Here is a 57,671-nt window from a genome sequence, read left to right as displayed (position 1 = left end):
CGTGACCTTCGTAACCCTGGAGGACGAAACCGGCAACATCAACGTGGTGGTCTGGCTCGCCACTGCCCGACGTCAGCGCAAACCCCTGCTGACCGCCCGCCTGCTGCACGTCAAAGGCATCCTCGAACGGGAAGGTGACATCATTCACATCATGGCCGGCAAGCTGAACGACCTCAGCCACCTGATTGAAAACCTCAACGTACAGTCACGGGATTTTCAGTAGTACCGCCCACCGCTTACCACCCTCTTGCAAAACAGCTCACCAACAGACAACTGGTGATAAATCCACCAGCCTGGCACTGGCGTAAGAACCTTGGCGGTATGAGTTGCAACAACCTTACTGACGAGGACCCCATAATGAAAAAACTGACAAGCTACATCCTCCTGTTATTGGCGCCTCTGGCCCTTACCGGCTGCTGGCTCGATGACGACGATGACAAGGACGTTGTCACAGTTACGGTCTTCCACACCTCCGCCGATGCGCCTGCCGTCAACGTGCGTCTCGGTGACGAGGTGGTCGTCACCAACGCCGATTTCAAACAATCCGCCAGCACCCGGGTAAGCGGTACCCGGAACCTGTTCGTCGATGCCCGTCTGCCGGACGGTCAGACCCTGGAAGTTCTGGGACCGGCCACCATCATGGCAAACGCCGAAAACGTTGACGCCTACGACGTCTTCGCCATTGGCCAGGTAGGCAACGCCACCCTGGAAGCTCTGGTCATCAGCGATGACCTGGAGCGCATGGACGCCGACAGCGTGCGACTGCGGGTAGCTCACCTCGCCGCCACGGCCCCTGCCGTGGATGTCTATGTCACCGCCCCTGACGCTGACCTGGCTGCGGCGTCACCAACCCTGACCTTTAGCTACAAAACGGTGACCGATGCTCTGGAAGTGCCCGCCGGGGACTACCGGGTCCGGGTCACGGCGGCCGGTCAGAGTGATGTGCTGTTTGACGGTGGTACCGTCCCCCTGGCCAGCGGTGCCGATCTGCTGATCGCCGCAGTCGACAACACCAACCATGGAGATGCGCCCATCAGCCTGCTGGTGGAAAGTGAAGGCACAACCACCGAGCTGGTGGATGCGGATGCCGGTGCCGGTCTGCGGGCGGTCCATAACGCCTACGACGCCCCGGCCGTCGACATCTATCTTGGTGGCATCACCGGCGCTCCCGCGATTGCCGGTCTGTCGTACCCGGATGCGGCACCAGGCCCTGCCCTGGGTAACTACGCCAGCGTCGCTGCCGGCACCACTGATGTCGCCATCACCGCAACCGGCGATACCAACGCCGTTGTCCAGGGCAGCTTTGAACTCGGCAACGGCATGGCTTACACCGTACTCGCCGCCAACGCACTGGCCGACATTGAGCTGCTGCCGTTTACCGACGATGCCCGATCAGTGGCAACCGAGGCCAGACTGCGGGTCATCCATGGCGCCGGCCAGGCCCCCAATGTCGATGTGTACCTGACCGCCCAGGGCAGTGGCGGTATCGGTAACGCCAGCCCGGTACTGAGTGATGTACCCTTTGGCGCCAGTTCCGGTTTCCTGGCGGTTGCCGAAGGTGACTACGACGTCTACGTTACCGTGGCCGGCACGGGCACCGTCGCCATCGGGCCGATACCGGTCACCCTCAGCAATGGAGGGGTCTACACCGCCATTGCCCGGGAAGCCTCCGATTTCGGCAGTTCGGGCAGTTTCACCGTCACCGGCCTGGACGACCTGGCCTCACCCAGTGCACCTTAAACACCGCATCCGCTAACCAAGAACCACCCGCCCCGGCCTGCCCAGCCGCAGCAGACCGGGGCCACTCCCTTTCAACAGGCACGTCTATACTGACCTTCATCGCCTTTCCGTCACCAACCGAAAGTGGAGGTCCGCATGGGCATTCAACAGCAACGCCAGGACACCATCGCCGCCCTGGTTGCCCCTGGCAAGGGCATACTGGCTGCCGATGAGAGCAGCCCAACCATCGCCAAGCGTTTTGCCGCCATTGCGGTGGAATCCACCGAGGCCAACCGCCGGGAATACCGCAGCCTGCTGTTCGCCACGCCCAGACTGGGTGACAGCATCAGCGGCGTTATCCTGTTCGAGGAAACCCTGGGCCAGAACGACGATGACGGCACACCATTGCCGCAACGGCTGGTGCAGCAGGGAATCGTACCGGGCATTAAGGTGGACAAAGGCAAGGGGCCCCTGGCCAACGCCCCGGGGGACGAAATCACCCGCGGCCTGGATGGCCTGGAGAAGCGCCTTGAGGGGTATCTGCAACAGGGTGCCCGGTTTGCCAAATGGCGCTGCGTGTACCACATCGGCGGCCACAATCCGGGGCCATTGGCAGTCAAGGCCAACGCCGAAGTCCTTGCCAGCTACGCCGCCATCTGCCAATCCCTGGGGATGGTACCGATCGTCGAGCCGGAGGTGCTGATTGACGGCGACCACGACCTGGAGCGCTGCGCCCAGGTCAGCGAAACGGTGCTCCATGAGGTGTTTCACGCCCTCCACCGGCACCGGGTTGAGCTGGAAACGATGATTCTCAAGCCCAGCATGGTCACACCGGGCAAGGACCATCCGCAGGCAGCCACGGCCGAACAGGTGGCCGAGCATACCCTACGGGTCTTTCGCCGGGTGGTACCGGCGGCGGTTCCGGGCATCAATTTCCTGTCAGGCGGTCAGGGACCGGAGGAAGCCACCGTCAACCTGAACGCCATCAACCAGGCCAGCCATCGCCCCTGGACCCTCAGTTTTTCCTACGGCCGGGCCCTTCAGGAGCCAGCGCTGGCTGCCTGGGGTGGTCACCACGATCAGCGGGAAGCAGCCCAGCAGGCACTGCTGCACCGGGCCAGGATGAACGCCCTGGCTACCACCGGCGAGTACCGAACCACGCTGGAAGCGCGCTGATCTGTCCACTTTCTGCAAAACCCCACACTCCGTGACCGGCCCCTCATTTCGGGGCCGGGCGACGTTGATTCAGGTCAAGGTTTGGTCCCGTTCGAGTGCCTAGCATGGCGGACTCGATAATAAAAACGGACGGGAAGGACACCATGACATTCTGGCCCTGGAGTGAAGAGCTCGAAGTTGGTATCAGCGACATCGATCAACAACACCGCTGGCTGGTGGACCAGACCAACCGGCTGCACGAGGCCCTGGAGAACCAGGCTGAAGACAGCGAAATTGGCGACCTGCTGGAGGGGCTCATGGACTACACCATGAACCACTTCATTGTTGAGGAGGACCTATTCGCCCGCCTCGGCTATCCGGAAACCGAGGCCCACAAACGCGAACACGACACCTTCACCCAGAAGGTCATGACACTGATTGACCGCCATGAACAGGGCGACGCCTCAGGCGCCGAAGCCCTCGCCCTGCTCAAGGATTGGCTGACCCACCACATCCTCAAGGTGGACAAGGCCTACGTTGAGCACTTCCGCACCCATGGGATCGGTTAGTCAGAGGCCCTGGTGTCCCAGGTTACCGGGCGGGCTGCCAGTTTGCCATGTCCGCCAACGCCAGCAGACCGTCCGCCAGCACCCCCTGCCAGGCAAAATAGTCGTGCCCGGCGGCGTACTCCCGATAGCGAACCGGGAAGCCCTTGGCCGCCAGCAGGTCCCGCAGGTGACGTGAGGTCTCCAGAATCCCGGCCATGTCGGACCGGTGCCCCTCAAACAGGCCGGCACTGAGGAAGAAACGCACAGGTACGGTCTCCATCCCAACCAGCTGACGGGCGACATATTCCTGTTCATGGGCAGGGGTACCGGGCGGATGCCACCAGAACGAACCCGACATCGACAGCACATTACCGAACACCTCGGGATAAGCCAGCGCGATCGTGGCCGATGCCAGACCACCATAGCTCGAACCGGCCAGGATGGTGCGCTCTGCACGGGTTTTGATGCCAGTCTGATGCTGCAACCAGGGCACCAGCTCCTCCGCCAGCACCCGCGCAAACAGCGGATTCGCTGGCAGTTCCCGGGAGCGGGCTTCGCGGTCCGGGTTGGCAATAAACACAGCCATCGCCGCAGGCAGTTCTCCGGCGGCAACCAGGTTGTCCAGAATGGTGGGCGTCGGTACCTGGCTGGTGTAGGCATCGCCATCGAACACCAGCAATAACAGGTTGTCCGGATTCGCAGGATCAAAGCCGGCGGATCGGTAGATCTGAATGTCCCGCTGGTTGCCCAGAGTCTCACTGGCAAACCTCAGAGTATCCAGGCTGCCCCTGGCTTCCGTGCCGGGCGACAGCCAGGTTTGAGGCGGCGCCTTGTCCAGCGTGACGGTGGAATTCTGCTGGTAGACATCCACCGCGTCCGCCGGCCAGGGTGCCAGGTTCAGCGGATCGGCCTGGGCCGTGGCCAGAATCGCCACCCGCCGCTCCCGGGCGGTCCCCGGAAGGTCGGGTACGTCGGGGGCCAGCTGGTAGGACAGCCGCGTGCTGTCCGGCGCCTCGAAGCTGCGGAACCAGATATCGCTCTGCCCCAGGCGGGCCAATTGCTCATGGTTGCTGGAAGGCGCGCCAAACAGTCGCACATTGCGCTCGGCACCACGGTAGAGGAAGGTGAGAATGCGCCTGCCATCAGGCCCTGGTTCAACCAGCGGCGTCCCTGCCCTGGCTACCTGCTGCCAGAACGCCTCGGTATCACCATCATCTGCAATGACTCTGGCGACTTCGGCAATCGTCGGGCTGAGGAACTCCCGCTCGGGCGCCTGTTGGCTCGCCACCGGCACCTGGCGATCCAGAGTCAGCTCAAACTGCCCCCCGCCGCCGTGACCACGGACCTCCAGCACCTGGTCGGCAGCGCCCACCACAAACTGGAACTGCCGGCGTTCATCGCCAGCTGCCACCAGTTGCCGTACGGGATGCCCCGTTGCCGACACCAGCGTCAGATCCGCCAGGGCATTCGCCGTCACGAAGTGACCACGCAGATAGTCCCCGGGGGCAGCCTCCAGTGCCACGCGAATCGGTGCCTCGCGGGGCAGCTCAGCGGCCACGGGATGGGTGAGTGTCAGGGTCTGGCCCTGCGCGAGCGAGGCAGCCAGCGACATCAGCAGTCCCCCAAGTTGTTGTTTCCAGTTCATCATCAGCAAATCCATAGCGAGCAAGGCGCGTCAGAAAACCATGAATAGTAACGATTTTCACTCGCAATAAAAAGCCGCCTGATGGATCAACTGTCAGAAAACTATACAACTCGCCGACAAGTCGGCAGACGCACTTTCGCCAGTGCTCTGAAAGCCGTCCGAATTCGCCGGAGTGGACACGATCTTGCTGCCACCACAATGACAGCCCACGGGCTGTCAGGGAGTCCCTGTCAAAGACAACTGGGAGACAGATCAATGCTCCGTTCCCGTGTTCACTCACTCTGCCTCGCCGCTGCGCTGACGACCGTGTCAGCCGGTGCCAGCGCTGGGGTTATCATCAACAACAGCACCAACGGACTCTACAACAATGGCCTGGGCGACCTTGCCGCGACCTATGGCCCAAATTCGCTGTTCTTCCCTGGCGCCAATGTCAGCGAAGGTGATCCGAACCAGAATCCACTGGCCGAACCGGATCTGTCACTGACCGCCGAACTGGGTACCGACTGGCTGGCGGGAGACTATACCGGTGGCACCTGGAGTGCCGGCGCCGTCGCGATTCCGTCAACCTGGGCCGTCAACACCGAGACCGCCATCGTCTACAACTTCGACCTGACGGAAACCTCCAACCTGCATCTGGACCTGGGCGTGGACAACGGCATCTATGTCTGGCTGAACGGCAACTACCTGTTTGGCGCCATGGCACCGGGAGGTTCCAACCTCAATGAGTACGACATCGACCTGGCAGGCCTGAGTGCGGGCAACTACAACCTGCAGATTCTGCGGGAAGACCATGGTGGCGGCACCGGCTTTGACATTCTGGCAACAGCCACCGCTGCGGTTCCGGAGCCTGGCACCCTGGCGTTGCTTGGCCTGGGACTTGCGGGACTGGGCTTCTCACGCCGCCGTCGACCCGCTTGACGGATCTTTGCGAGCATTACGACAACCGTGACAAACACCGGCCGGACCTTTTGGGTGCGGCCGGTTTTTTGTGGCCAGGACGTCTCCGGTCCTTGCCGATAGGCGAACAACGCTTTAGATTCTGAAGTCAGCAGACAACACAGTCAGGATCAGGATTAACCAGGAATACAATGGGCAACAAGGTAAGGACACCGGTATCGAACCACGGGCTGCCAGACCGATGCCCGCTCCAGTGAGCGGTGAATGCGTCATCCTGCTGCACGGCCTGGCCAGGACAAACGGCTCCATGAAGAAGATGGCGACAGCCCTTGAACGGTCGGGTTACGTCGTTATCAATCAGCCCTACCCGTCAACCCGACACCCGATTGAAGCACTCGCCGATACGGCCATTGGCCAGGCGCTCTCAAGGTGTCCGGAAGGATGCCGAATTCACTTCGTCACCCACTCCATGGGCGGCATTCTGGTAAGACAGTACCTGAGTCGCCAGCGGATCAGCAGCCTGGGACGCACGGTCATGCTTGGCCCACCCAACCGGGGCAGCCAGGTCGTCGACACGCTGGGCAAAATGGTGGGATTCAAACTGGTCAACGGACCGGCGGGGCTGCAACTGGGCACCGGCGAAACCAGCGTGCCCAATCGGCTCGGGCCGGCGAATTTTGATGTCGGGATCATTGCCGGCACCCGCAGCATCAATCTGATCCTCTCGACCATGCTGCCCAAGCCGAACGATGGCAAGGTCTCGGTAGCGAACACCCGGCTTGACGGTATGGCGGACCATCTCTCGCTGCCGGTGACCCATCCGTTCATGATGAACAATGCCGAGGTCATCACTCAGACCCGGCACTTCCTGCGGCACGGCATGTTCGACCGCACGGGCAAATAGAGCGGGCAGAAGGCCACCTCAGGCGGCTTTCTCAAGCGCGGCAGAGGCCTTCAGGCAGTCGTAGAAAGGTTGGGCCTCGCGGATCTTGCGGGCCTTTGACCAGACCGCCTCGGCTTCCGGATAACCACGCCTCAGATAATTGAGCCACTGTTTGATGCGGCCGGTCACGAAGCGGTCTTCCAGCCGCGTCTGCAGTTCTGCGCCGTAGGCAATGACCAGGCTGACTACGGCGGGCCAGTCCAGTTCCTCACCCTGTTCGCCCTGCTGGCTGGCCTTGATCCGCCGCGCCAGGTCCGGGCGGGTGATCAGGCCGCGGCCGATCATCACCTCATCGCAGCCGCTCACGTCACGACAACGCCAGTAGTCCTCAACCGTCCAGATCTCGCCATTGGCAATCACCGGCACGGCCACCGCCTCCCGCACCCGGGCAATTTCCTCCCAGTAGGCCGGCGGCTTGTAACCGTCCACCTTGCTGCGGGCATGAATAACGATTTCTCCGGCGCCAGCATCCGCCAATGCCTGACCGCAGGCCACGCCCATGGAACGGTCGTCATACCCCAGCCGCATCTTGGCGGTGACCGGCACCGCAGCCGGCACCGCCTGGCGCACCGCCGCCACGATCTGATGCATCAGCTCCGGCTCTCTCATCAGCACGCAGCCCCCTTTGTGACGGTTGACCGTCTTGGCGGGACAACCAAAGTTGATGTCCACCTGACAGGCGCCCAACTCCGCGGCCTTCACGCCGTGGCGTGCCATCATCTCGGGATCAGACCCCAGCAGCTGTACCGCCACCGGTGTGCCGGCACGGGTCAGTGAGCGGTTATGGAGTTCCGGTGCATACTTGTAGAAGATGCGCGGCGGCAGCATGCCGTGGGTAACGCGGATGAACTCGGTCACACTGCGGTCAATGCCGCCGACACCGGTGAGGATCTCCCGGATGGGGGCGTCAACCAGTCCCTCCATGGGGGCGAGGGTAATGCGCATGGATGCTCCGGAATCGGTCAAATGATGAACAGCGGCGCATTCTAGCGAGTTGATGGCCGGAATGACAGTCGCCATTGCCACAACCGGCCCATCGACGGCTCAGCCAGGCTGCGAGCGGGTCAGATATCCCGCAGACGGGCAATCAGGCGGGCAACCGCGTCGGCTGTCTGGCGCAGATTCTGCTCGCCATCCCGCAGAATCTCTTGCTGCGACGCCAGCTGATGCAGACAGTCAAACACCGCGTCGATGCCATGCTGGTACACCAGGTCACTGCCCTCCCCCAGGCAGCCGGCGATGGCGATTACCCGTTCGACGCCGGCCTGGCGCGCGATCCGGGCAACCCCCACGGGGGTTTTTCCGGCGACACTCTGGCTGTCGATACGGCCTTCACCGGTGATCACCAGGTCGGCACCCCGGCAGGTATGAGCCAAGCCCACCGCCTCCGCAACAATGTCGATCCCCGGTCGCAACCGGGCTCCCGCGAACCCGATCAGCGCCGCCCCCATGCCGCCGGCGGCGCCGGCTCCGGGTACCGTATCCAGCTCGGTTGCCGCGGCCTTGCCAGCCAGCCCGGCAAAGTGCGCCAGATTGCGATCCAGCGTCGCCACCTGCGCCCGGCTCGCGCCTTTTTGCGGTCCGAACACCGCACTTGCGCCACGAGGCCCGGTAAGCGGGTTATCAACATCACAGGCCACGACAATGTCCACCTCCGCCAGGCGCGGATGCAACGCAGTCAAATCAATCCGATCCAGTTCCGCCAGCCCGATACCGCCGCGGGGGATAGCGCGGCCCCTGGCATCGAGGAAGCGGGCACCAAGAGCGGTCAGCATGCCTACCCCGGCATCATTGGTGGCACTGCCACCCAGCCCGATGATGATCCGGCGGACACCCTGCTCCAGGGCATCATCCAGTAACTGGCCAGTGCCATAGCTACAGGCCGACAGAACGTCTCGCCGGTCCGCCGCCACCCGGTGCAGGCCAGAGGCTTCCGCCATTTCAATAATGGCCAGATCACCCACCAGGCCATAGCGGGCCTGGACCGGCTCCCCCAGGGGACCGGACACACCCAGTTGCCGCCAGTGTCCCCCGAGCGCATCCACCAGCGACTGAGATGTGCCCTCACCGCCATCCGCCATCGGCAGGGTTACCAGCTCGGCATCCGGCAGGTGACGCCGACAGGCGGCGGCGATGGTGTCGGCAACCTGCCGAGCGGTCAGGCTTTCCTTGAACGAGTCAGGGGCAACGACGATTTTCATCAAATCTCCTTCGGAGCGGCCGCCAACGGCGGCTCCCCGTGCATTCAGAGCAGAACCAGGCTCAACAGGTACACCAGTACGATGGCGGTGATGCCCTGAACCAGGGTCGCCGCGGTATGGGCGCGGTAAGCCAGCGCCACCGGCATCCGGCTGAACTGGGACACCACCCAGAAGAAGCTGTCGTTGGCGTGGGAGACCGTCATCGCACCGGCACCAATCGCCATCACCGTCAGCACCCGGCCCATCTCGGTGGCCAGCCCCAGATCCCCAAGCATCGGCGCAACCATGGCGGAGGTGGTAACCAGTGCAACCGTGGACGAACCCTGGGCCGATTTCAGCGCTGCCGCCACGATGAACGGCATAAAGATGCCCACGCCCAGGGCGGACAGAGTGGTGCCAAGGTATTCACCAATCGGCGTGGCCTTGAGCACTGCACCGAATGCGCCACCGGCACCGGTAATCAACAGGATCGGTGCAGCTGCTGCAATCCCCTTGCCAATATGCTCATTGAATTGGGCGATACGATCGCCCGGCTTCAGCAGCGGCAGGCTGAGGAACAGCCCGATCAACAGCGCGTTCAGCGGCTGCCCTAAAAAGCTGAACGTCTCGAACACCACACCAGCGCCCATCGGCCCGGTGGGGAAACGGGCAATGGAGCCCAGGCAGATCAGCAGGATCGGCACAAAGATCGGTGCAAACGCCTGCCCCGCTGTCGGCAGGGTGCCGTAGCTGGCTTTCATCGTCCGCCACTGCGTCTCCACCTCTTCCGGCGTTTGGGGCTCATCGCCTGCAATTTCCACCGCCCTGAAGCGGTTCGCCCACAGTACTCCGGCCAAGGCCGCCACGGCGCTCACCACCAGGCCCATCAGAATCACCAGCCCCAGACTGTCCTCCAGCGCCAGGTTACCGGCGGCGGCAATGGGCCCGGGGGTCGGTGGCACAAAGGTATGGGTGGCAAACAGCCCAGTGGCCAGGGCCACACTCATCGCCACCGACGACACCGCCATGCGTTTGGCCATGGATTGCTTGAGGGAGTTGAGAATGACAAACCCGGAGTCGCAGAACACCGGGATAGAAACAATGTAGCCGATGATGGACATGGTCAGGGTCGGGAACCGTTTACCCAACAGCTTGACCACCGTATCCGCCATGGTGATGGCTGCGCCGCTCTTCTCCAGGATGACGCCAATGATGGTGCCCAACACAATCACCAGGCCAATGTAGCCCAGGATGCCACCAAAGCCACCGGTGATGGTCTTGGCAATCTGGTCCGCCGGCAGGCCGTAGGCAAAGGCGGCAATAAAGGCGGCGAGAATCAGGGTCAGAAACGGATGGATCTTGAAGCGGCTGGTCGCCACCACAATAAAGCCTACAACGGCCAGTAAGATGAGCACCAGACTCATGGAAAACCCTCCAACAGCGGTGTTTTTATTCTGGATGCCCTACTGAGAGGGCAGCATGAGTGTCACCGCACCATTATCGGGCAGGAGTAAAAACCGATGCATCGTCAAAGCCAACAACAATGCTCACGAATTGCACCAAAAACCTGTGCACGCGCACTAAAACCAAGGCAGATAGGTCGACTTCAGGCGAGGGCCAACGCGACGTAGAGCTGCATCAGTGAGTCCAGCTCCGTCAGTGAACAGCCGCTGAGCTGCTCGATCTTGTTCAGCCGGTAACGCAGGGTATTGCGATGGATATGCAGCTGTCGGGCACAGCGTTGCTGATCCGGGTAATCCTGAAAGTACTGCCGCAATGTCTTCAGCAGATGGCCCTGGCGATCACCGGCCAGCAGTCGCTGCACCGGTGCCACCAGGGCGTCCCGGCGCCAGTCCTGCTCGAGCTGGGACAACAGAACCGGCAACGGATCATCAGCGAACCGCAGCAGCGACTGGTCCGGGTGACGACGCCGGCCAACCTGCAGGGTCTGGCGCGCGGTCTGGTAGGATTCGGCCATGCGACGGGGGTCCTCGAACGCCTGTCCCACCGCCAGTCGTACCTGGACGCCAGGGGTACGATCCGCCACCGTCAACAGTCGCAGAAGTGACCTCGGCACCTTCTCGGCCGCATCCAGGGTATCGTGCAGAATCACCAGCTCGCTCAGCGACTGCATCGCCACCAGGGCGCCGGATTCGCCCCCCGCCAGCCGGTCCATGGCCTCCCCCATCACCTGCTGGCGGCCGGGGTCGTCACCGTCCACACCCATGACCATCGCCACCCTGGGTCGATCAAGGTCCACCTGGAGCTGCCGCGCCCAGTCCACCAGTACCGGCCAGTCGGTATGGCCCTGGACCCACTGCAGCACAAACTCCTCTTTCTGCCGGTGGCCCCACTGGGTCTGCTGCCAGGCCTGGGCCTGCTCGATGATCAGCTCCGCCGCCATCTTGACCAGCAGACCAAACTGCTTCACCTGATCCGGGTCCCCCGTCAGGCCGATCACCCCGACCAGTTGCTGCTGGTGGCTCAGCACCAGGTTCACCCCCGGCCGTACACCGCTGAGCCGGGCCGCGGCGGCCTCATCCAGCAACACCGTGTCCCCCTTGGCAATGGCCAGCAATGCACCATCATGGACCTGGCCGAGACGTCGGGAATCCCCGCTGGCGATGATGCGACCGTCGGCATTCATCACATTGACGTTGTAGTCGATGATCTGTGTCGTGCGCACCACGATTCGCTGCGCCAGCTCGGCATCCAGTTCGATGGCCATGGAGATTCCTGAAGCGTGTGAGAGTCAGGGCCTAATCATACCGACTTCGTCTGGGTGGCCCCAGGCTCTGCCGCAGGCATCACCCCGTTCCAGACCGGCAGATCCAGATCCTCAGGCTCTTCATTGGGGCCACCGGTACGGCTCTTGAACGCGCCTTCTTCAATCGGAATGCTGAACAGCGCCGTGATCTTGCGCTCCTTGGTGCTGGGTTCTCGCACCTGCTGCCAGCGTCCGGGTTCCAGCTGCTCAATGATGGCTTCGAAGGCGGCATCAAATGCCTGGTCGTCCGTTACCCGACTGGCGGTGCCATAAAGCACCAGTGATCGGTAGTTGGCGCTGTGGTGATAGGCCGACTTACTCATCACCCACTCGTCGGTCACCGCGAACGAAATGCACAGGGTGACGCCCTCATCCAGTCGCTTCGACAGTCGCCCACCCTCCAGGCAGTGCACGTACAGCGCATCCCCCAATCGCCAGATCGTGATGGGAATCACCCGTGGTGCCCCATGCTCCACGAACCCCAAATGCCCCGTCTTGAGGGCGTCGATCAGTTGGTAGGCCTGGGCCCGATCGTAACTGGCCTTCTTGGCGCCTCGCCGAACCATGCTGCGCGGGCAGCATCTCAGGGGTGACAGGGCTTCGTCGGCGGTGTCCGGTTTCATGCTGGTTCCTCGGTTGTTGGCTTGAACCGTCATTAAAGGCGTAAACTGACCCCATCAAAAGAACCAGATAGCAAATCCTGATGGGACCAGTTAAGAGCCGTCACCGTGATCACCGACCTTCAGATTGATAGCACCCTCCCCCTGCAACAGCAGCTCTACCGGCAGCTGTCGCAACGAATACTGCAACGTCGCTACCCCGCCGGCAGCCGGCTACCCTCGAGCCGCCAGCTGGCGCAGAACCTGGGGGTCAGCCGTAACACCGTGAACGCGGTGTATGACCAGCTCAAGAGCGAGGGCTTTCTGCAAACCCAGGCCGGTCGGGGCATCTTCGTTCATGAGGATATCGACAGCCGACACTGTCCGCCCGCCAAAGGCGCTTCCCCGCAGCCCGAGCGAGTGGCCATTCCGCCATTGCCAGCACTGCCGGAGGGCGCCATCCGCCGCAGCGACCAGGACAGTAACCTGCCGTTCACACCGGGACTGCCCGATCTGGCTGCGCTCCCCATTCGGGCCTGGAACCGAATCCTGCATCACCATGAAAGCCGGCCGTCGCTGATGGGCTACAACAGCCTGCAGGGCTATCGGCCCCTGCGGCGGGCCGTGGCGGAATACGTTGGCAGCGCCCGTGGTGTGCGTTGCCATGAGGACCAGGTGATCATCACCCAGGGCGCCCAGCAGGCCCTGGCGCTGATTGCCGACATTTTCCTGAAGCCCGGTGACCGGGTACTGTGCGAGGACCCCGGCTACCGAGGTGCCCGCTACGCCCTTGGACGCCACGGTAATCCGCTGATCCCGGTGCCACTGCGCCATCAGGTACTCGACATTGACGTCCTCGCCGACGCCGGCCCGGCCCGCCTGCTCTATTGCACGCCCACCCATCAGTACCCGATGGGCGGCATCCTCGACGCCTCACAGCGCATGGCGCTGGTGGAGTGGGCCCAGCGCAACCAGACCTGGATCATTGAGGACGACTACGACAGCGACTTCCATTTCTACACCAAGCCTTTTGCCGCCATTCAGGGCATGTTTGACCAGGCCCCGGTGCTGTACATGGGCAGTTTCAGCAAAACCCTGATGCCCGCACTGCGGGTGGGCTATCTGATCGTGCCGGATACGCTGGTGGAGCATGTGCTGAGGGCAAAACGGGTGATGGGTGGCGAGACGGCATTGCTGACCCAGGCCGTCATCGCAGAGTTCATAGACAGCGGGCAGTTCACCCGCCATCTGCGGCGAATGCGACAGAATTACCGCGAGAAGTGGGAACTGTTCCAGGGCCTGGTCATCGACCAGTTGTCAGGGCTGGCGGCTCCGATTGCCGAGAGCGCCGGCATGCACCTGGTACTGACCGGGGACTGGCCAGACCGGGACTGCAATCACTGGCTGTGGCAACAGGGGTATGGCAGCACCCCGCTGAGCGCTCATTACCTCGGGCCGGCCCAGCAGCAGGGGTTGGTGATGGGTTTTGCCAGTGCCAGCGACCAGCAGATCCGGGATTGCGTGGCGGCCCTTGCTATTGGCCTGGCGCGGGCTGGACAGCGGAAGACTTGAGGCCGACAGCCTCATGGGCCGCTTCGATATACCGGCCAACCTGCTTGCCGGCGATATCGTCGACGCTACGCAGTTTGATGTGTCGGCGGTACTTGCCGGTGCCTTCCAGCACCTGACCGGGATCGGCAAGGCCGGCACCTTCACTGAACTCCAGCGAGACATGCTGGCGATAGGCGAACACGCCACAGAACGGCCGGCCCGCCGAGAACAGCAGTCCGCCGTACTTCACCTCTTCCGTCACCTCGGGACCAACCGCCAGAATCACCGCTCGCAGGCGGCTGACCAGCGCGTGCTGGTCGGGGTCGACCAGTCGAATGTCCTCAAGCAACGCCTCCACTCGGTCGTTGATTGCCATGCCCGCAACACCTCCCTGATAAGATTCGTCTCGTGAACGCTTACTGCACGACTAGTGTCCCGGAACGACGCAGTAGGTCAGCGAATTAACCGCACGGGACACTAGCGATCATTCAGCCCTTTACCGGCAAGGATACGGGGCTCACACCGATCAACCCGGGCAGCCCGGGTGCTGGCCTGCTTGGCGCCGGCGAAGTGCAGCAAATAGCCCCGCTGGCGCCCCGGCGTCAGTGCCTCGAAGGCGGCTTTCAGTGCCGGGCTGGCGTCCAGCCGCTGCTGAAACTCCGCTGGCACGTCAAAATCCTCGGTGCGCTTGAACTCAACCTGTTGGCCGGACCGTTCCACCTCAATAGCTTCAAGTAGATAGGCTTCGATTGCCGGCGCCAATGCCTGGATCTGTTCGACACTGGTGAAGCGGATCTGGCGGGTCGCCTGGGTATTGTCCGTTTGGGCAATCAGAAGCTGGTCCGGGTCCTTCAGCAGTGCGCCCTTCATGAACAGCAGGGCGCAGAAATCCTTGAAGCCGTGAATCAGCACCACGTTGCTGCCATCGATGGCGTAGCAGGGCTTGCCCCATTTAAAGCCCTCCTCCAGCGGCGTTCGGGAGACAATGGCTCGCAGTTGCTGATATTCATCACGCCATTGCCTGGCGGCCTGAAGAAACTGCTCAACCTTGAGGCTGGACGGGGTTTTCTGGGCCTGATTCATCGGTTTCATCCCTGACTGGTGATTGCTGACCTGAGACGCTCTCTGTAGCAACGCGGCTGCCACAACCTGCATACCAGCGGACAATGACAGCAGCGCGAATTGAGCATGGACCAGGCAGCCGGATTGCGCAAAAGCGCCCAGTCAGGTTGCTGAATGCGAGGAGTTAGTAATCGTCCTCGTCTTCAGCAGATCTACTCAGCACCTGGAGCAGCTCTTCTTCAAACCGGGCGACCAACTGAGAGTCCTGTTCCGGAACATCTCCAATATAATCACGCGAGCTCCGCGTCATCTCTCTTCTCGCCGCCATGGATTTAGCAATGTACTCTTCAGATAACCCGGAGTCTCGATAAGTCTCACGCAGTGAGTCAGTTTCTGCCTCTCCTCTCTGGATGCTTAAAAACATTACAGCTTTTACCACACTCTGTTGGACCTCCCAATAGCTTCTCAAATCAGAAAACCCGTTGTCCTGAACGATGTCCTCCATAGCCTCCCACAGAGCACCCTTCTCTCTAAGGTCAGCCAATGCCTCAGCACCCTCTTCATCAAAGGATTTTCTACGGGGCTTCAGGAGATCCTCAAGACTCTTCTGACTTGCCATGCGCTCTTCTTCCAGAGCGAAAATTGCGTCGTCATCATCTGACGCCATAGCTTGGTCATACTTTCTCTGCCATTCGGCCTCAGCTTCCGCCTCAGCTCGCTTTTCCGGATCTAATTGCGCCAATTCGTCACGACGCTCACTCAGCGCCTGCTGGACAGCTATAAATCTCTGCAAATCCGCTTCACTCAGCGCCGCCATAGCCTGCGAACTCCAAACAGTCAGCAGAGCAACGATCAACAACAGAGGTTTTGTCATAAATTTCATAACGTGGTTTCCTTACTATTCCGTGTAACCAAGGATCAGGCGTCACAGTTAAAAATCACTTGTCACCAAAAACTAGCGAAACGAATGAGTTAGAAGCCGCTATCAGACGACTCACTCGCATTCAGTATGGACTTTTCACTAAGCTCCTCCATGAAAGGCGCTACCACACGTTTATCTGCTTCACTAACACCTTCGGTTTGCTCCCGTAACTGAGCTATCGATGCATTCTGAGCAGCAATGACCTGAGCAATCTGTTCCTCATTCATCTGAGGTGAATTTCGGATTTGCTCTATCGACGCGTTGATTTCACGCTCGTACGCCTCAAACTTCAATGCGTGCGTTGCTTTCGTCACTTGTAGAGCAACCTCGCCCCATTCATCCAGATCAGAGAACCCGTGACCCTGAACGACGTCAGTAAAAGCGCTGTTCATCTCATTGTCACTGCGAATCCGGTCGATAACGAGCTCATGACGTCCTTCCAGTGTTGCAAGCTGCTCAGGCTCCGCCTCGGGAAACATCTTTCTAAAGACATAAGTCTGCGCCACAGCGGATGCAGCTGCCGGGCCATCGGATTTCATGACTCTACGCACGTCCTCCCACATAGCCGCCTTTTCTTCATTCGACAACACCGCATCATCCATTATCTGCGCCGTCAGTTCCTTTCCGGCCGGGTCCCGCTGAACATCAATCACGCGCTGCACATCGGCCTCACTCAACGAGGCCATAGCCTGCGAACTCCAAACACTCAGCAGGGCGACGATCAAAAACAGGGGTTTCATCAGGTATTTCATTGGTTCCATCTCCAAAACAACTCCACAGGATTCGCAGCCAACACCGTCCACGGTGTCTTGATTGGGCGAACCATCAAAGAAATACGTCAGAGGCAGGCGATGTGCAGGGCCCCCGGGCGGGGTTGCTGCGAGCAGAGGCGTCTATCCTTGACGATTCCGCCGTGCACAGGATCAATCTCCTTCAGGCAACGGCGGCACAAACATTACCACTTCAGGCACTGTCTTTGCAGCTGAACATTGCAGGGAGTCTCTGCCCACCCCGGCAACGCGGTGTCACCAGGATGGGCAGGTCGGCTTGGCCGGTGGGGTTAGTGGATGTCGAAGCGGTCGGCGTTCATCACCTTGGTCCAGGCGGCCACGAAGTCATTGACGAACTTCTCCTGGCTGTCGTCCTGGGCGTAGACTTCGGCGTAGGCCCTCAGGATGCTGTTGGAGCCGAAGACCAGGTCCACCCGGGTGGCGGTCCAGCGTACGTCACCACTGCTGCGGTCAAGCAGTTCGTAGAGGTTGTTACCGGCCGGTTTCCAGCTATAGGCCATATCGGTCAGGTTGACGAAGAAATCGTTGGTCAACTGCCCCACCCGATCGGTGAACACACCGTGCGTGCTGCCGCCGTGGTTGGTACCCAACACTCGCATGCCGCCGATCAGCACCGTCATTTCCGGCGCGGTCAGGCCCATCAGCTGGGCACGGTCAAGCATCAGCTTTTCCGGCTCCACAGCGTAGTCTTTCTTGAGCCAGTTGCGGAACGCATCGTGGATGGGTTCCAGCGGCAGGAACGACTCAACATCGGTCTGCTCCGGCGTTGCATCACCACGACCCGGTGCGAAAGGCACCGTCACGCTCACACCCGCAGCCTGGGCGGCAGTCTCGATCCCCACATTGCCGGCCAGAACGATCACATCCGCCAGGCTTGCGCCGGTGTCAGAGGCAATGCCTTCCAGCACCCCCAGCACCCGGGCCAGCCGCTCCGGCTCGTTACCTTCCCAGTCCTTTTGCGGTGCCAGGCGAATGCGGGCGCCGTTGGCGCCACCCCGCATGTCGGAACCGCGGAAGGTGCGAGCGCTGTCCCAGGCGGTGGACACCATGTCACTGATGCTCAGGCCACTGTCCGCGATCCGGGATTTCACCGCCGCGATGTCATAACCGGTACTTCCCGCTGGCACCGGGTCCTGCCAGATCAGGTCTTCTGACGGCACTTCCGGCCCCACATAACGGGCCTTCGGCCCCATGTCACGGTGGGTCAGCTTGAACCAGGCCCGGGCAAAGGCATCCTCGAACGCGGCCTGATCCTTGGCGAACCGCTCGGAAATCTTGCGGTACTCCGGGTCCATTTTCATTGCCATGTCGGCGTCGGTCATGATCGGTTTGCAGCGGATCGACGGGTCCTCCACATCCACCGGCATATCCTCTTCCTTGATGTCCACCGGCTCCCACTGCCAGGCACCGGCCGGACTCTTCTTCGACTCCCACTCGTGGTTCAGCAGCATCTGGAAGTAACCGTTGTCCCACTTGGTGGGGTTGGTGGTCCAGGCCCCTTCCAGGCCGCTGGTCACCGCGTCCCGACCAACACCACGGCTGACCTTGTTGACCCAGCCCAGGCCCTGCTCTTCAACCGGGGCGCCTTCCGGGTCCGGCCCCAGGTTGTTGGCGTCGCCATTGCCGTGGGTCTTGCCGACGGTGTGGCCGCCAGCTGTAAGGGCGACCGTTTCTTCATCGTCCATCGCCATGCGGGCAAAGGTTTCACGAACATCGGCAGCGGTCTTCAGGGGGTCCGGATTACCGTCCACGCCCTCGGGGTTCACGTAGATCAACCCCATCATCACCGCAGCCAGCGGATTCTCCAGATCGCGTTCGCCGGAATAGCGGCTCTTGTCGTTGTCAGACGTCGCCAGCCATTCGTCCTCGGCGCCCCAGTAAATATCCTCTTCCGGGTGCCAGATGTCCTCGCGACCAAAGCCAAAGCCAAAGGTCTTGAAGCCCATGGATTCGTACGCCACGTTGCCGGCCAGGATGATCAGATCGGCCCAGCTGACCTTGTTGCCGTACTTTTTCTTGATCGGCCACAGCAGCCGGCGCGCCTTGTCCAGGTTGCCGTTGTCAGGCCAGGAGTTCAGCGGCGCGAAACGCTGGTTACCGGTACCACCACCCCCACGGCCATCAGCGATGCGGTAGGAACCTGCCGCGTGCCAGGCCATGCGGATCATCAGGCCACCGTAGTGTCCCCAGTCAGCCGGCCACCACGCCTGGCTGCTGGTCATCAGGTCGTTAAGGTCCTTTTTGAGGGCCGCCACGTCGAGCTTCTTGAGTTCCTCCCGGTAGTCGAAATCCTTGCCCATGGGGTCGGTCTTGGTGTCGTGCTGGTGAAGGATGTCCAGGTTGAGAGCATTGGGCCACCACTTCATGTTGGTTGAGCCCTCGGTCGTGTTGGCTCCGTGCATAACCGGACACTTACCTTGGGCGGAGCTGTTCTGTGTCATCTCTCTCTCCTAATTCTGTTGGCAATTGGCGACAGCGTCGTTGTTCGTGGCAGGCACACCACTAACTATAGATCGGCCATCGGGAACTGCTTGGGTCTCAACCGGCGCAATCGTTTGCTAGTGCGCCAGGGCGTAGTCCACCAAATAGCTGATCAAAGAGTTCGTCGAGTAGTTCCACAGGGCGCCCAGGCGAATGGCTCCGGCGGATAACGCCTTGTCAGTAGGCTGTTTCATGGGCGATCTCCTGCGTTGTCGGGAACCATTTCACGATAACGCCCAGGAAGATCTCGAGATAATTAATTAAAAGAAAAGGAACAAGAGTTTTTAGCTATCGAAAACGGCAGCGGAACAGAGCGCTCAGGGGAAGGATCAGGCGAGACGTTCTATGGAGTGGAATTTTCCCTGGTCATCAAACAGGATACGGAAGGAACCGTGGATGCCGTCCCGCAGGAAGAACGGCACAAGAATACGGGCCGGGAAGCGGATTGAGCGTCCGTCCCGGGCCCGGGTATGGACATCCCGCGCCGAGCCCTGATAGAGCTTGATCCACTCTTCAGGGCCGATGGAGATGTCCACAATGATGTGCTGCACTGGGCTGTCCGTTCCGGTGACGGATCAGTTGGACAGTTCCAGCAGCAGGCGATTCAGCCGGCTGACGTAGGCACCCGGGTCTTCCAGCTGCTCGCCACTGGCCAGAGTGGCCTGGTCAAGCAGTACCGCAGACAGCTCACCAAAGCGGTCCTCGCCCTGCTCGTTCTCAAGCCGCTGCACCAGTGGGTGCTCAACGTTGATCTCGAAGATCGGTTTGCTGTCCGGCACTTTCTGGCCGGCCGCTTCCATGATCTTCTTCATCTGCGCGCCCATGTCGTGGTCTCCCACCACCAGGCAGGCCGGAGAATCGGTCAGGCGGTTGGTCACCCGCACTTCCTGGACCCGGTCAGTCAGGGCTTTCTGGATGCGCTCCAGCAGATCCTTGTGGGCTTCGGTGGCCTCTTCCTGCTGCTTCTTGTCTTCCTCGGTCTCAGCCTCGCCCAGGTCCAGCTCGCCGCGGGCAACGTCCTGGAACTGCTTGCCGTCGTATTCGTTGAGGTAGCCCATCATCCACTCGTCGATACGGTCGGACAGGATCAGCACCTCAATGCCTTTCTTGCGGAAGACCTCCAGGTGCGGGCTGCTCTTGGCGGCAACGTGACTGTCGGCGGTGATGTAGTAGATCTTGTTCTGACCTTCCTTCATGCGGCCGAGGTAGTCATCCAGCGAGACGTTCTGGGCAGCCTCACCGGTATTGGTGGAGGCAAACCGCAGCAGGCCGGCAATCTTCTCACGGTTGCTGAAGTCTTCCGCCGGGCCCTCCTTGAGGACCTGACCGAACTCGTCCCAGAACTTCTGGTAACTGTCGACATCTTTCTTGGCCAGTTTGCCCAGCATGTCCAACACCCGCTTGGTGAGGGCGGACTTGATGCTCTCGACGGTGCTGTCGTTCTGCAGGATCTCACGGGAAACGTTGAGGGACAGGTCGTTGGAATCGATCACGCCCTTGGTGAAGCGCAGGTACAGCGGCAGGAACTGCTCGGCGTCATCCATAATGAACACCCGCTGGACGTACAGCTTCAGGCCTCGTGGCGCCTCGCGGTTGTACATATCAAACGGAGCCCGGGCCGGCAGGTACAGCAGGCTGGTGTAATCGAGCTTGCCTTCGACCTTGTTGTGGGACCAGGTCAGCGGGTCCTCGAAGTCGTGGGCAATGTGCTTGTAGAACTCTTTGTACTCGTCATCCTTGATCTCGGTGCGCGGCAGGGTCCACAGCGCAGTCGCGTCGTTGACGGTCTCGTCCTTCGCTTCCTCGCCTTCTTCGGTCTGCTCAGACTTCATGATCACCGGGAACGAGATGTGGTCGGAATACTTCTTGACCAGGGAGCGCAGACGCCAGCCGTTGGCAAACTCCTTCTCGTCCGCCTTCAGGTGCAGCACGATCTGGGTACCACGGACGTCACGGTTGACCGATTCAATGGAGAATTCGCCGTCGCCCTTGGAGTCCCAATGCACACCCTCTTCCGCCGGTGCACCGGCACGACGGGTAAACACTTCCACCCGATCAGCCACGATGAACGCCGAGTAGAAACCAACACCAAACTGACCGATCAGCTTGCTGTCTTTCTTCTCGTCACCAGACAGCTGCTGGAGGAATTCGGCGGTGCCGGATTTGGCGATGGTGCCGAGGTTGGCAATCACATCGTCGCGGGTCATACCGATGCCATTGTCAGTGATGGTCACGGTATTGGCGTCTTCATCGAAATCGATGCGGATGTTCAGGTCGGGGCTGCCCTCGTAGAGGCTGTCATCCTTGAGAGCGGCGAAACGCAGCTTGTCTTCAGCGTCTGAGGCGTTGGAGATCAGCTCCCGCAGGAAAATTTCCTTGTTGGAATAGAGGGAGTGGATCATCAGGTGAAGCAGCTGCTTCACCTCGGTCTGGAAACCAAGGGTCTCTTTCTGGGATTCAACCGTCATGGCTTGAACGTCTCCTGACTGAGATGGAACACGTGGGGAATCGCACGGGCGAGCCCCCTCTGTTTGGGGTTGCAAACAGAAGTGGGGCCACCCGATCGCTTTTCAAGGGCTGATCAGTCTTCCAGCAGAAAGTGGGCGCGGGCGGTGGCGATGGGCTGGCTGCGGGATTTCTGCCAGGCGGTGACCATCACGTTCGCCACCCGGTTGCCCTGGCGGGTAAGCCGGCATTCGGCGAAGGTTTCCCGGTCCAGACCGGCTCGCAGGTAGTCCAGTGAGAAGTCGACGATGCGCGGCATACGCAGCACGTCCTGGGACATCATCAGATAGATGGCTGCGGACAGCTCCATGAAGCCGCCGATCACACCGCCATGAATGGCCGGCAGGATCGGGTTGCCAATGTTGCTGTCCTTGCGGGGCAGCCGGAAAATCAGATCATCGCCGAACCGCTCACACTGCAGGCCGATGAAGCCGGCGTAGGGGATGCCATCCAGCATGCGGGAAAAATCGCCCGTTTCCTGGGTATAGCGCAGGATTTCGGCGGTGGTCATGCGTCGTCTCCGGTAATCAGGTCACGGTAGGATTTGGGCGTGGCTTCCCGCCCGATGCGCATGAAGGTACCAACGCAGTTGGCAATGGCCTTGCCCTTTTCCTGGTAGGCCTCACAGCGGGTAAAGATGATGTTATTGGTAATGCGGTAGGCCTCGGCACGGGCATAGACCGGCTTGTTGGGTTCCGCCGGTCGCATGTAATCCACCCGCAGGTCGAGGGTGGGACACAGCTCGAAATCCGGCAGCACACAGATCATCACCGAACCGGAGGCGGTGTCCATCAGCGTGGTGATGGCGCCACCATGGATCACCCCGGTTTCCGGGTTGCCGATGATTTTCTGGCTGTATGGCAGGCACAGAGTCAGTTGCTGATCGTCAGCGTCGGCCACGGTCAGCCCCAGTGTGCGAGCCTGCTGCAGGGTGTTGATGAACCGGGTGACCCGGTCCTTGCGCACGGAATCGGTCATTCAGTCGGCCTTTCCTTCCACGTTTCGTTCGGTTTTTTCGGTTTGCTTCGTGCTTTTTGGTGCCTTTGATGACGGCTCCTCAAAGACCTTGCCAGAGCGCAATGCGGTCAGCGCTGCCGACCGGAACTCCCGCCGGTACAGTACGAACACCACCAGGGTAGAGGCCGCAAGAAATGCCACCGGGTGGATGAACCAGGCCACCACGGCCAGAGCGTAGTAGTAGGAGCGCAACCCCAGGTTGAAGGCGTCCCCCGCCATGTTGCAGACCTGGGCCGCGCTGCGGGCAAAGGCTTCCCGCGATGCCGGGCTCACCTGTTTGTCACCGGGGAACGGCGCGCCGCCAATCAGCACCGCCACAAAGTTGTACATCCGCATCGACCAGGTGAATTTGAAGAACGCGTAGATAAACACCACCATCAGCACCACCATGCGCAGCTCCCAGATGGCCCGGCTGGGCAGGTTGCCGAATGGCAGGGTGCTGAACACTTCCATCACCTCCTGGGTGTAACCCAGCGCGGTGATGATACCGGCCAGGATCAGCAGGCAGCTGGAGGCAAAAAAGGCGCCGTTACGTTCCAGGTTGCCCACCACCGAGGCGTCGGAGATGCGGTTATCCCGGCGCAGCATGACCCGCATCCAGTCTTCCCGATAGAGATCCAGGGTGTTGGACAGGCAGGGCCGGTCGTCGGCGCGACGGCGGGAATACTCGCTGTAACCCAGCCAGCACACGAGGAACCAGAGCAGGGCCAGCAAATCCAGGGATTCTTTCATCAAGGGGTCCGGGTAACGGGCAATGGCAGAAGCACGAAGACGAGGGCCCGATTCTACCGCAAGGGGCCAGTACCCAGCCAGTTTGCCACGGCTACGGGGCCTGGGAACCTGCAACCACCTCTGTCATCGCCGGTCTATATGGTATAAAGCAGAGAATCCTCCTGCCCACCGGCAGGAAGCGCTTCGCTACCGCTTCTGTACCTTCCCCTCAAGCTAGGTGGTACTGAGCGGGAACGCCAATCAACGGATCTACAGGGAGTCTGGAGTGAACATCCGCGTTCTTCGTCGTTGCCTGCCACTGGCACTGCTGCTGGCCATTCTCGGCGGCTGTGCCGTCAACCCCGTCACCGGGGAGAAACAGCTGTCGCTGATCTCCGAACAGCAGGAATGGACCATGGGGGCCAAGCAGTACATCCCCACCCAGCAGACCCAGGGCGGCCAGTTCTATCTTGACCCGGAGCTGAGCTTCTACGTTCGCGAGGTTGGCATGAAGCTGGCCGCCGTCAGCGATCGACCGGACATGCCCTATGAGTTCGTGGTACTCAACAGCAGCGTTCCCAACGCCTGGGCCCTGCCCTCCGGCAAGATCGCCATCAACCGCGGCCTGCTGGTGCAGCTGGAAGACGAAGCCCAACTGGCTTCGGTACTGGGACACGAGATCGTCCACGCGGCCGCCCGCCACAGTGTCCAGCGAATGCAGACCGGCATGCTGATCAATGCCGGTATGGCCGGAGTCGGCATTGCCCTGGCCGACAGCGACTGGGCCCAGCTGGCGATGGGGGGAGCCGCTGTCGGCGCCCAACTGGCACTGGCCCAGTATGGCCAGGCCGATGAGCTTGAATCCGACCACTACGGCATTCGCTACATGGTGAAAGCAGGCTATGACCCGATGGCAGCGGTGGAGCTGCAACAACTGTTTGTGAAGCTGTCCGAGGGCCGCGAATCCAGCTTTGTCGCCGGGCTGTTTGCCACCCACCCTCCCTCCCAGACCCGGGTGGATCGCAATCTGGAACTGGCGCAGAAGCTCGATGGCGGCGGCTTCCGTGGCCGTGACGTCTATCAGCGCCACCTGGCCACACTGAAGCGCCTGCAGCCCGCCTATGACGCCTACGACAAGGCGGTGTCGTTGATCCGGGAAGAGAAGTTCCAGCAGGCCCTTGGCGAAATCAACCGGGCAATCGACATTGAAGACGGCGAAGCCATGTTCTTTGCCCTGCGGGGGCAGATTCATCAACTGCTGGAGCAGCCGGATCTGGCCGATCATGACTACGACAAGGCGGTGTCGCTGTATCCGGAAATGTTCAGCTATCGCCTGCGGCGGGGCCTCCACGCCTATGCCCTCAACAACCTGAACCAGGCGCAAGAGGACATTACCGAAGCCAACCGCACGGTGCCCACCTCCATTGGCTATCTGCGGCTTGGAGACATCGCCGTCCGCCAACAGCGCAAGAACGATGCGATTGCCCACTACCGCACGGCCTCAGAGGCTGGTGGCGCGATTGGCCAGGAAGCCCAGCGGAAGCTGGTCCAGCTGACCGGCACCCAGCCACAGCAGCAGCCCAAACAGCAATAACCCTCACGGATGTCGGGCAGCCTGCCCGACATCCGGCTCCCTGCCCGCTCCAGTCTGCTATCCAGATTCCTTATCCAGATCCCGATCCAGACAACCTGACCAGGCAGCCCTCGCCGTTCGGTCTTGCTGAAGTGACGGGTGCACTGCGTCAGCGGCTGCATTGACAACTAGAGCAAAAACTCTAAAAATCAATCTAACGCTAACAACAAGGGACCAACCCGATGCTTGCCAGACGACTGCAACCCATGGCATCGCAGGCCCGGCGCCTGTACGTGGAGCTGATATTTCAGGTGATGGGCAACGCCCTCCAGGCCATCAGTGAGATTGACGAGGACGTTCAGAACGAGGCCCGGGCACTGCCAGAGGGCTTCCTGTTCGAGATGATGGTGATGCCCCACGGCGCCAGCCTGGTGATAGAACACCTCGGCAACGGCCGCTTCCGCTATCACGGCTCAGAAGCGCCCCGCCCCGTGAACCTGTCCATCCAGTTCAAACACATTGCCCATGCCTTCCTGGTGCTGTCCTTCCAGGAGAAGACGTCGGTGGCGTTTGCCAACGACCGCATGCTGGTGGATGGCGACATTGGCTACGCAGTCCGCATGACCCGCATTCTCAACCGCCTGGAGGCCTTCATCCTGCCGCGGCTGCTGGCCCGACGGGCGGTCAAGGAGTATCCCCGCAACCTGCACCTGCCGGAAAAACTCCTCAACGCCACACGCATCTACCTCAAGGTTGCGTCCCAATTCTTTGACACGGTGAGAGCATAATGAGCAGCACATTCTACGAGTTCTTCTGCCCGGTGAAGGTGATCGCCGGTAAAGCCGCACTGGAGCACATTCCCTATGAGCTGGCCGGTCTCGGCGGCAAACGGCCGATGATCATTACCGACAAGGGTGTGCGTGCCGCGGGCCTGCTGGAACCAGTGATTGCCGCCTGTGAGGAAAGCGATCTGGACATCGCCAGCGTTTACGACGACGTCCCCCCCGACTCCTCCAAGGCCGTCGTGCGAGACATCGCCGGCGTTTACCGCCAGGAGAAATGCGATGCCATCATCGCCGTGGGCGGAGGCTCCGCCATCGACACCGCCAAGGCGGTCAACATTCTGGTATCCGAGGGCGGTGACGACATCGCCGCCTACGCCGGTGCCGGGGTGCTGAAGCGGCCGCTGAAACCGTTCTTTGTGGTGCCGACCACCGCAGGCACCGGCTCGGAAGTCACCGCGGTGGCGGTGATTGCAGATACCGAAAAGTCGGTCAAACTGCCGTTCACCTCCTCGTTCCTGTTGCCCAACGCCGCCATTATCGACCCGCGGATGACGCTGACGCTGCCACCTCACATCACCGCAGCCACCGCGATGGACGCCCTCACCCACGCCACCGAAGCGTTCACCTGCATGGCCAAGAACCCGCTCAGCGATGCCTATGCCACCGCGGCGGTGAAAAAGATCAGCCACTCACTGCTGGCGGTGATGGACAACCCCAAGGATACCGACGGCCGTCTGGAACTGGCCCAGGCCTCGACCATGGCCGGCATTGCTTTCTCCAACTCGATGGTGGGGCTGGTCCACGCCCTGGGGCACGCCACCGGTGCGATCTGCCATCTGCCCCACGGCCTGTGCATGAGTATCTACATGCCCTACGTGCTGGAATACAACCTGGAGACCATTCGCGAGCCCCTGGGTGAGCTGCTGCTGTACCTGGACGGTCCGGAAGCCTACGCCGCCACGCCGGCCAACCGACGCGCTGAAGCGGCCATCTCCGCCATCCGTCGACTGCGGGATGCGCTTTACAAGAAGTGCCAGTTGCCCCGAACCCTCAAGGAAACCGGCAAGGTGGACGAGTCCCAGCTCGACGACATCGCAGCCCTCGCCCTCGACGATGGCTCAATCATGTTCAATCCCCGCGAGGCCTCACTGGAGGATGCCCGCGCGGTACTGCAGAAAGCCTGGGCCTGATAGCCGACCGCCCCGCCCTCGCGGCGGGGCACAGCCCACCTTCCCCCGAACGCCAACAGACCTTCCCAACATTGCAAATCCCTGGCGAAACGGACAAAATTCACAGTATGTTCCGGGTCGCGCAGGCTCTTGCCAGGTGTCATCACACCGCCACAGGCAGCCTTGCCAGCTGAACCGGACCAGATCCCAGTGTTTGCCAAGCGGCACATCCTGGCATGGAAGCATGAAACGGAACGGCCCCCGTTCTGAACGCTCTGGTTCATTTCGTTCACTGTTGCCTCACGCCTATGCCAGCCAACCTTGCTACCGCCCTGTTATCGTCCCTGTTGCTCCTGGCCGCCCTGCCGGGCCAGGTTTCGGCATCCACGGGCAATGATGACCTGCAGGACACCATCCGCTTTAACGTCTCGCCCAACGGCTATCCACCCTACCTGATCGTGGAGGATGACCACCTGGGCGGTATCGTCTGGGATGTGATGTCCCGCATCAGCGAACGGCTGCAACTGACCCTGGAGCCGCTGAAAGTCCCCCGCAAGCGGGTCGATGAACTGATTCTGAACGGCTACGTCGACGCCACCCCGCGAGCGGTGGAGTGGACCAGCCAGCCCGAGCGGTTTCTCTACTCCGACCCCATCGTGCAGGTAGAGGAAGTGCTGTTCTACCCTCACAACCGGGCATTTGAGTTCCAGTCACCCGACGACCTGGCAGGCAAGACCCTGGTCACCCACCTGGGCTACTACCACGCCAAACTGGCGGAGCTGTTCGAAAGCGGCCGGACCCAGCGATTCGATGTGGTGGGTGATGCTGAGGTGTTCCGCTATCTGCTCGACAGCGAGCGCTTTGACGGCGCCATCGCCGATCGCCTGGTCGGCCGCTGGGTCATCCGCAACCACCCATACATGGCCGGCGCCCTGGCGACTTCACAAGCCAGCATCAGCAACTACAGCTTGCGGCTGATGGTACGCCCCGAGCTGACCGGGTTCATACACCGCTTCAACAGCGAACTGACCCGCCTCAAGGCCAGCGGTGAGCTGAACGACATCCTCGCCAGCTACCGCTGAATCGGCCCCGGCAGCAAGCCGCCGGGCCTCACTCCAGGCGTCGCAGCAACAGCATCGGGGACACCTTCAGCACCGGCGCCAGCTGCCAGCGACCAAACAGTGACAACAGCGCCGCGCTGACCAACGGCACCGGCAGCATCACCGACCAGTGCCACTGGAATTCGCCTTCAAACATCCGCAACTGCAGTGCCCAGACCGCCGCCTCAGCGGCCAACGCCCCGAGAATACCCGCCACCAGCCCCAGCAGGGCAAACTCCAGCATGGTGCTGCGCACCAGCAGTCGCTGCTGCCCGCCCAGGGTTCGCAGCAGCGCGCCTTCCCGCTGACGGTCACGCAGGGTGGCGCTGACCACCGCTGCCATCACCACCAGCGCCGCGGCCAGAATCAGGGCCAGAATAGCCTCGACGGCCTGGGTCACCTGCTGGACGATAGCGCGGATGCGCTCAATGATGTGGTCCACTTCCAGCACCGACACCGTCGGGAATGCCCGGGCGAAATCGTTCAGCAGGGCCTTTTCCGACGTCGGCAGGTAGAAACTGGTGATCCAGGTGGACGGCATGGCCGCCAGCTGACCATCCGGCGGAAACGCCATGTAGAAATTGGGCTGCATGCTCTCCCACTGCACCGTGCGGATACTGGTCACCGTTTCGCTCAGGGTATCCGAGCCAATGGTGAATCCCAGCCGGTCGCCGATCTTCAGGCCCAGCCGTTCTGCCAGTTCATACTCCACCGACACCCCGTCGCGGGCGCCCGCTTCGAACCACTGCCCCTGGACCAGGGCGTTGTCCGCTGGCAGTTCCGACATCCAGGTCAGATTGAGCTCCCGGTTCAGGGCGTTGATCCGCTCATCCTTGCTGACCGCCTCTTTCACCGGCTGGCCATTGAGTTCGGTCAGCCGGCCCCGAACCATGGGATACAATTGCGCCAGTGGATGGCCGCGCTGTTCCCAGAAATCGGCCACGGCATCGACCTTTTCCGGTGCGATGTTGATCAGGAAGTGATTGGGCGCGTTCTCCGGCAACTGCGCCTGCCAGTCATCGAGCAGGGAACTGCGAACCAGTATCAGGGTACAGGCCAGCATGATGGTCATCGCGAACACCGAGACCTGGGACAGGGTACTCTGGCGATGCCGATACAACGCCACCAGCGCCAGCCGCCAGGCGGTACCACCACCACGCAGGTGGCGCAGCCCGAGCACCATCAGCCAGGCCACCAGAGCCAGCACCGCCAGCAGCGCCGCCACGCCGCCCAGCAGAGCCGTCACCATCGCCAGTTCACCGGCGTAAAACCACACCAGGCCGAACACCGCCAGACCGGCCAGCAGAATGTCCGGCCATGCCCGCCGGCCCGACTCACCGGGCTCGCTGCGCAACACCCGCATGGCCGCCACCTGCCGCAACCGGCGGACCGGCGGATAGGCAAACCCGAACAGCGCCACCAGCGCGGTCACCAGGGCTGGCAGCAAGGCACGCCAGTCCAGCTCTGCCGCCACCGGGCGCTCCAGCACCTCGCTCAGCACCTGGGCCAACCCGTAGTAGATCGGCAGGGCCAGTAGCAGCCCGCCGGCGCAGCCAGCCACGCCCCACAGAGCCAGACGGCGAAGATACAGCCGCGAAATAGCGCCACCCCGCAGGCCCAGGGTCTTTAACAGGGCCACCGTATCCCGCTGTCCCAACGCGTACTCCCGGCTGGCAACTGCCACGGCCACCGCCGCCAGCAACACCGCCAGACTGCCGCCAAGCAGCAGGAACCGTTCCGCCCGCTGCAGCGAGCGCGACAGGGTCTCGCCATCCTGCACGCTTTTCCATTCATGGCTGGGATGGAACTGTGGCTCCAACCAGCGATGGAACGCCTCCAGTTCCGGCTCCTCACCGGCGAACAACGCCACATACTCAACCCGGCTGCCCTCACGCACCACCCCGGTGGCGGGCACATCATCGGCGTGCATCATGATCCTGGGCGCCAGCGCCGCCATGCTGAAGCCACCATCGGGCTCCCGCAGCAACAGACCGCTGACCGTCAGCGCCTGATTGCCCACTTCCAGCGAGTCGCCCATATCCAGGGCCAGCAATCGCATCAGACGGGGATTGAGCCACACCTCACCCGGACGGGGGCCCCGGCTCACCAGCTCACGCTCGGCGCCTTCCCCCACCTGCATCTCGATCTGCCCCCGCAGCGGATAGGCATCGCTCACCGCCTTCACCGCCACCAGCTGGAAGCGGTCACCACCGAACACCATGGTGGAGAACTCCACCATGGATGCCGTGCTGATCCCGCGCCGGTTTGCCTCCTGGTACCAGTCCGGCGGGATCGGCCGGCCGTGCTCCGCCTCCAGCTGTCGGTCGGCCGCCAGAAAGGCGCTGGCGGACGTCACCAGGGCCCGCTGCAGCAGACTGGCAAACAGGCTGATGGTCGCCACCGTCGCCACCGCCACCACCAGAGCGGTGATCACCACCCTGACATCACGCTCCCGCAGATCCCGTCGAACCGACGCCAGCTGTCCCGTGACCGCCATCAGTGCTGCTCCTCCGGCTCGGTGACCCGGCCGGCATCGATGCTCAGGCGACGCTGGCAGCGCTGGGCCAGCTGCTCGTCGTGAGTCACCATCACCAGGGTCGTGCCCTGCTCCTGGTTCAGCGCCATCAGCAGGTCGGAGATGGTTTTGCCGGTGCGGTTGTCCAGGTTGCCGGTAGGCTCGTCGGCGAACAGCACCGCCGGATTGCTGGCAAAGGCACGGGCAATGGCGACCCGCTGCTGCTCGCCACCAGAGAGCTGCCGCGGCGTGTGCCGCAAACGCTGTCCCAGACCAACCCGCTCCAGCAGCTCGGTGGCCTGGGCCTCCGGAGCCTCATGACCGGCCAGCTCCAGTGGCAGCATGACGTTTTCCAGGGCGCTCAGCGCCGGCAACAACTGGAACGACTGAAACACGAAACCGACCCGCCGCGCCCGCAGCGCCGCCCGCTCATCCTCGCCGAGGGCGCTGATCTCCTCGCCGTCGAGAACCACCCGCCCGGACGACGGACTATCGAGCCCCGCCAGCAGTCCCAGCAAGGTGGTCTTACCGGACCCGGAGCGTCCAACGATGGCCACTGACTCCCCCCGGGCAATATCGAAGGAAACCTCCTGCAGGATGGTTAACGTATCATCTCCCAGATCTACCCGATGACTGAGCGCTTCCACTTTCAGCATGGATTGGGACGAAGGCATATCGGTCGGGGTCTGATCGGGCACGGCGGCTCCTCGTTAAGAAAATGTCACGGTGTTGGTTGGGGCCCGGCCCGCCGAATCACTTGATCGGGACGGTAGGTGGACCACAGAATGACTCTCCAAATTCTCTGGAGTTCCTTATGGATACGGTAAAAAAAGTCATGAGATCAACTGTTTTTTTACTGCTGTGGCTGGCGGCCGGACTCGCCCAGGCGAATCAGGGCACCGTGCTGATCATGGGGGACAGCCTCAGCGCCGCTTATGGCGTGCCAACGGAGCGGGCCTGGGTAGCACTGCTGAAATCCCGGCTGGAATCTGAAGGCCTGGGAGACTGGCAGGTGGTCAATGCCAGCATCAGCGGCGAAACCACCGATGGCGGCGCCCGCCGACTGCCGGACCTGCTGACACAGCACCAGCCCGACGTGGTGGTGATCGAACTCGGCGGCAACGATGGCCTGCGGGGATTTCCGCCACCGGTCATCAAACGCAATCTGGAGAGCATGATCGATAACAGCCTGGATGCCGGCGCGGACGCCCTGCTGGTGGGTATCCAGATTCCTCCCAACTACGGTGAGCGCTACACCCGGATGTTTGCAGACATCTACCCATCCCTGTCCGAACAACACGAACTGCCGCTAGTGCCTTTCTTTCTCGACGGCATCTACAACCAGCAGGGGATGATGCAGGGAGATGGCATTCACCCCACCGCCGAAGCCCAGTCCCGACTGCTGGACAATGTCTGGCCCCACCTGGCGCCACTGCTCCGGGACTGAATCAGCAACAGACGCCCTATGACACCTGTTGCTCAAGGAACGCCACCGCCCGGCGTTCCGACCAGTAGTAGCCGTCACGGGCGTGTTCCACAAAGCCGACATGGCCGCCCCAGCGCGGCGCCTCCAAGGTGACGCAGTCCCCCAGAAGCGATGACGAACGGGGGAAACAGTCCGCGCTCAGGAACGGGTCGTCCTGGGCATTGACCAGCAGCGCCGGTACCCGGATGTCCTTCAGCCGACCCAGACTCGAACACTGCGCCCAGTAATCCTCGGCATCCCGGAAACCGTGCAGGGGCGCAGTGTAGCGATCATCAAACTGGCGAAACGTGCGAATCTGGTCAAAGCCCCGGGTGTCGATCAATTCCGGGAAGCGGGCCGCTTTCTCCTCCATCTTGCCTTCCAGATCCTTCAGGAACCGCTGCATATAGATGCGACGCGATGGTTTGGCCAGCTCCGCCGCACTGCCGGCAAGATCACAGGGTACCGAGAACGCCACCGCGCCACAGATCCTCGGGTCCACCTGCTCACCCTGCTGCCCCAGGTACAACAGGGTCAGGTTACCGCCCATACTGAAGCCAACCAGCGAGACCTGCTGATAATCCTGCTCCAGAGCCACATCCACCACCCGCGCCAGGTCAACGGTGGCGCCACTGTGGTAGAACCGGGGCTGGCGGTTCATCACCCCGCCGCAGGACCGGAAATTCCAGGCCAGCACATCCCAGCCGGAACGCAGCAGGCCCCGAGCCAACCCCAGAATGTAAGGACGCCGGGAGTGGCCCTCGAGACCATGGGACAGGATCGCCAGCCGTCGACTGCCGGTTCGGTACCAGTCCAGATGCAGCTCATCGTCATCAGCCGTGGCAATGACCTCCGCCTGCGGCGGCGCCAACGCTACCCGTCGAAACAGGGTTGGCCACACCGATTGCAGGTGACCACTGCGCAGCCAGCCCGGTGGCCGATAGTGCTGCAGTCGGGCCTGACTGCCGGCCGGCACCGGATGGGGAACAGTGGCGTAGCCATGCGGCATTGCCAGAGGGTCATCAATTACTGCCACGGGCATCTTCTCCAAATCATCAACTTCAGGGCGCCTGTTGGTACGTTACTCATATGGCGCCTATTCTGCCCCATTCTGCGCCCGCCGACCTCCCTGACAGATCACTTTTTAACCATTTAATTCAGGGGGTTGACTCCACTGAAATAAGTCCTTAATATGCGCGCCATCTCGACGATGTTCCCCGATAGCTCAGTTGGTAGAGCAACGGACTGTTAATCCGTTTGTCGCTGGTTCGAGCCCAGCTCGGGGAGCCACTTATTTCCAAAAAAGCCGCTGATTCAGCGGCTTTTTTGCTTTCTGGCGAGCGAAAAACAAGCCCGCGAAATCACCGAACGGGACACTGGCGCACTGTTACATCAGGGCGGCATCGCCGCCCACTCCACGCAGCGGTCAGTTCACCTGCGGCCGGTTCATGAAGGCCTCCAGCACCCGGTACAGGGTCACACCGTCCTCGACCCCCGCCGTCTCCCGAATGGAATGCATTCCCCACTGCGGCACCCCGATATCCAGGGTGGTCACCCCCAGAGTACCGGCCGTAATCGGTCCGATGGTGCTGCCGCAGGCCATGTCACTGCGAACCACGAAGGTCTGGTGGGGCAGCCCCAGCTCGTCACTCAGGTGGCGGTACAGCGCCGCCGAGCGGCTGTTGGTGGCATAGCGCTGGTTGTGGTTCACCTTGATCACCGGCCCCCGATTAAGCAGCGGTCCGTGATTCTCATCGTGACGATCGGCAAAGTTCGGGTGTACCCCATGAGCATTGTCCGCCGAAATCATCATCGAGCGGCTGATCGCCCTTGGCATCACCTCAGCACCGCACCACCGTTCCACCACCGAAGCCAGGAAAGGCCCCTGAGCACCTTCGGCGGACTGACTGCCCACCTCTTCGTGATCGTTGCAGACAAACAGCGATGGCTGCTCTCCGTCCGCCGCTACCAGGGCCTCCAGCCCGATGAAACAGCTGAGCAGGTTATCCAGCCGCGCCGAGGCAATGAACTCGTCCCGCAGGCCAACCACCGCCGGCGGCTGGGCGTCGTAGAAGCTCATTTCATAACCCAGGATACGGTCAAACGACAGCGTCGGGTGCTCACGGCGCACCTGCTCCGCCAGCAGGTCGTGGAACCGGACCTCCTCGTCCTCACCCAGCTGCATCAATACCGGCGGCAGGTCTTTCTGGGGATTGATCGAGCGGCTGTTGTTGGCTTCCCGGTCGAGATGAATCGCCAGGCTCGGGATATAGGCCACCGCCTTGCGGAAATCCACCAGTACATCGCTGAACTTGCCATTCTGGTCCACCACGCTGACCCGCCCCGCCAGGGACAGGTCGCGATCAAACCAGGGATTCAGCAACACCCCACCGTAGACCTCAACACCCAGCTGGAGATAACCCTTACGCTGTAGATCCGGGTTGGGTTTGACCTTCAGGCACGGGCTGTCCGAGTGCGCCCCCACCATGCGAATTCCCGCCGTTTCCGGCGTTTGACGCCCACTGCGGAACGCCACCAGTGACGAGCCATTGCGCACCACGTAATAACCCTGTCCCGGGGCCAACTGCCAGGTGTCCGCTTCATCCAGGGCCACAAAGCCGGCAGCATCCAGGCGCCGGGTCATTTGCTGCACCGCATGCCAGGGCGTCGGTGACTGGTGAAGGAAGTCGAGCAGTTGCTGATTGAAAGACTGGTGTTCCATGCTGTTCCCGGAAGTCAGGGCCGCGAATCACGGCCAAGGATGGGCGAAGCCGAAGCGGCGAACGGAATCGTCGGCCCTTCGGGGCAAAAGCGCATTTTGCCACGAATAGCACGAATGGCTAAACTTCCAGCCCGTTTCCCACCAACGCAGCCCCACAGCAGGAGTTGAACGTGTCCATTCCGCGCTTTATCGACATTGAGTACTGCCAGACCGACGACGCCCTGTTTCCCACCGCCATCGCCTGGTCACTGGCTGACGGCCGTATGAAAACGGTGGTTATTGCACCGGATGAAAGCTGGCTGCCGACAGACATGGAGCTGCCCGACGTCGACCTCCACTACCTGGAAGAACAGGGAGTCCCACTGATCGAGCTGGCCCGGGTGCTGCACGAGGACCTGCCGGATGAAACCGTGTTCACCGACGGTCTCGATCCGGACGACGTCCTGGTGGATCTGATCTTTTCCAGCGTCAACCTGGAAGCGCCGTTCGAGCTGGCACCAGTGACCGACCTGATTACCGGGCTGGACCGGGATACCATCGAAGACCGCCGCCGTGATCTGATGTTTGAACAGGGGCTGGACCCCCAACTCCCTGAGAACGGTGTTTATGCCCTGCTACTGTTGGCCCGGGACGAAGGCCTGATCGGCATGGAATGACCGGGACGGCACCGTCATACTGTGACCTGGGTCGACGTAACATACCGTCACCCTAGGCAAAATCAGCCAGAATTCGCGGACCTTCAGGAATAATTACGACAATGACTACGCTGCTGCGAGCCCTCCGCCCCACCCTGCTGCCGTTGGTTCTCGGCCTGCCGTTGACCGTCCAGGCCGCCGACGACATCCCCCGTGAAGACCGCCACTACGTCGGCCTGCTGGCCACCGCCCTGAATCACCGCTCGGTAGGCGACGGCCCGGAGAAAAAAACCTGGAGCAACGCTGCGACCCTGGTGGTCGGCGGTCATCTCACCGAGCTGTTCCACGCCGAACTGCGTCTGGGCGGTGGTCTGTCCGAGGGCACCCTTGATGACGAACTGTCACTGGACATCGAGCATTACCAGAGCTGGTACATGGGTCTGCATCACCCGCTGACCGACTACGCCAACATCTACGGCCAGTTCGGCTTTACCCACGTCAGCGGCTCCGCCAGCCTGACCAAGGCCGGCAAGGCCCGGGAAGACGATCCTGACGACAGCTCCCCCTACGCCGACCAGACCGGTGACTTCCCGGACAGCGACTTCAGCGTCAGTTGGATCGTGGGCGCCGACCTGGAACTGGCGGAGCGCACCTACCTGCTGGTGGAAGGTGGCCGCCTGTTCAAGGACACCGGCACCGGTGCCAACAGCTTCCAGTTCTCCGCCGGGTTCCGCTACGAGTTCTGACGGAGCCGCCGATTCACCCCCGATCAAACCCGGTGGCGAATGTGCCAGCAGCGGTGAATGCGGGGGTTGCGCTGAAAGTCCTTGTCCAGCGTGTCGCGGGTCACTTCGCGGATCTCGAACGCCTGCTCCAGCGCCTCATCCAGCTGGAAGCGACGAAAATTGTTGGAGAACACCAACAACCCGTCGCTGGACAGGCGGTCCATCGCCTGGCGGATCAGTTGCGGGTGATCCCGCTGGATATCGAGCACATCCCGCATCCGCGCCGAATTTGAGAAGGTTGGCGGGTCCATGAAAATCAGATCAAAGACCTGATCCGGCGTGGCCGGCTGAGCCAGCCATTGCAGGCAGTCCTGCTGCTCCACCTGGTGACGGCGATCGTCCAGGCCGTTCAGCGCCAGGTTCTCCCTCGCCCAGTTCACGTACGTCTTCGACATATCCAGACTGAGGGAACGGGTGGCCCCGCCCACCGCCGCATGGACGGTTGCCGCTCCGGTGTAGCAGAACAGGTTGAGGAATCGCTTGCCGCGCGCCTGCTGTTGGAGCCAGTGACGCACTGGCCGATGATCCAGGAACAGGCCAGTGTCCAGGTAATCCCGGAGATTCACCCTGAGCGCACAGCCGTGTTCGTGAACGGTAAAGAGCTCACCGGTGGAGGACTGCTTTTCGTATTGCTGTGTGCCGCTCTGGCGCGAGCGCTGTTTGCAGCTGATCGCCGTTGCCGGCACGCCCAACACCTCGGGAATCACCGCCAGCGCCTCTGCCAGCCGTTCCAGCGCTGCCCGGGTATCAACCGACTTCGGCGGCGCATACTCCTGAACGTGTACCTGATCACCGTACAGATCAATGGCCATGGCGAATTCGGGCATGTCCGCGTCATACAAACGGTAGCACTCGATGCCCTGCTTGCGGGCCCAGCCTCCCAGGGCTTTCAGGTTCTTGCGCAACCGATTGGCCAGCATCTCAGCCCGCTCCGGATGCCGTATACGCGGCGTCAGGGAGCCCTCTTCTTCCGGTGTGTGCGGTCGCATCGCGCTGGCCTCATCCACCTGGAACAACAACAACGTCGCGGGCAGCTTGCCGTTGAACAGCTTGTAACGCTTGTCGCTGCGCAGGCCGAGCGCCTTGCCGTATTCCGGTGCACCAGTGAACACCCCAAGACGCCAGCCCTGGCATGCCCGTTTCACCGCTTCCCCCAGCTCGCCGTAGAGCGCGGCCAACTCGCGGCGCTCACTCAAACGCTCGCCGTAGGGCGGGTTGGTCAGCACCAGGCCGCGACCCTCCCAGGTATCCGGTAGTGCCAGCTCCGAAACAGCACGACACTCAACGTGGACAACACCTTCCAGACCAGCACGCTGAATGTTGCGCCAGGCCGTGGCAATGACGGCGCGATCCTGATCAAACCCCGCCAGCTTGAGCTGACGGGTCTTTTCCTTGCCCTCGTGGGCACGGCGCTCCGCTTCCTGACGCAAGGAAAGCCAGGTCTCAGGCTGATGCCCAAGCCAGCGTTCAAAACCGAAGCGTGGTCTCTGGCGGCCCGGCGCCAGATCCTGCGCCATCATCGCGGCTTCAATCAGCAAAGTGCCGGAGCCGCACATGGGATCAACCAGGTGGCCGCCGTTGGCGGCGATCTCCGGCCAGCCGGCCCGCAACAACAGCGCAGCCGCGAGGTTCTCTTTCAACGGCGCAATGCCCTTCTCGGTGCGATAACCGCGCTTGTGCAGGCTGTCGCCACCAAGATCAATACCCACGGCCAACCGGCCACGGTGCAGTCGCGCCGAGATCAGCAGGTCAGGATCACTGGCCACCGACGGCCGCTTGCCATCCGCGGTCCGCAGTCGGTCCACCACCGCATCTTTTACCCGTTGGGCGCCATACTGAGTGTGACGGATCGCCCGATTCTGGCCACTGAACATCACTTTGAAGGTACCGGTAACGGCCAGATGCTGTGACCAGTCGAGGCCATGCACGCCATCGTAGAGTTGATCTCCGCTCTCGGCGTCCACTTCTGCAAGATGCAGGATCACCCGATTGGCCAGCCGCGACCACAGACAGGCCCGATAACCGGCAGCCAGGTCTCCCTTCCCCCAGACGCCCGCCGGGGTATTGCGCACGGGCTCAACGCCCAGCTCCCGCAGCTCATCGGCCAGCAGGTATTCAATACCTTTCGGGCATGAAATAAAGAAAGTGAGATTGCTCAATGGGTTACTCCTGAAACTTGAAATGCGGTGCGGGGTGGGGTCGGGACTGGAAGCTGATAGCACAGCATAGTCGAGTCGCCGACAATTCGCCTGACCAGCACCTGCTGGCCTTATTTCACAAAACTATAAAGACGCTGACACATAGATGAAATAAATAGTGTACACGGCGCTTTGGTTCATCATACCTTGTAACTGACGCGTCATTTAACGAGACCCAAAAACAGGTTTCGTGATCAGGATCCTGACTGCCGTGGCTACGGTAGACATGGTCGGATTTGAGCCCAGACAACGGTATGTCGGTTCACCGGCCCAATTCTACAGGCCACGGCGGGTGTGCACACGCTTGTTCTCTAAAACCATGAGGTGAGGAACGGCATGAAGAGACAGAAAAGAGACGTGTTCGCTCGCGCATTCAAGCGGGGTTATCTGGCCGGCGTGTCTGGTAAATCCAAAGACCGCTGCCCCTCCGATCAAGCTGAAGTCCGACAGGAATGGCTCAACGGGTGGCGGGAAGGCCGAACCGATCACTGGGATGGCATGACCGGCGTATCAGGTATCCACCGACTGGCGGACGTTACCGCCTCGACCTGAACGGCTCAGGCCCAGGGGCCTGACAGCAATTTCTGAATCTTTCGTTTCACCAACAGGGCGTCGGAACGCCCGGACACAATCAGAAGAACAGACCTTGATACCCAAAACGGGTCCTCCCGACCCGGACCAAAACCTGTAACGCCACGGGGTTTATTCCCCGCACGGGCCCGCTCAGCGGGCCCACCTTTTTTCCCGGCAGCGTCTACACCCCTAACAGCTTCCCACTAGCGACATCCCAGTGCCCGAATGGCCTCCACACACTCGCCGATCAGCGCCGGCCCGCGATAGATAAACCCGGTGTAGATCTGCACCAGCTTGGCACCGGCACGGATCTTCTCGGCAGCAGCGGCGCCATCGGTGATTCCGCCCACACCAATAATCGGCAGCGACTCACCCAGCTCAGCGTACAATCCTTCAATGACCCGCAGTGACGCCGCCCGGACCGGTGCGCCACTCAGTCCCCCGGTTTCGGCGGCCAGGGCATGTCCGGCCACCGCCTGCCGTTCAATGGTCGTATTGGTGGCAATCACCCCGTCCATACCGGCCTCACGCAGGGCCTGGGCCACAAAACGGACACCGTCGTCATCCATGTCGGGGGCGATTTTCACCGCAATCGGCACGTAACGGCCCTGCTCCTGCTGCTGCAACGTCTGCTCGTCCTTGATGGCTGCCAGCAGGCGCTTGAGGGCGTCTCCGAACTGCAGATCCCGCAATCCCGGGGTGTTGGGCGAGGAAACGTTCACGGTGATGTAGTTGGCACGACTGTAGACCGCCGCAATGCCCTTGCGGTAATCCAGCTCGGCTTCGTCGTCCGGGGTGGCCTTGTTCTTGCCCACGTTGATCCCCAGCACCCCCTGATAGCGCATGCGATCCACCTGGCCCAACAGGTGATCCAGCCCCTGGTTGTTGAACCCCATGCGATTGATAATGGCCTGATGTTCCGGCAACCGGAACAAGCGCGGCTGCGGATTACCCGGCTGCGGCAGCGGCGTGACCGTGCCTACCTCGACGAAACCGAACCCCAGGGCGCCCAGGGCATCGACATGGTCGGCGTCTTTGTCCAGGCCCGCCGCCAGGCCGACCGGGTTGGGAAACTTCAGTCCCATGACCTCCACCGGCAGCGGCGCCACCTGATCCACCGCCAGCTTCAGCAGCCCCAACCGGTGCGCCAGGTCCAGCCCCCGCAGCGATACCCCATGGGCCTGCTCAGGCGGCAATCGAAACAACAGGTTACGGGCTAGACCGTACATGGGGGAATCCTCGCGGTGGCTGTAAACCGGCGCAGTATACCGGAACAGGCCCCAGAACGGGCAATATCTGACCGCACTGGACATGAGCTCCGGTGTCCACGACGAAAACTGCGTTACAATGCCGCCGAACCGGCCGCCAGATCTTTTCCACAGCCGGCGCTAAGCTGACAGAGTGACAGCTAAATGACTGTCTCATTAAGGTCTCGTGATGTTTTCCACGATTTCTGTGGATAACTCTGTTGAAAATGGGCCCTGACCCACGGCTATCCCTTGCGGACTGCGCCAGCCTACAAATTGATCATTTTTTGATCAATTGTAACCTATTGAATCACAAGAAATTTGATCGTAAGCGCTTGTTTTATCTTGGTTATGTAAGTGGATGTCACCTCTGTGTAACATACCGGCCGTGTGCATAAAAACATCAGATTTAATACCCGCACACAGATGTCGGAAGCCAGCAACGGAGCTCACAATGGCCACAAAGCCCCAACCAACCGCGACCACCAGCCAAGCCAGCGCCGCCGCTGAGGCCCGGGCTGCTACCCGGGTCACCCTTATCGGCATGATACTGGACCTGGTGCTGGGGGTGATCAAGTGCATCGGTGGCGCGCTGTTTCACTCCCAGGCACTGCTGGTGGATGGCATCCATTCCTTTTCCGACGCGGCCTCGGATCTGGTGGTGATTGCGGTCATGAAAGTATCCCGGCTGGAACCGGATCAGGGCCACCCCTACGGCCACCAGCGCTTCGAAACCCTGGGCACCATGATACTCGGCGCGACACTGATTGCAGTGGGGGGCGCCCTGGCCTGGGACAACCTGGAACGCCTGTTTGTCGACACCGACGCGCCGCTACCGGAATGGCCCGTGCTGGCGGCCGCGCTGCTCTCCGTCGTCGGCAAGGAATGGATCTTCCGCTATACCCGAAAGGTCGGTCTGGCCATCCGTTCGGAATTGCTGGTGGCCAATGCCTGGCACAGCCGCACCGACGCCCTGTCTTCCATCGTGGTGCTGGTTTCCACCCTGGGGGCCATGGCCGGCTTCGTCTGGCTCGACGCCCTCGCCGCGGTGGTGATTGCAGTGCTGGTGGGCCACGTTGGCTGGGGCTTCACCTGGCGCAGTGTCAAGGAGCTGGTGGATACCGGACTGCCGGAAGAGGAACTGGAGCGTCTGAAGGAGGTTGCCCGCACCACCGAAGGGGTGCGTAACGTCCATGACCTGCGCAGTCGCCGCATGGGTCACAACATCCTGGTGGACGTCCACCTGGTGGTGAGCCCGGATATCAGCGTGTCGGAAGGCCATCAGGTGGGCATGCAGGTGGTGGCAAGGATGCGGGACAGCCTGCCGGACATCACCCACATTACCTTCCATATCGACGCCGAGAATGACGAACAGGGCCGCCCCACCTCACTGCAACTGCCCAGCCGAAAGACCATTCAGGGGGAGCTGGAGGCCTGCCTGAGCCGGCCTGTCAGCCCCGGCCGGCTGAGACTGCATTACCTGCGCAACAAGGTGCACCTGGAGCTGTTTGTGGAAGACCGCGGCGAAGGCCCCGACGCCGAGGCACTGGCTCGGGCCGTTCACAGCCTGGAGCAACACCCCTGGTTTGGCAGCCTGCGCATCTGGCACGGCCCGGACTAACGCCGGCGCTGCTCCATGCGCAGCAGAAACTCCTGCATGATCAGCGAGTACAACTCACCACCAAGGAAGCGGTCTTCCACCCCGGCATCAATGCTGGGGTTGTCGTTTACCTCGATCACGGCAATGCGATTGCCGCTCTGCTTGATGTCGACACCGTAGAGCCCATTGCCGATCAGCCGGGTGGCATTGAGCGCCGCCTGGATCACCTTGCGCGGCACCTCGTAGGTCGGCAGCGTCTCAAAGTCGCCACTGTCCACGGCCTGGTCGCCGCCATGCTGATAGATCTGCCAGTGCCCTTTCACCATGAAGTACTTGCAGGCGTAGATGGCCCGCCCGCCAAGCACCCCAATGCGCCAGTCATAATCGGTATAGAGATACTCCTGAGCCAGCACCAGGGCCGATTGCCGGAACAGCGAGGCCAGAGCCTGACGCAGCGACGCCTCGTCGGTGGCCTTGATCACTCCACGGGAAAAGGCACCGTCGGGAATCTTCACCACCACCGGATAGCCAATCTCGCTGCTGATCCGGGCGATGGCGTCATCCTGGTCCCGGCTGAGAATCAGAGTCTTCGGCGTTGGTACCCGATGGTTGTTGAGCAGGTCCGCCAGGAACACCTTGTTGGTGCAGCGCAGAATCGACACCGGATCATCAATCACCACCAGCCCTTCGGCCTCGGCACGACGGGCAAAGCGGTAGGTATGATGATCGATGGCGGTGGTCTCGCGAATGAACAGCCCATCGTATTCCGGCAGCCGGTTGTAATCCTTGCGGGTAATGGTCTCCACATGGATGCCGAGTTTGCGACCGGCGCGCACGAAGCGTGACAACGCCACCGTATCACTCGGTGGCAGCGCCTCGTCGGGATTGACCAGCATGGCCAGATCGAAGCGGTACCGCTGCCGACTGCGGGGCTTGCGCCAGACGATGCTGCTGAAACGGTCCAGAGCCGCCGCAAAAAGGTCCTGCTCGGCGTCGGAGAGGCCAGCCGGAGACACCGGCTTCATGGTGTCAATCTGCCAGCCCCGGCGATGCCGGAAAGTGACTTCCAGAATCGGACAGGGGAAGCGCTCAAACAGCGTTCTTGCCACCGCCTTGAGGGCCTCATCGCCGGCCTGGCCGAAGAACAGCCGAACCTTGACCTGATCCCGTTTGCCACCCCTGTCGGCCTGCTCCAGCCATGCCTGTGCCGCCGCATCCAGTTCACTCAGTTGCAGTGAGAACAGCCCTTTGCGACTAAGATCATTGAGGGTGGACACCGACGGCAGGACATGGTGGCGGCGGGCCTCCGCCAGCAGCGAGCAGTAGTAGCCCTGGCTGAGGTAACGGGCACTCTGGCACAGGTTGATAACCCGGGTGCGCCGGCTGTCGCGGCCGTTGGCGGCCAGGTACTGGGAGAAAGTGACGACATCGTCACTGGGAAAGAACGGCGCCCAGTCTTCCAGGCGGTCAACCACGATCAGCAGTTTGGACATGAATGGCAACCCCTCCTGGAGGCCATAAGTGGGCACCGGCCGGCACCCAAGACGCCAACGATACGACGACTCGGCAAATCCCGGCAATCCCCGGTGGATGCGTGCATCTACGCATCCGGGGCAACTACCCAGCGGGCCAGGGCTCGACAATAATGGCGGCCTCGGTCCCATGCCTTTTCAGGAGGCTTCCGTCATGACCACCACTCTGCGCCCTGCCCTGCCATCCGACCTGGACGCCCTGGTGGATCTGGAGAATCGCCTGTTCCAGAGCGATCGACTGTCCCGTCGCAGCCTGCGTCGGTTCATCGACCACCCCAGTGATCGTCTGATCGTTGCCGCTCAGGCCGAGACGCTGGTGGCTTACAGCCTGGTGCTGATGCGCAGGGCAACCCGTCTTGCCCGCATCTACTCGCTGGGAGTCTGTCCGTCCGTGCGGGGTCAGGGGGTTGGCGAAGCACTGCTGAGCGCATCGGAACAGGTCGCCCGGGAAGCCGGACGGATCGTGATGCGGCTGGAAGTGCGGGAGGACAATGCACCGGCGATACGGCTCTACCAGCGGCTGGGCTACCGCCAGTTTGGTCATCATCGGGATTACTACGAAGATCACAGCGACGCCCTCAGGTTTGAGCGCAGAATACTGCACTACCACCCTTCTGCGGCGTTTCCCCGGGTGCCGCACTACCCGCAGACCACCGAGTTCACCTGTGGTCCGGCAGCGCTGATGATGGCCATGGCGGCGGTGACACCGGACAGCCCGCTCAATGCCCGGGAGGAACTGGCCATCTGGCGCCAGGCCACCACCATCTTCATGCTGGCCGGCCACGGCGGCTGCGGGCCTCACGGGCTGGCACTGGCGGCCTGGCAACGGGGCTTTCAGGCCTGCGCCTACATCAGCCACACCGGTCCACTGTTCCGGCAGACGGTCCGCAATCCGGACAAGAAGCGGGTGCTGGAACTGGTCCACGAGACCTTTCTGGCGGATCTCGCAGATACCGACGTCACCCTGCACGACCGCGCCATCACCCTGGCCGAACTGGAACAGGCGCTACGGGGCGGCCAGGTTCCGCTGGTGCTTATCAGCGGCTGGCAGCTCAGTGGCAGCCGGGTGCCTCACTGGGTCACGGTGTGCGCGGTGGACGACAGCTTTGTCTACCTGCACGACCCGGAGGTGGACCTGGAAAGCGGTGATACCATCGCCGACAAACAGTACCTGCCGGTGGACCGGCAGCTGTTCACGCGCATGCAGCAGTATGGGCGGGAACAACGCCTGCAGGCGGCGGTGGTGGTTGCCGCAAGGGAACCGATTCAGCGGTAGGCCGGATCGGCTTGCGGCTCATCCTGCGGCGGTCGCTTGGACCAGATACCGGCCAGGATGGAGCCGGAGATGTTGTGCCAGACCGAGAACAGGGTGCCAGGCATGGCAGCAATGGGCGTAAAGAACTTCATCGCCAGGGCGGTGGCCAGGCCGGAGTTCTGCAATCCAACCTCAAAAGCCACCGTGCGACTGATGCGACGGTCAAAGCCAAACAACCGGCAGGCGCCGTACCCCAGGCCCAGCCCCAGGCTGTTGTGCAGGATCACCGCCAGGGCGATCACTAGGCCCTGACTGGCCAGGTTATCCCGGTTCAGCGCCACCACGATGGCGATGATGATCACAATACTGAGCATCGACACCAGCGGCAGCACCGGCTCAACCGCCTTGACCTGACGCCGCAGGAAGGCATTGAGCGCCACCCCGATCGCCACCGGCACCAGCACGATCTTCACCAGACTCAGCAGCATGCCGGTGATTGGTACATCCACACTCTGCCCCACCAGCAAGCCGGTCAGCAGTGGCGTCAGCACCACACCCAGCAGGGTGGAGGTGGCCGTCATCGAAATCGACAGTGCCACGTTGCCACCGGCCAGGAACGTCATCACGTTCGACGAAGTACCGCCGGCAACGCAGCCCACCAGCACCATGCCGACGGTCAGTTCCGGGCTGAACCCGAACAGCAGGCTGATGCCCAGAGCCAGCAGCGGCATCACGGAGAACTGCAACGCAGTGCCCAGCAGCAGGGCGTGGCGATAGGTCACTACATGGCGGAAATCGGCCGGGGTCAGGGTCAGCCCCATCGCCAGCATGATAATGGTCAGCAACGGCACGATCGCCGCTTTGAGATCGGTAAACAGGGCAGGCTGGTAGAAGGCACAAACGGAGAACAGAATGGCCCACACCGGAAACAGCTGGATAATGCGGTTCAGCATGGCGTAACTCGGGCAATGGCGGCTTGATGATCAGGAAGCCCGTCAGACGCGGGGCACTGGCCCATCAGACCAGGCCCCGACGGTAGCCGGATCACGGCTGAAACCGCCTGCCCCAGCCAGCCAGATTCCGGCTTGTGGCCGGTTGACTGCTGTGGTCAGGTTAAGGAACCGGTATCGTTCCTCAGTCACGGGGACCGCTATTCTACTCACAGTATCGGCCACGTACAGCCCCAAATGCGTCAGCGACCCCGGATGTGCGACGATCAGGCGGTCCGGATGGCGGCTTCCTTGAGCTCGGCGATCTCATCCCGCAGGCGGGCCGCGGTCTCGAAATCCAGGTCCGCCGCCGCCTTGTACATGCGGTCCTCCAGGCCACTGATCTCTTTCATCAACTCTTCCGGAGAATGGCCACCAGCCTTGGCGCGATACTGTTCCGCCGCTTCCGCCGCCCGCTCACCGGGACGTTCCGGTTTGCGACGGCCACGACCACCACCGGTGGCCCCCTCCATGATGTCGGCGATTTTCTTGCGCAGACCGGTCGGGGTAATGCCGTGCTCTTCGTTGTGGGCCTGCTGTTTGATGCGGCGACGCTCGGTCTCATCAATCGCCCGCTGCATCGAGCCGGTGACGCGGTCACCATAGAGGATGGCCTTGCCGTTGACGTTCCGCGCAGCACGGCCGATGGTCTGAATCAGCGAGCGCTCGGACCGCAGGAAGCCTTCCTTGTCGGCATCCAGGATGGCAACCAGGGACACCTCGGGCATGTCCAGGCCTTCCCGCAGCAGGTTGATCCCCACCAGCACGTCAAACTGGCCCTGGCGCAGGTCGCGGATGATCTCCACCCGCTCTACGGTGTCGATGTCCGAGTGCAGGTAGCGAACCCGGATGTCGTGCTCCATCAGGAAGTCGGTCAGATCTTCCGCCATTCGCTTGGTCAGGGTGGTGACCAGCACCCGCTCATCCACCGCCACCCGGGCGTGGATTTCTGACAGCAGATCGTCCACCTGGGTAGACGCCGGCCGAACCTCAATCTCCGGGTCCAGCAGACCGGTAGGCCGTACCACCTGCTCCACCACCTGGCCGGCGTGATCGGCTTCGTAGCTGCCGGGGGTTGCCGATACAAACACCATCTGTGGCGCAATGCGTTCCCATTCCTCGAACCGCATGGGCCGGTTATCCAGCGCCGACGGCAGTCGGAAGCCGTACTCCACCAGGGTTTCCTTGCGGGAGCGGTCGCCTTTGAACATGGCGCCAATCTGCGGAATGGTGACGTGGGACTCGTCCACCACCAACAGGGCGTTAGGTGGCAGGTAATCAAACAGCGTCGGCGGCGCCTCCCCCGGGCGGCGACCGGAGAGGTAACGGGAGTAGTTCTCGATGCCGTTGCAGTACCCCAGCTCCAGCATCATCTCGACATCATAGCGGGTCCGCTCTTCCAGCCGCTGGGCTTCCACCAGGCGATTGTCATCCCGCAGCTGGGTCAGCCGCTGGTCCAGCTCGACCTTGATCTCCTCCACCGCATCCAGCACTTTCTGGCGCGGGGTAACGTAGTGACTCTTGGGGTAGATGGTCACCCGCGGTACCCGCCGCAGCACTTCGCCGGTGAGCGGGTCGAAGTAGCTGAGGTTTTCCACCTCATCATCAAACAGCTCGATGCGGATGGCCTCTTTCTCGGATTCCGCCGGGAACACATCAATCACATCACCACGAACCCGGTAGTTGGCGCGATGGAACTCAATGTCGTTGCGGGTGTACTGCAGTTCCGCCAGCCGGCGCAGGATGTAGCGCTGATCAATCTGATCGCCCCGATCCAGGTGCAACATCATCTTGAGGTAGGACTGGGGATCACCAAGACCATAGATTGCCGATACCGTGGCCACAATGATGGCATCCGGCCGCTCCAGCAGCGCCTTGGTGGCAGACAGTCGCATCTGTTCTATGTGCTCGTTGACTGAGGCATCCTTCTCAATGAAGGTGTCCGACGATGGCACATAGGCCTCTGGCTGGTAGTAGTCGTAGTAGGACACGAAGTACTCCACCGCGTTGTCGGGGAAGAACTCGCGAAACTCGCCGTAGAGCTGGGCCGCCAGAGTCTTGTTGTGAGCCATGATGATGGTGGGCCGCTGCACCCGTTCGATCACATTGGCGACGGTGAAGGTCTTGCCCGAGCCGGTCACCCCGAGCAGGGTCTGGTGCGCCAGGCCGGAGTCGATGCCATCCACCAGCTCCGCGATGGCGGTCGGCTGGTCCCCCGCCGGGGCAAACTCCGAATTGACCCGGAAAGCTGTGCGTTTACTGGACTCAGTGTCTTGGCTGGCCATGGCAGGTGGTCATCCTCTCATCAATGGATCGGGTTGCCACGAAGCTGGCTTATCCTTATGCAGGCTTCATGGTACCATCAGCAGGTTTCACGATGGTCCGGCATAGCTGACACCCGGGCCATCGTCGCCTTTCGGACGCAGCTTTAAGGAGCGCAAGTTTGGACCTTCAACTATCCAGCCGTGTACAGGCCATCAAGCCATCTCCCACTCTCGCAGTCACCAACAAGGCGGCCGAACTCCGTGCCGCCGGCCAGGACATTATTGGCCTGGGCGCCGGGGAGCCGGACTTCGATACACCGGATCATATCAAGAACGCCGCCATTGAGGCGATCAACGCCGGTCAGACCAAGTACACTGCTGTCGATGGTACCCCCGCGCTTAAACAGGCCATCATTGCCAAGTACAAGCGTGACAACGGGCTCGATTACGAACCCAACCAGATTCTGGTTTCCAGCGGTGGCAAGCAGAGCTTCTTCAACTTGGCCCTGGCGGTACTGAACCCGGGAGACGAAGTGGTGATTCCGGCCCCGTATTGGGTGTCCTACCCGGATATGGTGCTGGTGGCCGAAGGCAAGCCGGTGGTCATCGAAACCTCCGCCGAGACCCGGTTCAAGATCACACCGGAGCAGCTGGACAACGCCCTCAATGAGCGCACCCGCCTGTTCGTCATCAACAGCCCGTCCAACCCCAGTGGCATGGCCTACACCCTGGACGAGCTGAAAGCGCTGGCCGCGGTACTGATGAAGTATCCGCAGGTAATGATTGCCACCGACGACATGTACGAGCCGATCCTGTGGACCGGCCAGCCGTTCTGCAACATTCTCAATGCGGAGCCGGCGCTGTACGACCGCACCTTCGTGCTGAACGGGGTCTCCAAGGCCTACTCCATGACAGGCTGGCGCATCGGTTACGCCGCAGGGCCCGCCAAGATCATTGGCGCGATGAAGAAGATCCAGTCCCAGAGCACCTCCAACCCGTCGTCCGTCTCCCAGGCGGCCGCTCAGGCAGCTCTGGATGGCCCACAGGAGTGCGTGGGCGAGATGGTCAAAGCCTTCCGCGAGCGCCACGACTACCTGGTCGCGGCACTGAACGAGCTGCCGGGCGTGGAATGCCTGCAGGGCGACGGCACCTTCTATGTGTTCCCCAGCTTCCAGGGCGCCATCGATGCGACCGACGGCATCAGCACCGATGTCGAGCTGGCCGAGAAGCTGCTGCAGGAAGCCGGCGTGGCGCTGGTTCCAGGTTCGGCCTTTGGCGCACCGGGCCATATGCGACTCAGTTTCGCCACCGGCCTGGACGTTCTCAAGGAAGCCGTTGCCCGCCTGAAAAAAGTTTTGGCATAAATTTCAAAACAGGGGTTGACGAGGTGCGTACCGGCCCTTAATATACGCGCCTCGTAACACAACGACGTTCCCCGATAGCTCAGTTGGTAGAGCAACGGACTGTTAATCCGTTTGTCGCTGGTTCGAGCCCAGCTCGGGGAGCCACTATTCCAAAAAGCCGCTTTTTCAAGCGGCTTTTTTATGTCTGGCGCTGGACGCCCCGTCTGATTTCCGCATAGCATAAAGCCATGTACTATCCCCTAAGCAGTCATCTGGCCCAACGATTTACATCCCCCCGGAACCATCAAGGCACGGGGGCCAGGTGACTATTGCCACCTGATTCTGCACCCCCGCACCAGCTTCCGGGGGAACCGCAGACATCAGGTGGACAGCGATACCCGATAACCCGATCGCTCCCTCCTGTTTTTTCCGCAGAAACCTGATCGTTTCCAATGGAGAAAACACCCATGACAACTCTCATGAGTCGGGAGGCACTGACACACTCCCTCAACCTGCCAGACCTTACCAACCCGCACCATGGCGACCATGCCATGCAGCAACTGCTTACCGAGATTCGCCAGGCGCTCGCCGCTCAGTGGCCCTGCCGCCAACAACTGGCACGAACGAGCCCGGCCGTTCCGGTCTGCGACAATTACGATCGCCTGGGCTATCCGACCGACGGTGCCGCCCGGGAAGCCCGCTATACCCGTTACATCACGCCCAACCTCATGCTCCGCACCCAGACCTCGGCCGCTATCCCTGACCTCCTCGAAGGCCTCAGCATTGATCCTCCACAGGATCTGTTACTGGTCCTGCCAGGGCTGGTTTACCGGCGCGACAGCATTGACCGACTCCACTGCGGCGAACCTCATCAACTCGACCTGTGGCGACTGATCGCGCCGAACGCGACTGCGCCCGCCACCACCAAAACCCTGCTGGAGATGATCACCCTGGTAATGCACGCGACTTTACCAGGCGTAGCCTGGCGAACGAAGCCATCCCCTCACCCCTATACCGAAGAAGGCGTCCAGATAGACGCGTACTGGCAGGATACCTGGATTGAAGTGGGCGAATGCGGCCTAGCCAACCGCCGGCTGCTGGCCAACGCCGGACTTACCGACTACAGCGGCCTGGCCATGGGCCTGGGCCTTGATCGCCTGTTGATGGTGCGCAAGGGCATTGACGACATCCGCCTGCTGCGCAGTGAGGACCCGCGGATTCGCCACCAGATGAACACCCTCGCCCCCTACCAGCCAGTTTCCGCCATGCCTGCGATTCAGCGCGACCTGTCGCTGTGCGTTGCGGACTGGGACGACCCCGAAACCCTGGGGGATCACCTGCGCTCGAATCTACCGCAGGCGGACCTGATCGAGGCCCTGGAGGTGCTCTCTGAAACCGCCTATGACGCACTGCCCGAAACCGCCCATCGACGCATGGGCATGAGCCCGGGCCAGAAGAACGTACTCCTACGACTGACCCTCAGGCATATGACCAGAACCCTGACCGACAACGAGGCCAACGACCTGCGCAACCAGGTCTACCACCTGCTGCATCAGGGCCACCATCAGGAAATTGCCCATAATGGTTTGTGAGCTATAGCCATAAAAAAACCCGCTGCGCCTAAGCGCAGCGGGTTTTCAGTCGATGCGAGACGATCAGGTCAACAGCTTGATCATCACACCCGCAGCAACGGCCGAACCGATTACGCCGGCCACGTTCGGGCCCATGGCGTGCATCAGCAGGAAGTTCTGCGGGTTGGCCTCCAGGCCGACCTTGTTGGATACCCGGGCGGCCATCGGCACAGCGGACACACCGGCAGAACCGATCAGCGGGTTGATCTTCTCCTTGCTGAGTTTGTTCATCAGCTTGGCCATCAACACACCGGATGCGGTACCCACACCGAAGGCGACGATACCCAGCGCCAGGATACCCAGGGTCTGGGGATCGAGGAACTTGTCGGCCATCAGCTTGGAGCCTACCGAGAGGCCCAGGAAGATGGTGACAATGTTGATCAGTGCGTTCTGGGCGGTATCGCTCAGACGCTCGACCACGCCACACTCGCGCATCAGGTTACCGAAGCAGAACATACCCAGCAGCGGAGCCGCATCTGGCAGGAACAGCACAACGGCAATCAGTACCACCAGCGGGAACGCGATCTTCTCACGCTTGCTGACCGGACGCAGCTGGGACATTTTCAGTGCCCGCTCTTCCGGGGTAGTCAGCGCCTTCATGATCGGCGGCTGGATCATCGGAACCATGGCCATGTAGGCGTAGGCGGAAACCGCGATGGCGCCCAGCAGATGCGGTGCCAGTACGCTGGATACGTAGATCGAGGTCGGACCGTCCGCACCACCGATGATACCGATGGCTGCCGCTTCAAGGATGTTGAAGTCGAGGACACCGGTCCAGTCCAGCAGCGCTGCGCCAATGACGGTACCAAAGATACCGAACTGGGCAGCCGCGCCCAGCAGCATGGTCTTGGGGTTGGCCAGCAGCGGACCGAAATCGGTCATGGCGCCCACACCCATGAAGATCAACAGCGGCCCGACGGTGCTACCGATAACCACAGAGTAGAAGTTGTAGAGCATGCCGTTGCCATACCCGTAATCCTGGGCAATGGCATTCGCCATCGCCATGTCGGTATGGCTCGCCTCTTTGATGGCCACCTTGAAGGCTTCCTTGAGCTCGGGCGTTACCGTCTGTCCAGCCTGGTAGGCTACGTCCAGCGGCGCCGCCAGGGCGACCAGGATCTCAGACAAGCCGTCCTTCAGCGCAAAGTGGATGGCATTCTCTGCCGCAGTCAGGGCCAGCCCTGCCTCCGGAATATTCGCCAGAATACCGCCGAACCCGATGGGTACCAGCAGCAGCGGCTCAAACCCCTTGCGGATAGCAAGGAACAGAAGGAGAAGGCCGATGGCGATCATGATCACCTGGCCGATCTCAATGTTGAACAGGCCACTGCCTGTCCACAGCGTCATTATCTTATCCATGGAATGCTGGCCCTTATGCGATTGTCAGCATTTCATCATCAACAGCAACGGCATCACCGACCTTGATGAAGACTTCGCCGATGGTCCCGGCTTTCGGTGCGCGCACCTCGGTTTCCATCTTCATGGCCTCGAGGATAATCAGCACGTCACCCTCTTCCACGGCTTCGCCCGGGGATACCAGTACCTTGAAGATGTTACCGCCCAGTGGCGCCAGAACCGGCTCACCACCACCTACCGGAGCAGCTGCCGCAGCACCAGCGGCCGGCGCGGCAACCGCACCACCCTGTCCCTGAATCTGGGTGATTTCACCACCCTCAGAGACCGCCACCACGTATTCCTTGCCGTTGACGTTGACGGTGTAGGTTTCGGGGCCGGAAGCTTTCTTCGCCGGCGCGGCGTCTTCGGCGGTCGGAACCGGCTCGAACGCATCCGGGTTGCCACGGTTTTCCAGGAACTTCAGGCCAATCTGCGGGAACAACGCGTAGGTCAGAACATCGTCCACAGCCTGATCTGCCAGCTTGAAGCCCTTGTCACCGGAAATCTGCTTCAGCTCATCGGTCAGCTTGTCCATTTCCGGCTCAAGCAGGTCCGCCGGGCGACAGGTCACCGGCTCTTTACCATCCAGAACACGCTCCTGCAGCTCCTTGTTGAACGGCGCCGGGGCAGAACCGTACTCCCCTTTCAGGATTGCGGACGTTTCCTTGGAAATGGACTTGTAGCGCTCACCCGTCAGCACGTTCAGCACCGCCTGGGTGCCAACAATCTGGGAGGTCGGAGTCACCAGCGGGATGAAGCCCAGATCTTCACGGACCTTGGGAATCTCCGCGAGAACATCGTCAAATTTGCTGATGGCGTTCTGCTCGCGCAGCTGGCTTTCCATGTTGGTCAGCATGCCACCCGGCACCTGAGCGGTCAGAATGCGGGAATCCACCCCTCTCAGGCTGCCTTCAAACTTGGCGTACTTCTTACGCACTTCGCGGAAGTAGCCAGCAATGTCTTCCAGCAGATGCAGGTCCAGTCCGGTGTCACGGTCAGTGCCTTCGAGGATGGCGACGACGGCTTCTGTGGGTGAGTGACCATAGGTCATGGACATGGAGGAGATCGCGGTATCGACGTTGTCGATCCCTGCCTCCGCTGCCTTGATGGCAGTGGCGGTGGACATGCCGGTGGTCGCATGACACTGCATGTGAATCGGAATATCCAGCTCTTTCTTCAGACGACTGACCAGATCGTAAGCCACGTAGGGCTTCAACAGACCGGCCATGTCCTTGATGGCAATAGAGTCCGCGCCCATGGCCGCGACCTCTTTGGCCAGATCCACCCACATTTCAACGGTGTGGACCGGGCTGGTGGTGTAGGAAATAGTACCCTGGGCATGCTTGCCGGTCTTGCGAACGGCCTTGATGGCGGTATCCAGGTTACGGGGATCGTTCATTGCATCGAAGATACGGAATACGTCAACACCGTTTTCGGCGGCACGATCCACAAAGCGCTCAACCACATCGTCGGCGTAATGGCGGTAGCCCAGCAGGTTCTGACCGCGCAGCAGCATCTGCTGAGGGGTGTTGGGCATCGCTTTCTTCAGCTCGCGAATGCGCTCCCAGGGGTCCTCGCCCAGGTAACGGATGCAGGCGTCAAACGTCGCGCCGCCCCAGGATTCCAGGGACCAGAAGCCAACCTTGTCGAGCTTCTCGGCAATTGGCAGCATGTCGTCGAGACGCATGCGGGTAGCCAGCAGGGACTGGTGGGCATCACGCAGGATAACGTCCGTGATCCCCAACGGTTTCTTTGTGTCTGTCATCGTGTCGGCCTTCTGTTTAAAGGTTCTAATTCGTCTTCCGGATCACTTTTTGTGGCGTGAGCGGAATTGTGCAATCGCCTTTTTGATCGCTTCAGCGGTATCAGGGTCTACTGACTCGGGGGCTGAAGGCTTTGCACGGGGTGTGCGTACCGGGGTGGCCGGCTCGGGTGGCATGAACCGCGAGATGATCTTGGACATCAGCAGGGTCGCGAACACCAGTACTACCAGGAACGCGAAGACAAACCCCATGCCGGCGATCATCAGGTCTGCGGCTTGTGACATCAGGTTATCCATAGCGAATAACTACCTGTATTGTTGGGATTGATTTTCCCCGAACACCCTCTCTCCAATAGGTGTGGCCCAATGGGCCATTTCGGGGGGCAAAATCCCGCGTAATTTACCGGTTTCCTGTATAGGGAGCAACCTAAAGGGCCGTTGCAAACGGGCCAACCCCCGCGCCAGACGTGCCACTCGCCACTGCCCCGGGAACCGCTAAGCGCAGGATATCCCAGATGATTCAGACCAACCGCACAGGGATCTTGCGTCCCTTGATACGGCCTTTTTCAAGGGCGGCCAGAGCCTTCTTCGCCAACTCCGCTTCCACCGCCACCAAACACTGAAACTCGAAGACGTCAATCTTGCCCACCGATTTGCCCGGCAGGCCCGCATCGCCGGTCAGGGCGCCAAGCACATCCCCCGGACGCACCTTTTGCTTGCGGCCCGCGGCAATGCACAGCGTCCGCATCGCGGCCGGCAACGGCCGATCCTTCACTACCAGTAATGCTGCGGTGTCCCCCCACGCCAGCGCTGTGGCCCGCTGATCCATCAACCGCTCCAGCCGGCCGCGCTGGGCCGAGGTGCAGAAGGTCACGGCGACCCCCGCCTCCCCTGCCCGACCGGTCCGCCCAATGCGGTGGGTATGAACATCGCCATTGCGGGCCGGCTCAACGTTGACCACCAGCGGCAGTGACGCGATGTCCAATCCCCGCGCGGCGACGTCGGTGGCCAGCAGGATGGTGGCACTGCGGTTGCGGAACCGCGCCAGAACCAGATCGCGCTCCTTCTGCTCGAGGTCGCCGTGCAGGGCCTGGGCGGTAAACCCTCGGGCCCTCAGCTCATCTGTCAATTCATCGCACTGCTGCCGAGTTGTACAGAAGGCAATGCAGCCGTTGGGTCTGTGCCGGGACAACACCGCCGCCAGGGCATCGGCCTGCTGACTCGCGGCGATCTCGTAGAACTGCTCTTCGATATCCGGCGCTGACTCCTGATCCACCACCCGAACATCCTCCGGTTCCTGTTGGAAGCGCTGACTCAGTCCCCGAATGTCTTCCGGCCAGGTGGCTGAGAACAGCAGGGTCTGACGCGTCGGCGGCGTCTGCTTTAGGATCGACTCAATGCTCTCCAGAAAGCCCATATCGAGCATGCGATCGGCTTCATCCAGTACCAGCGTTTTCAATTGCCCCAGATCCAGCGTGCCCTTGCGCAGATGGTCCTCAACCCGCCCTGGCGTGCCGACCACCAGGTGGGCCCCATGGGCCAGCGAGCCGATTTGCGGACCAATCGCCACGCCACCACACAACAACAGCACCTTGACGTTCCCCTTGGCGCGGGCGAACTGGCGCAGCGCCTTGGCGACCTGGTCCGCCAGCTCCCGGGTCGGGCACAACACCAGCCCCTGGACGGCGAACTGACGCGGATTGAGGCCGGCGATCAGTGGCAGCCCAAACGCCGCGGTCTTGCCACTGCCGGTCTTGGCGGTAGCGATCAGGTCGCGTCCGGCCAGAGCCGGAGGCAACGCCGCCGCCTGGATCGGCGTGGGCTGCTGGTAACCCAGATCCTTCAGGTTGGATTGCATCGCGGTGGACAAGCCAAGATCAGCAAAGGAAGACATATATAAAGGAAGCCTGTAACAAGTGAGATGGATGCGGGCCTGGGGCCAGGTCGGTAAAAACAGGAACGTTTCGGAGTTCATCAGAGCCCCGTCAAACAGAGTCTTCTTAATCCCGGGCTCCCCAGGCCGTATACTATCGGATTGCAGCAATTTAGTCTGGATTGTGATCGACGGAGCACCTCATGGCATCACTTCAAGAGCAACTGATGAAGGCGGGTCTGGCAGATGAAAAGAAAGCCAAGTCCATACGCCAGGAAAAACGCAAACAGCGCAAGCAGCAGCCCAAAGGCAGCCAGCCGGTCAATGAGGCCCAGCAACGGGTCGAACAAGCCCGGAAAGAGAAAGCGGAACGGGACCGCCAGCTGAACCAGCAGCGGCAACAGGAAGCTGAACGCAAAGCCATCCAGGCCCAGATTCGCCAACTGATCGAAACCAATCGACTGGATCGTGCCAGGGGCGAAGAGGAGTACCAGTTTGTCGATGGCAAGAAGATCAAGAAGATTCTGGTGGATGCGCAGATGGTGGACCAGCTCTCCCGCGGCCGTCTTGCCATTGTGAAACTGAACGACGGCTACGAAGTGGTCGCCGAGGGCGTCGCCCGCAAAATCATGGAACGGGATGAACAGGCCGTTCTGGTACTGCACGACCGCAACGCCAACGATACCAATGAAGACGATCCCTACGCCGGCTACGAGATCCCTGACGATCTGATGTGGTAAGCACGCCTCATGACACGGGCGCAGGCCCCCCTGATCTGCGCCCTTGCCATCTTCTCTCCCACCTGCCCGACAGCCCCCTGCAAATTTCTTTTCAATCTTCTGCATCCAAGCCGCCGCCTGAAACGAATCTCCCTAAGTAGTTCATAAAAATAGTCGACCAGGAGACTCCGCCATGAGCCCGAAATCCGTGAACACCGTCATCGCACTTGGCTCCCTGCTTATCAGCAGCACAGCCTTTGCAGGCCATACCAACCACGTAGTGTCCACCCAACTCTCTGCCGACCATCTGGTAGGCACGATGGGAGACGCCGATGGCCATGGGCACGCCCACGTCTTTGGCGTTGACGGCAACCCAACCACGCTCTGCTACGTGCTGCAGGTGTCTGATATCCAGACAGTTCCTGTAGGAGACGGCATGGCCGCACACATCCATGAAGCCGCTGCCGGCAGCAATGGCAGCCCCATAGCCATGCTGGCAGGGCCTGAAGATGGCGATGCCGCAGACTGTCTGACCGAAGGCGAGAAGGGTAAATTTCCGACCGGAGAAGCCGGCATCGTGAAACGGATTCTGGAGAATCCGCAGCAGTTCTACATCAACGTTCACAACCCGGAATACCCTGCGGGCGCCATTCGCGGGCAACTGCAAGCGGCAGAGCATGACCACGGGATGTAAACGGACGCTGAAAACAAAAAACCCCGCTCACGGCGGGGTTTTTTGTTTGATCTGGCGCGGCTGGGAGGATTCGAACCTCCGACCGCCTGGTTCGTAGCCAGGTACTCTATCCAGCTGAGCTACAGCCGCTAAAACTTGGTGGTGGCCTTTCCTGATGCCTGGCAGCACCTTGGTGCGCCGCCTTCGAACCGATCCTGGCTCTGTTTCGCTTCTTTTTCTTCTTGAAAAAGAAAACGCCTCATTACCGCGTTTACTCGCTAATGAGGCGTCTCTGATTTGGCGCGGCTGGGAGGATTCGAACCTCCGACCGCCTGGTTCGTAGCCAGGTACTCTATCCAGCTGAGCTACAGCCGC

General features: G+C 61.5%; 50 protein-coding genes and 4 tRNA genes (1 of these 54 running past the window's edge). 23 read left to right on the top strand and 31 right to left on the bottom strand.

Features of this window, described 5'->3' with window-relative positions:
• From MLD24_RS09680 to MLD24_RS09665, 4 genes are all read left to right on the top strand, one after another.
• Positions 1-223, top strand: partial view of an error-prone DNA polymerase gene (locus tag MLD24_RS09680; protein ID WP_248166470.1) — the end only. Its footprint begins 2,936 nt before the window's first position; 223 of the gene's 3,159 nt are visible here — the last part of the coding sequence; its start codon lies off the left edge, out of view; its stop codon occupies positions 221-223.
• A 134-nt stretch (positions 224-357) separates the two neighbouring features.
• A complete protein-coding gene (locus tag MLD24_RS09675; RefSeq protein ID WP_248166469.1) occupies positions 358-1,740 on the top strand; it encodes a DUF4397 domain-containing protein in 1,383 nt (460 codons plus the stop codon).
• A 135-nt stretch (positions 1,741-1,875) separates the two neighbouring features.
• A complete protein-coding gene (locus MLD24_RS09670; protein WP_248166468.1) occupies positions 1,876-2,895 on the top strand; it encodes a class I fructose-bisphosphate aldolase in 1,020 nt (339 codons plus the stop codon).
• A 143-nt stretch (positions 2,896-3,038) separates the two neighbouring features.
• The gene (locus MLD24_RS09665; RefSeq protein ID WP_248166467.1) at positions 3,039-3,443 is read left to right on the top strand and encodes a bacteriohemerythrin; all 405 of its coding nucleotides are present in this window, start codon (positions 3,039-3,041) and stop codon (positions 3,441-3,443) included.
• A 22-nt stretch (positions 3,444-3,465) separates the two neighbouring features.
• On the opposite strand, the gene fes is transcribed toward MLD24_RS09665, so the two are convergent.
• Positions 3,466-5,070: an enterochelin esterase gene (fes, locus tag MLD24_RS09660; protein WP_248166466.1), complete on the bottom strand. Its 1,605-nt coding sequence runs from the start codon at positions 5,068-5,070 to the stop codon at positions 3,466-3,468.
• 252 nt (positions 5,071-5,322) lie between these two features.
• Here fes and MLD24_RS09655 point away from each other — a divergent pair, with 252 nt between their 5' ends.
• Both MLD24_RS09655 and MLD24_RS09650 read left to right on the top strand, forming a co-directional pair.
• Positions 5,323-5,985, top strand: coding sequence for a PEP-CTERM sorting domain-containing protein (locus MLD24_RS09655; protein WP_248166465.1), 663 nt, complete (start codon positions 5,323-5,325; stop codon positions 5,983-5,985).
• A 286-nt stretch (positions 5,986-6,271) separates the two neighbouring features.
• On the top strand, positions 6,272-6,868 hold the full coding sequence (locus tag MLD24_RS09650; RefSeq protein WP_248166464.1) for an esterase/lipase family protein: 597 nt from the start codon (positions 6,272-6,274) through the stop codon (positions 6,866-6,868).
• Between the two features lie 18 nt (positions 6,869-6,886).
• On the opposite strand, the gene MLD24_RS09645 is transcribed toward MLD24_RS09650, so the two are convergent.
• The 5 genes from MLD24_RS09645 to MLD24_RS09625 all read right to left on the bottom strand — a co-directional run bounded on the left by MLD24_RS09645 (position 6,887) and on the right by MLD24_RS09625 (position 12,477).
• Positions 6,887-7,852 (bottom strand): tRNA dihydrouridine synthase, encoded by a 966-nt coding sequence (locus tag MLD24_RS09645; RefSeq protein ID WP_248166463.1) that lies wholly within the window; start codon positions 7,850-7,852, stop codon positions 6,887-6,889.
• A gap of 119 nt (positions 7,853-7,971) precedes the next feature.
• Positions 7,972-9,108, bottom strand: a complete 1,137-nt coding sequence (locus tag MLD24_RS09640; protein WP_248166462.1) for a glycerate kinase — start codon at positions 9,106-9,108, stop codon at positions 7,972-7,974.
• Between the two features lie 44 nt (positions 9,109-9,152).
• Positions 9,153-10,511 (bottom strand): GntP family permease, encoded by a 1,359-nt coding sequence (locus MLD24_RS09635; RefSeq protein WP_248166461.1) that lies wholly within the window; start codon positions 10,509-10,511, stop codon positions 9,153-9,155.
• Positions 10,512-10,693: 182 nt separating this feature from the next.
• A complete protein-coding gene (locus MLD24_RS09630) occupies positions 10,694-11,815 on the bottom strand; it encodes a sugar diacid recognition domain-containing protein (protein WP_248166460.1) in 1,122 nt (373 codons plus the stop codon).
• A gap of 35 nt (positions 11,816-11,850) precedes the next feature.
• Positions 11,851-12,477 (bottom strand): pyridoxamine 5'-phosphate oxidase family protein, encoded by a 627-nt coding sequence (locus MLD24_RS09625; protein WP_248166459.1) that lies wholly within the window; start codon positions 12,475-12,477, stop codon positions 11,851-11,853.
• A 105-nt stretch (positions 12,478-12,582) separates the two neighbouring features.
• On the opposite strand from MLD24_RS09625, the gene pdxR reads away from it, so the two are divergent.
• Entirely contained in the window at positions 12,583-14,025 is a 1,443-nt protein-coding gene (gene pdxR / locus MLD24_RS09620; RefSeq protein ID WP_248166458.1) for a MocR-like pyridoxine biosynthesis transcription factor PdxR, read from the top strand.
• Here the strand turns inward: pdxR and MLD24_RS09615 are convergent.
• From MLD24_RS09615 to MLD24_RS09570, 10 genes are all read right to left on the bottom strand, one after another.
• Positions 13,988-14,380, bottom strand: coding sequence for a DUF1801 domain-containing protein (locus MLD24_RS09615; RefSeq protein WP_248166457.1), 393 nt, complete (start codon positions 14,378-14,380; stop codon positions 13,988-13,990). The genes pdxR and MLD24_RS09615 overlap by 38 nt on opposite strands.
• 101 nt (positions 14,381-14,481) lie before the next feature.
• Entirely contained in the window at positions 14,482-15,087 is a 606-nt protein-coding gene (locus tag MLD24_RS09610) for a YdeI/OmpD-associated family protein (RefSeq protein WP_227171501.1), read from the bottom strand.
• A 163-nt stretch (positions 15,088-15,250) separates the two neighbouring features.
• Positions 15,251-15,949, bottom strand: coding sequence for a hypothetical protein (locus MLD24_RS09605; RefSeq protein ID WP_248166456.1), 699 nt, complete (start codon positions 15,947-15,949; stop codon positions 15,251-15,253).
• An 89-nt stretch (positions 15,950-16,038) separates the two neighbouring features.
• Positions 16,039-16,740 carry a hypothetical protein gene (locus MLD24_RS09600; RefSeq protein WP_248166455.1) on the bottom strand — a complete coding sequence of 234 codons (702 nt, stop codon included), beginning with the start codon at positions 16,738-16,740 and terminating at the stop codon, positions 16,039-16,041.
• Positions 16,741-17,048: 308 nt separating this feature from the next.
• Positions 17,049-19,220 (bottom strand): catalase/peroxidase HPI, encoded by a 2,172-nt coding sequence (katG, locus tag MLD24_RS09595; protein WP_282450562.1) that lies wholly within the window; start codon positions 19,218-19,220, stop codon positions 17,049-17,051.
• 369 nt (positions 19,221-19,589) lie between these two features.
• The gene (locus MLD24_RS09590) at positions 19,590-19,811 is read right to left on the bottom strand and encodes a DUF2835 domain-containing protein (RefSeq protein ID WP_248166454.1); all 222 of its coding nucleotides are present in this window, start codon (positions 19,809-19,811) and stop codon (positions 19,590-19,592) included.
• Between the two features lie 24 nt (positions 19,812-19,835).
• Positions 19,836-21,728 carry a molecular chaperone HtpG gene (gene htpG / locus MLD24_RS09585; RefSeq protein WP_248166453.1) on the bottom strand — a complete coding sequence of 631 codons (1,893 nt, stop codon included), beginning with the start codon at positions 21,726-21,728 and terminating at the stop codon, positions 19,836-19,838.
• Positions 21,729-21,841: 113 nt separating this feature from the next.
• Positions 21,842-22,276: a PaaI family thioesterase gene (locus MLD24_RS09580; protein ID WP_227171506.1), complete on the bottom strand. Its 435-nt coding sequence runs from the start codon at positions 22,274-22,276 to the stop codon at positions 21,842-21,844.
• On the bottom strand, positions 22,273-22,743 hold the full coding sequence (locus tag MLD24_RS09575) for a PaaI family thioesterase (protein ID WP_227171507.1): 471 nt from the start codon (positions 22,741-22,743) through the stop codon (positions 22,273-22,275). The genes MLD24_RS09580 and MLD24_RS09575 overlap by 4 nt, the downstream gene beginning before the upstream one ends.
• Positions 22,744-23,514: a DUF599 domain-containing protein gene (locus MLD24_RS09570; RefSeq protein WP_227171508.1), complete on the bottom strand. Its 771-nt coding sequence runs from the start codon at positions 23,512-23,514 to the stop codon at positions 22,744-22,746.
• Positions 23,515-23,779: 265 nt separating this feature from the next.
• Here MLD24_RS09570 and MLD24_RS09565 point away from each other — a divergent pair, with 265 nt between their 5' ends.
• The 4 genes from MLD24_RS09565 (at position 23,780) to MLD24_RS09550 (ending at position 28,102) form a co-directional block, all read left to right on the top strand.
• Positions 23,780-25,087, top strand: coding sequence for a M48 family metalloprotease (locus MLD24_RS09565; protein ID WP_425562349.1), 1,308 nt, complete (start codon positions 23,780-23,782; stop codon positions 25,085-25,087).
• Positions 25,088-25,308: 221 nt separating this feature from the next.
• A complete protein-coding gene (locus tag MLD24_RS09560) occupies positions 25,309-25,854 on the top strand; it encodes a hypothetical protein (RefSeq protein WP_248166452.1) in 546 nt (181 codons plus the stop codon).
• The gene (locus MLD24_RS09555) at positions 25,854-27,041 is read left to right on the top strand and encodes an iron-containing alcohol dehydrogenase (RefSeq protein WP_248166451.1); all 1,188 of its coding nucleotides are present in this window, start codon (positions 25,854-25,856) and stop codon (positions 27,039-27,041) included. The genes MLD24_RS09560 and MLD24_RS09555 overlap by 1 nt, the downstream gene beginning before the upstream one ends.
• A 287-nt stretch (positions 27,042-27,328) precedes the next feature.
• Positions 27,329-28,102, top strand: a complete 774-nt coding sequence (locus MLD24_RS09550) for a substrate-binding periplasmic protein (protein WP_248166450.1) — start codon at positions 27,329-27,331, stop codon at positions 28,100-28,102.
• 28 nt (positions 28,103-28,130) lie between these two features.
• On the opposite strand, the gene MLD24_RS09545 is transcribed toward MLD24_RS09550, so the two are convergent.
• Together MLD24_RS09545 and MLD24_RS09540 are read right to left on the bottom strand one after the other, a co-directional pair.
• On the bottom strand, positions 28,131-30,617 hold the full coding sequence (locus tag MLD24_RS09545) for an ABC transporter permease (RefSeq protein WP_248166449.1): 2,487 nt from the start codon (positions 30,615-30,617) through the stop codon (positions 28,131-28,133).
• Complete coding sequence (locus MLD24_RS09540; protein WP_248166488.1) at positions 30,617-31,291, bottom strand: ABC transporter ATP-binding protein; 675 nt, start codon at positions 31,289-31,291, stop codon at positions 30,617-30,619. Before MLD24_RS09540 ends, MLD24_RS09545 begins: the two co-directional genes overlap by 1 nt.
• Before the next feature lie 158 nt (positions 31,292-31,449).
• On the opposite strand from MLD24_RS09540, the gene MLD24_RS09535 reads away from it, so the two are divergent.
• On the top strand, positions 31,450-32,082 hold the full coding sequence (locus MLD24_RS09535; protein ID WP_416381861.1) for an arylesterase: 633 nt from the start codon (positions 31,450-31,452) through the stop codon (positions 32,080-32,082).
• A gap of 16 nt (positions 32,083-32,098) precedes the next feature.
• On the opposite strand, the gene MLD24_RS09530 is transcribed toward MLD24_RS09535, so the two are convergent.
• A complete protein-coding gene (locus MLD24_RS09530; RefSeq protein ID WP_344816875.1) occupies positions 32,099-33,136 on the bottom strand; it encodes a YheT family hydrolase in 1,038 nt (345 codons plus the stop codon).
• 178 nt (positions 33,137-33,314) lie between these two features.
• Between MLD24_RS09530 and MLD24_RS09525 the strand changes: the two genes are divergently transcribed.
• Positions 33,315-33,390, top strand: a tRNA-Asn gene (locus MLD24_RS09525).
• A 136-nt stretch (positions 33,391-33,526) separates the two neighbouring features.
• Here the strand turns inward: MLD24_RS09525 and MLD24_RS09520 are convergent.
• Positions 33,527-34,822 (bottom strand): M18 family aminopeptidase, encoded by a 1,296-nt coding sequence (locus MLD24_RS09520; RefSeq protein ID WP_248166448.1) that lies wholly within the window; start codon positions 34,820-34,822, stop codon positions 33,527-33,529.
• Between the two features lie 170 nt (positions 34,823-34,992).
• Between MLD24_RS09520 and MLD24_RS09515 the strand changes: the two genes are divergently transcribed.
• Positions 34,993-35,478, top strand: coding sequence for a hypothetical protein (locus MLD24_RS09515; RefSeq protein WP_248166447.1), 486 nt, complete (start codon positions 34,993-34,995; stop codon positions 35,476-35,478).
• A 101-nt stretch (positions 35,479-35,579) separates the two neighbouring features.
• Complete coding sequence (locus MLD24_RS09510) at positions 35,580-36,203, top strand: outer membrane beta-barrel protein (protein WP_227171516.1); 624 nt, start codon at positions 35,580-35,582, stop codon at positions 36,201-36,203.
• A gap of 23 nt (positions 36,204-36,226) precedes the next feature.
• Here MLD24_RS09510 and rlmKL read toward each other — a convergent pair whose 3' ends face one another.
• A complete protein-coding gene (gene rlmKL / locus MLD24_RS09505) occupies positions 36,227-38,401 on the bottom strand; it encodes a bifunctional 23S rRNA (guanine(2069)-N(7))-methyltransferase RlmK/23S rRNA (guanine(2445)-N(2))-methyltransferase RlmL (RefSeq protein ID WP_248166446.1) in 2,175 nt (724 codons plus the stop codon).
• Positions 38,402-38,776: 375 nt separating this feature from the next.
• Here rlmKL and rmf point away from each other — a divergent pair, with 375 nt between their 5' ends.
• Complete coding sequence (gene rmf, locus MLD24_RS09500) at positions 38,777-38,992, top strand: ribosome modulation factor (protein ID WP_227171518.1); 216 nt, start codon at positions 38,777-38,779, stop codon at positions 38,990-38,992.
• A gap of 224 nt (positions 38,993-39,216) precedes the next feature.
• Here rmf and MLD24_RS09495 read toward each other — a convergent pair whose 3' ends face one another.
• Positions 39,217-40,242: a quinone-dependent dihydroorotate dehydrogenase gene (locus tag MLD24_RS09495; protein WP_248166445.1), complete on the bottom strand. Its 1,026-nt coding sequence runs from the start codon at positions 40,240-40,242 to the stop codon at positions 39,217-39,219.
• Positions 40,243-40,714: 472 nt separating this feature from the next.
• On the opposite strand from MLD24_RS09495, the gene MLD24_RS09490 reads away from it, so the two are divergent.
• Positions 40,715-41,881, top strand: coding sequence for a cation diffusion facilitator family transporter (locus MLD24_RS09490; protein WP_248166444.1), 1,167 nt, complete (start codon positions 40,715-40,717; stop codon positions 41,879-41,881).
• On the opposite strand, the gene MLD24_RS09485 is transcribed toward MLD24_RS09490, so the two are convergent.
• Positions 41,878-43,353, bottom strand: a complete 1,476-nt coding sequence (locus MLD24_RS09485; protein WP_248166443.1) for a RimK family protein — start codon at positions 43,351-43,353, stop codon at positions 41,878-41,880. The two genes, MLD24_RS09490 and MLD24_RS09485, sit on opposite strands and share 4 nt — an antisense overlap.
• Positions 43,354-43,546: 193 nt before the next feature.
• On the opposite strand from MLD24_RS09485, the gene MLD24_RS09480 reads away from it, so the two are divergent.
• Positions 43,547-44,668, top strand: coding sequence for a GNAT family N-acetyltransferase/peptidase C39 family protein (locus MLD24_RS09480; protein WP_248166442.1), 1,122 nt, complete (start codon positions 43,547-43,549; stop codon positions 44,666-44,668).
• Here the strand turns inward: MLD24_RS09480 and MLD24_RS09475 are convergent.
• Both MLD24_RS09475 and uvrB read right to left on the bottom strand, forming a co-directional pair.
• A complete protein-coding gene (locus MLD24_RS09475) occupies positions 44,659-45,600 on the bottom strand; it encodes a bile acid:sodium symporter family protein (protein ID WP_248166441.1) in 942 nt (313 codons plus the stop codon). The two genes, MLD24_RS09480 and MLD24_RS09475, sit on opposite strands and share 10 nt — an antisense overlap.
• 263 nt (positions 45,601-45,863) lie before the next feature.
• Complete coding sequence (gene uvrB / locus MLD24_RS09470) at positions 45,864-47,921, bottom strand: excinuclease ABC subunit UvrB (protein WP_227171524.1); 2,058 nt, start codon at positions 47,919-47,921, stop codon at positions 45,864-45,866.
• 158 nt (positions 47,922-48,079) lie between these two features.
• On the opposite strand from uvrB, the gene MLD24_RS09465 reads away from it, so the two are divergent.
• From MLD24_RS09465 to srmL, 3 genes are all read left to right on the top strand, one after another.
• Positions 48,080-49,264 carry a pyridoxal phosphate-dependent aminotransferase gene (locus MLD24_RS09465; protein WP_248166440.1) on the top strand — a complete coding sequence of 395 codons (1,185 nt, stop codon included), beginning with the start codon at positions 48,080-48,082 and terminating at the stop codon, positions 49,262-49,264.
• Positions 49,265-49,332: 68 nt separating this feature from the next.
• A tRNA-Asn gene (locus tag MLD24_RS09460) sits at positions 49,333-49,408 on the top strand.
• Between the two features lie 302 nt (positions 49,409-49,710).
• Entirely contained in the window at positions 49,711-50,835 is a 1,125-nt protein-coding gene (gene srmL / locus MLD24_RS09455) for a PheS-related mystery ligase SrmL (protein ID WP_248166439.1), read from the top strand.
• Positions 50,836-50,898: 63 nt separating this feature from the next.
• Here srmL and MLD24_RS09450 read toward each other — a convergent pair whose 3' ends face one another.
• The 4 genes from MLD24_RS09450 to dbpA form a co-directional block, all read right to left on the bottom strand.
• Positions 50,899-52,233: a sodium ion-translocating decarboxylase subunit beta gene (locus MLD24_RS09450; RefSeq protein WP_227171527.1), complete on the bottom strand. Its 1,335-nt coding sequence runs from the start codon at positions 52,231-52,233 to the stop codon at positions 50,899-50,901.
• A 13-nt stretch (positions 52,234-52,246) separates the two neighbouring features.
• The gene (gene oadA / locus MLD24_RS09445) at positions 52,247-54,034 is read right to left on the bottom strand and encodes a sodium-extruding oxaloacetate decarboxylase subunit alpha (protein WP_248166438.1); all 1,788 of its coding nucleotides are present in this window, start codon (positions 54,032-54,034) and stop codon (positions 52,247-52,249) included.
• Between the two features lie 42 nt (positions 54,035-54,076).
• Complete coding sequence (locus MLD24_RS09440) at positions 54,077-54,328, bottom strand: OadG family protein (RefSeq protein WP_227171529.1); 252 nt, start codon at positions 54,326-54,328, stop codon at positions 54,077-54,079.
• 223 nt (positions 54,329-54,551) lie between these two features.
• On the bottom strand, positions 54,552-55,925 hold the full coding sequence (dbpA, locus tag MLD24_RS09435; protein WP_248166437.1) for an ATP-dependent RNA helicase DbpA: 1,374 nt from the start codon (positions 55,923-55,925) through the stop codon (positions 54,552-54,554).
• A 182-nt stretch (positions 55,926-56,107) separates the two neighbouring features.
• Between dbpA and MLD24_RS09430 the strand changes: the two genes are divergently transcribed.
• A complete protein-coding gene (locus MLD24_RS09430; RefSeq protein ID WP_227171531.1) occupies positions 56,108-56,644 on the top strand; it encodes a DUF2058 domain-containing protein in 537 nt (178 codons plus the stop codon).
• A 172-nt stretch (positions 56,645-56,816) separates the two neighbouring features.
• Positions 56,817-57,317, top strand: a complete 501-nt coding sequence (locus MLD24_RS09425) for a CHRD domain-containing protein (RefSeq protein ID WP_248166436.1) — start codon at positions 56,817-56,819, stop codon at positions 57,315-57,317.
• 52 nt (positions 57,318-57,369) lie between these two features.
• Here MLD24_RS09425 and MLD24_RS09420 read toward each other — a convergent pair.
• A tRNA-Arg gene (locus MLD24_RS09420) sits at positions 57,370-57,446 on the bottom strand.
• A gap of 148 nt (positions 57,447-57,594) precedes the next feature.
• Positions 57,595-57,671: transfer RNA gene (locus MLD24_RS09415), tRNA-Arg, on the bottom strand.

The sequence above is a fragment of the Marinobacter xestospongiae genome, assembly GCF_023156385.1.
Classification (GTDB): Bacteria; Pseudomonadota; Gammaproteobacteria; order Pseudomonadales; family Oleiphilaceae; genus Marinobacter; species Marinobacter xestospongiae.
This window is presented reverse-complemented; position numbering and strand designations above follow the sequence as displayed.

Excerpts from the sequence above, each read along its gene's own strand:
- MLD24_RS09675 (WP_248166469.1), top strand. The coding sequence starts at position 358 with ATGAAAAAACTGACAAGCTACATCCTCCTGTTATTGGCGCCTCTGGCC.
- MLD24_RS09670 (WP_248166468.1), top strand. The coding sequence starts at position 1,876 with ATGGGCATTCAACAGCAACGCCAGGACACCATCGCCGCCCTGGTTGCC.
- MLD24_RS09665 (WP_248166467.1), top strand. The coding sequence starts at position 3,039 with ATGACATTCTGGCCCTGGAGTGAAGAGCTCGAAGTTGGTATCAGCGAC.
- fes (WP_248166466.1), bottom strand. The coding sequence starts at position 5,070 with ATGATGAACTGGAAACAACAACTTGGGGGACTGCTGATGTCGCTGGCT.
- MLD24_RS09655 (WP_248166465.1), top strand. The coding sequence starts at position 5,323 with ATGCTCCGTTCCCGTGTTCACTCACTCTGCCTCGCCGCTGCGCTGACG.
- MLD24_RS09650 (WP_248166464.1), top strand. The coding sequence starts at position 6,272 with ATGAAGAAGATGGCGACAGCCCTTGAACGGTCGGGTTACGTCGTTATC.
- MLD24_RS09645 (WP_248166463.1), bottom strand. The coding sequence starts at position 7,852 with ATGCGCATTACCCTCGCCCCCATGGAGGGACTGGTTGACGCCCCCATC.
- MLD24_RS09640 (WP_248166462.1), bottom strand. The coding sequence starts at position 9,108 with ATGAAAATCGTCGTTGCCCCTGACTCGTTCAAGGAAAGCCTGACCGCT.
- MLD24_RS09635 (WP_248166461.1), bottom strand. The coding sequence starts at position 10,511 with ATGAGTCTGGTGCTCATCTTACTGGCCGTTGTAGGCTTTATTGTGGTG.
- MLD24_RS09630 (WP_248166460.1), bottom strand. The coding sequence starts at position 11,815 with ATGGCCATCGAACTGGATGCCGAGCTGGCGCAGCGAATCGTGGTGCGC.
- MLD24_RS09625 (WP_248166459.1), bottom strand. The coding sequence starts at position 12,477 with ATGAAACCGGACACCGCCGACGAAGCCCTGTCACCCCTGAGATGCTGC.
- MLD24_RS09615 (WP_248166457.1), bottom strand. The coding sequence starts at position 14,380 with ATGGCAATCAACGACCGAGTGGAGGCGTTGCTTGAGGACATTCGACTG.
- MLD24_RS09610 (WP_227171501.1), bottom strand. The coding sequence starts at position 15,087 with ATGAATCAGGCCCAGAAAACCCCGTCCAGCCTCAAGGTTGAGCAGTTT.
- MLD24_RS09605 (WP_248166456.1), bottom strand. The coding sequence starts at position 15,949 with ATGAAATTTATGACAAAACCTCTGTTGTTGATCGTTGCTCTGCTGACT.
- MLD24_RS09600 (WP_248166455.1), bottom strand. The coding sequence starts at position 16,740 with ATGAAATACCTGATGAAACCCCTGTTTTTGATCGTCGCCCTGCTGAGT.
- katG (WP_282450562.1), bottom strand. The coding sequence starts at position 19,220 with ATGACACAGAACAGCTCCGCCCAAGGTAAGTGTCCGGTTATGCACGGA.
- htpG (WP_248166453.1), bottom strand. The coding sequence starts at position 21,728 with ATGACGGTTGAATCCCAGAAAGAGACCCTTGGTTTCCAGACCGAGGTG.
- MLD24_RS09580 (WP_227171506.1), bottom strand. The coding sequence starts at position 22,276 with ATGACCACCGCCGAAATCCTGCGCTATACCCAGGAAACGGGCGATTTT.
- MLD24_RS09575 (WP_227171507.1), bottom strand. The coding sequence starts at position 22,743 with ATGACCGATTCCGTGCGCAAGGACCGGGTCACCCGGTTCATCAACACC.
- MLD24_RS09570 (WP_227171508.1), bottom strand. The coding sequence starts at position 23,514 with ATGAAAGAATCCCTGGATTTGCTGGCCCTGCTCTGGTTCCTCGTGTGC.
- MLD24_RS09560 (WP_248166452.1), top strand. The coding sequence starts at position 25,309 with ATGCTTGCCAGACGACTGCAACCCATGGCATCGCAGGCCCGGCGCCTG.
- MLD24_RS09555 (WP_248166451.1), top strand. The coding sequence starts at position 25,854 with ATGAGCAGCACATTCTACGAGTTCTTCTGCCCGGTGAAGGTGATCGCC.
- MLD24_RS09550 (WP_248166450.1), top strand. The coding sequence starts at position 27,329 with ATGCCAGCCAACCTTGCTACCGCCCTGTTATCGTCCCTGTTGCTCCTG.
- MLD24_RS09545 (WP_248166449.1), bottom strand. The coding sequence starts at position 30,617 with ATGGCGGTCACGGGACAGCTGGCGTCGGTTCGACGGGATCTGCGGGAG.
- MLD24_RS09540 (WP_248166488.1), bottom strand. The coding sequence starts at position 31,291 with ATGCTGAAAGTGGAAGCGCTCAGTCATCGGGTAGATCTGGGAGATGAT.
- MLD24_RS09535 (WP_416381861.1), top strand. The coding sequence starts at position 31,450 with ATGGATACGGTAAAAAAAGTCATGAGATCAACTGTTTTTTTACTGCTG.
- MLD24_RS09520 (WP_248166448.1), bottom strand. The coding sequence starts at position 34,822 with ATGGAACACCAGTCTTTCAATCAGCAACTGCTCGACTTCCTTCACCAG.
- MLD24_RS09510 (WP_227171516.1), top strand. The coding sequence starts at position 35,580 with ATGACTACGCTGCTGCGAGCCCTCCGCCCCACCCTGCTGCCGTTGGTT.
- rmf (WP_227171518.1), top strand. The coding sequence starts at position 38,777 with ATGAAGAGACAGAAAAGAGACGTGTTCGCTCGCGCATTCAAGCGGGGT.
- MLD24_RS09495 (WP_248166445.1), bottom strand. The coding sequence starts at position 40,242 with ATGTACGGTCTAGCCCGTAACCTGTTGTTTCGATTGCCGCCTGAGCAG.
- MLD24_RS09490 (WP_248166444.1), top strand. The coding sequence starts at position 40,715 with ATGGCCACAAAGCCCCAACCAACCGCGACCACCAGCCAAGCCAGCGCC.
- MLD24_RS09485 (WP_248166443.1), bottom strand. The coding sequence starts at position 43,353 with ATGTCCAAACTGCTGATCGTGGTTGACCGCCTGGAAGACTGGGCGCCG.
- MLD24_RS09480 (WP_248166442.1), top strand. The coding sequence starts at position 43,547 with ATGACCACCACTCTGCGCCCTGCCCTGCCATCCGACCTGGACGCCCTG.
- MLD24_RS09475 (WP_248166441.1), bottom strand. The coding sequence starts at position 45,600 with ATGCTGAACCGCATTATCCAGCTGTTTCCGGTGTGGGCCATTCTGTTC.
- uvrB (WP_227171524.1), bottom strand. The coding sequence starts at position 47,921 with ATGGCCAGCCAAGACACTGAGTCCAGTAAACGCACAGCTTTCCGGGTC.
- srmL (WP_248166439.1), top strand. The coding sequence starts at position 49,711 with ATGACAACTCTCATGAGTCGGGAGGCACTGACACACTCCCTCAACCTG.
- MLD24_RS09450 (WP_227171527.1), bottom strand. The coding sequence starts at position 52,233 with ATGGATAAGATAATGACGCTGTGGACAGGCAGTGGCCTGTTCAACATT.
- oadA (WP_248166438.1), bottom strand. The coding sequence starts at position 54,034 with ATGACAGACACAAAGAAACCGTTGGGGATCACGGACGTTATCCTGCGT.
- MLD24_RS09440 (WP_227171529.1), bottom strand. The coding sequence starts at position 54,328 with ATGGATAACCTGATGTCACAAGCCGCAGACCTGATGATCGCCGGCATG.
- dbpA (WP_248166437.1), bottom strand. The coding sequence starts at position 55,925 with ATGTCTTCCTTTGCTGATCTTGGCTTGTCCACCGCGATGCAATCCAAC.
- MLD24_RS09430 (WP_227171531.1), top strand. The coding sequence starts at position 56,108 with ATGGCATCACTTCAAGAGCAACTGATGAAGGCGGGTCTGGCAGATGAA.
- MLD24_RS09425 (WP_248166436.1), top strand. The coding sequence starts at position 56,817 with ATGAGCCCGAAATCCGTGAACACCGTCATCGCACTTGGCTCCCTGCTT.